The organism is Nocardia exalbida NBRC 100660, from assembly GCF_000308575.1.
Lineage (GTDB): Bacteria > Actinomycetota > Actinomycetes > Mycobacteriales > Mycobacteriaceae > Nocardia > Nocardia exalbida.
Genome location: NZ_BAFZ01000046.1, coordinates 1 through 44619 on the forward strand (window position 1 = coordinate 1; position 44619 = coordinate 44619).

The following is a 44619-nucleotide window of genomic DNA, read 5'->3' on the forward strand; positions in this document are numbered from 1 at the left end:
GCGTGACCGGCAGCGTGCACGGTCCGGCGCCGACCAGCGTCGCGCCGACGGTGAAGGCCGCCTGGTTGGGGTAGGCGTTGCCGTTGACCGACATCTCCACCTGACCCACGCACGGTCCCTGGGCCAGGGTGTACACAGTGGCGAACGCGGCGGGCGCGGCCGCGGCGGGCGCGGCCGTCGCGGCCAGTGCCGCCATCGCCGTAGCGGGGACCATCAAGAGCGCTGTCGTCGAATTCATCGACACCTCCACGATTTCGGGAAAATCCGGTCTGCCGTGCTGGCCCGTCCCCGAGAAGCGCCGGCATCGTCGTGGGGAGGGAAGCAGAGATTACCGCCGAGCCACGGCCGCCGTTCGGGTGTTCCCGAATTCGGCAAGACCCCGACACTCGCGGAAATCGGCCACTCACACGGCGAGTCCCCAGGACGCGCCGGTGATCTTCCCCACCGACACGCCGGACGCCCGAGTGGCGCCAGCGCGCCGGTCCGAAGCAGTCGGTGGGCACGCCTAGAATCGGTCCAGCCAACCCCCGTCGAGACCTTGGGAGGAAGGACCGTCTTGGCCGCCTCGTCCGGATCGTTCGTCCATCTGCACAACCACACCGAGTACTCCATGCTCGATGGTGCGGCCAAGATCTCGCCACTGTTCAGCGAGGCGAAACGGCTGGGGATGAACGCGGTCGGGATGACCGACCACGGCAACATGTACGGCGCCTCGGAGTTCTACAACTCGGCCAAGAAGCACGACATCAAGCCGATCATCGGGATCGAGGCCTACATCGCGCCCGCCTCCCGGTTCGACACCAAACGCGTGCAGTGGGGCGATCCGAGCCAGAAGGGCGACGACGTCTCCGGCTCGGGCGCCTACACGCACATGACCATGGTCGCCGAGAACGCGACCGGCCTGCGCAACCTGTTCAAACTGTCCTCGCTGGCCTCCATCGAGGGTCAGCTCGGCAAGTGGGCGCGCATGGACGCGGAGATCATCGCCCAGTACGCCGAAGGCATCATCGCGACGACCGGCTGCCCCTCCGGCGAGGTGCAGACCCGCCTGCGCCTCGGGCACGAACGCGAGGCGCTCGAGGCCGCGGCCAAGTGGCAGGAGATCTTCGGCAAGGAGAATTTCTTCCTCGAGATCATGGACCACGGCCTGTCCATCGAGCGCCGGGTCCGCGAGGGTTTGCTGAACGTCGGCAAGCAGCTGGGCATCCCGGCGCTGGCCACGAACGACTGCCACTACGTCACCAAGGACCAGTCCGCCAACCACGAGGCGCTGCTGTGCGTGCAGACCGGCAAGACGCTGTCGGATCCCACGCGGTTCAAGTTCGACGGTGACGGCTACTACCTGAAGTCCGCCGAGGAGATGCGCGCGCTGTGGGACGCCGAGGTGCCCGGCGCGTGTGACAACACGGTGCTGATCGGCGAGCGGGTCCAGTCCTACGACGACGTGTGGGCCTTCAAGGACCGCATGCCGATCTTCCCGGTGCCCGAGGGCGAGGACCAGGATTCCTGGCTGCGCAAAGAGGTCGACCGCGGCTTGGCGCGCCGGTTCCCGGACGGCGTGCCCGACGAGTACTACACCCGCGCCTACTTCGAACTGGACGTCATCAAGCAGAAGGGTTTCCCCGCCTACTTCCTCGTCGTCGGCGACCTCGTCAAGCACGCGCGTGAGGTCGGCATCCGGGTCGGCCCCGGCCGTGGTTCGGCGGCCGGTTCGCTGGTGGCCTACGCGCTCGGCATCACCAATATCGACCCGCTGCCGCACGGCCTGCTGTTCGAGCGGTTCCTCAACCCGGAGCGCCCGTCCGCGCCCGATATCGATATCGACTTCGACGATCGCCGTCGCGGTGAGATGGTCCGCTACGCGACCGAGAAGTGGGGCACCGACCGGGTCGCCCAGGTGATCACCTTCGGCACGATCAAAACCAAAGCCGCGATCAAGGACTCCGCGCGTGTCCAGTTCGGCCAGCCCGGCTTCGCCATCGCCGACCAGATCTCCAAGGCGCTGCCGCCGCCGATCATGGCCAAGGACATCCCGCTGTCGGGCATCATGGACCCCGATCACGAGCGGTACAAAGAGGCCGCCGAGGTCCGCGAACTCATCGGCAACAACCCTGACGTGGCCAAGATCTACGAGACCGCGCGCGGACTCGAGGGCCTGATCCGCAACGCCGGTGTGCACGCCTGCGCGGTGATCATGTCCTCCGAACCGTTGATGGACGCCATCCCGGTGTGGAAGCGGCCCCAGGACGGGGCGATCATCACCGGCTGGGACTACCCGTCCTGCGAGGCCATCGGCCTGCTGAAGATGGACTTCCTCGGTCTGCGCAACCTCACCGTCATCGGTGACGCGCTGGACAACATCAAGGCCAACCGCGGCATCGACCTGGACATGGACAACCTGCCGCTGGACGACCCCGCGACCTACGAATTGCTCTCGCGCGGCGACACGCTCGGCGTCTTCCAGCTCGACGGCGGTCCCATGCGCGACCTGCTGCGCCGCATGCAGCCCACCGGCTTCAACGACATCGTCGCCGTGCTCGCGCTCTACCGCCCCGGCCCGATGGGCATGAACGCGCACAACGACTACGCCGACCGCAAGAACGGGCGGCAGCCGATCAAGCCGATCCACCCCGAGCTGGAAGAACCACTCGAGGACATCCTCGCCGAGACCTATGGCCTGATCGTCTACCAAGAGCAGATCATGTTCATCGCGCAGAAGGTCGCCTCCTACTCGATGGGCAAGGCCGACGCGCTGCGCAAGGCCATGGGTAAGAAGAAACTCGAGGTGCTCGAGGCCGAGTACAAGGGCTTCCACGAGGGCATGACCACGAACGGCTTCTCCGAGGCCGCGGTGAAGGCGCTGTGGGACACCATCCTTCCGTTCGCCGGCTACGCGTTCAACAAGTCGCACGCCGCGGGCTACGGCCTGGTCTCGTTCTGGACCGCCTACCTCAAGGCCAACTACCCGGCCGAGTACATGGCGGGCCTGCTCACCTCCGTGGGCGACGACAAGGACAAGGCCGCGGTCTATCTCTCCGACTGCCGCCGCCTCGGCATCACCGTGCTTCCGCCGGACGTCAACGAGTCCGAGCAGAACTTCGCCTCCGTCGGCAAGGACATCCGGTTCGGTCTCGGCGCGGTGCGCAACGTCGGCGCGAACGTCGTCTCCTCGATCATCCAGGCGCGCAAGGAGAAATCGAAGTTCACCGATTTCTCCGACTACCTGAACAAGATCGACGCCATCGCCGCGAGCAAGAAGGTCACCGAATCGCTGATCAAGGCAGGCGGTTTCGACTCCCTCGGGCATCCGCGCAAGGGCCTGATGCTGATCCACTCCGATGCCATCGACGCCGTGATGGCGACCAAGAAGGCCGAGGCGATCGGTCAATTCGACCTGTTCGGCGGCCTGGACGCGGACGAGTCGGTGACCTCGGTGTTCAACGTGAAGGTCCCCGACGAGGAGTGGGAGTCCAAGCACCGGCTCGCACTGGAGCGGGAGATGCTCGGCCTGTACGTCTCCGGGCATCCGCTCAACGGCGTCGAGCACGTGCTCGCGGCGCAGGCCGACACGCAGATCCCCGCCATCCTGGAGGGCGACATCAAGGACGGCACCCAGGTGACCGTCGGCGGAATTCTGGCCTCGGTGAACCGGCGTATCAACAAGAACGGCCTGGCCTGGGCCTCCGCGCAGCTGGAAGACCTCACCGGTGGCATCGAGGTGCTGTTCTTCCCGCAGTCGTACTCGGTGTACGGGATGGACGTCGTGGAGGACGCCGTGGTGCTGGTCAAGGCACGCGTCTCGGTCCGCGACGACCGGATCTCGCTGATCGCCAACGATCTCGCCGTGCCCGACCTGTCCGCGGTCGGCGTCGCGAAGCCGCTCGCGGTCACCGTCACCACCCGGATGTGCACGCCGGACAAGATCGGTGAACTCAAGCGGGTCTTGTCCAGGCACCCCGGTACGTCGGACGTGCATATCCGGCACGTCGGCGCCCGAGACAAGACCACGCTGCTGAAACTCGACGAACGTCTGCGAGTCTCACCGTCCTCGGCACTGATGGGCGATCTGAAGGCGTTGCTCGGGCCGGGCTGTCTTACTGCGTGAGCATGCGGTCACGGGTATGAGCGTGATGCGGCCGATCTTCCGGTCCGTCCGACCATCGCCGCCGCGAAGCCCGGAGCCGGAGACTTCCCAACTCCGGGGCTTCCGGTTCATCGCCGCGAAGGCGCCATCGACATGCCCACGATGATTCCGGTGTGGCCCTTGTGGTACCAGCCGTAGGGGTGCCCGACGAGCAATCCGCATCGCTGCACGATTTCGGGGGCTCTGAAGTCGATGTGCGCCAACGAGTATGTGATCAGTACTTGGTACCCAAGGCCGACCACTTCCTTGAGCGTCCACGGGATCGGGTCGGCTCTGTCGGCGATGATTGTCCGGCTCACATCGAGCCCGTAGGCCGAAGCGAGTCGGCCGCAGTGAAGTTCCTGTACGTCCCTGGTCTCTACCCCGCCGAACAGATCGGCTCGCAGAAAAATGACCGCCGTGGGCATTTCGCGCTCCTGGCCTAGTCTTGGTACGCGCCCGGTGCAGGGTCCGGCGAGATGACCGTCTCCGAGATACCGGACCATCGCCGCTTGGCTCTCCGGGCCTCCAGGCGATGTCCCCCAGGGCTATGGGGGCTGGCCTGCGCCGGGCGCTTCCTCAGTAGACGTGAGCCGCACGGGCATTCGCAGGGCTATCGTGGTAGATCTGCGGTGGAATTGCCACCATTTCACGACAAGGCATTCCACCGTGGGGCATGCCATATTTCATGCATCCAGTCAGCAAGGGGGAACGAAATGACCGCAGGATCTACCTTGCCTAGGCGAGCTTTGGGCCGCCAACTGCGAGAGCTGCGGGAACGCAACGACATCTCGCAAAACGCCGCTGCGCGGATCATCGAGACGTCGCCTCAGACGTATGGCCGCTTGGAGGACGGCAAGGTCACCAAGACCACGGATCTGATCATCAACGCCCTAGCCAATGCATTCAACGCCAGTGACGAGGAACGCAGACTACTGCTGGACCTCGCCCAGGAAATCCGAGAGGCCCCAACGTCCAAGGGCGGCTTGTGGCGAGCCCATGCGGACGTGATTCCGAAAGCTTTCAATCACTATCTGGCGTTGGAAGAGGCCGCGCGTCGCATCGTCACGTGGCAAACGATCCTGATACCGGGGCTGTTGCAGACCCGCGAGTACCGTCGTGCTCTTGTGTGGGCTGAGCGTCCGAACGTGCCGTCGGAGGAGGTCGAGCGTGTGCTGGACTTCGTGATGAGGCGGCAAGAGCTGTTGAACGACGGCGATTTTCATTTCGAGGCAATCCTCTCTGAGGCCGTCTTGCGCTATCTGGTGGGTGGCCCGGGGATCACCTCGGATCAGTTCAGGCATCTAGTCGAGTTGTCCGAGATGCCGAATGTCTCGCTGCGTATCGTGCCGTTCAATGCCCAGACCCCGGTTGCGTATATCCCTCGGTCGCCGTTCGTCATGTTCGACTTTCCGCCGCTGCCTACGTCGAGGCAGGTGGAGCCGCCGGTCGTGTACATCGAGGGTTACGTGGGGGATCTCTATCTGGAGCGCGACGTCGAAGTGGCTCAGTACGCCGACGTCATCCGAAGGCTGGCGCAGGTAGCGTTACCCGAAGCAGCATCTAGAGATTTGGTGCTGGCGAGCATGAAGGAGCTGATGAAATGATCGACCTGTCCGGTGCCCGCTGGTTCAAGAGCACTCGAAGTGGGGGAGCCAAGGATTGTGTGGAAGTCGCGTTCCTCGACCGGGGCATGGTCGGCGTGCGGGACTCCAAGAACCCCAGCGGTCCGGCGTTGATCATCGCGCCCGGCGAGTGGGATGCCTTCGCCGCTGGCATCCGTGACGGCGAGTTCGACCTCCCGGGCTGAACTAGATCCCAACGCACAGCAGCGGCCCCGCACCGGTCTGCGCATAGTCGGGGCGGGGCCGCTGTCTGTGTGGAGGACCTACCCGACCATGTCGGCCAATGCCGGGGCGGGTGTGTCGCTCACGTCCCGCACTGCTTGTTTGCGGTGCAGGGCGTGGCTGCCCGCGACGGCGGCGAGTGCGGCGATGCCGAGGACCACGCCGATCCAGGCGACCGCGTCGTAGCCGAGGCCCGCGCCGATCGCGAGTCCACCGAGCCACGGGCCTGCGGTGATGCCGACGTTGAACGAGGAGATGTTGGTGGCTCCCGCGAGGGTGGGCGCGTCGCCCGCGAGGGTGAAGACGCGGCTGTTCAGGGTCGGGTTGATGCCGAACCCGAAGGCTCCCAACAGGAATGACGACAGCACGACGGGCGCGGGGTGTTCCATCGTGAGGGCGAGCAGCGCCGAGGTGAGTACGCCGCCGGTGATGCCGACGTACAGGCTGGTGAGCGGGCGAGTGTCGGCGGTGCGCCCACCAAGGGCAATGCCGAGGAAAGCGCCGAGTCCGTAGACGCCGAGCACCGCCGGAATCCAGCCGTCCGCCATGCCGGTGGTGCGCGACAGCAGAGCGCCGAGGTAGGCGAAGGTGACCATCAGGGCGGCGATGGACAGCGCGGTGGTGGCGTAGGACAGCCACAGCGCGGGACGCATCATCGTGCGCAGTTCGGTGCGCACTCGCAGCGGCGCGTCGGTGCGTCCGCCGGGGATCTTCGCCAGCACGCCGATCCCGGCCGCCGCCGACAGCAGCGCCACTGCCCAGAACGCCGCCCGCCAACCCAGTTGCTGCCCGATCACGGTGCCCGCTGGGAGCCCGATGATGATGGCCAGGGTGAGCCCGCCCGCGACGATGCTCATCGCCTTGCCGCGCGCGGTGGCGGGCACCAGCCCGATCGCCGTCGTCGCCGCGACCGCCCAGAATCCGGCGTAGACGAACGCGCCGACCACCCGCGTCGCGAACAGCACCCAGTAGTCCGAGGTCAGTGCCCCGACCGCGTGGCTGCCGACGAACACCGCGAGAAAGGCGAGCAGTGCGGTGCGCCGCGACCAGCGCAGCGTCGCCACGGCCAGCACCGGCGCGCCCACCAGCATGCCCAGGGCGAACCCGGAGATGAGCAGGCCCGCGCGCGGCACGGAGACGCCCAGGTCCGCGGCCATCTCGGTGAGCAGGCCCGCGAGCATCAGCTCCGAGGTGCCCTGGGCGAAGATCGACAGACCCAGGACGTAGATCGCCACGGGCATCGGTACCTCCTTGTATTGTACTGATCTATTCAAAATGAGGGCGCGGCGAAACCGTCGCCAGGGATGGGAGGTTCAGAGCGCGTCGAGGGCGGTGATCGCGATGGCGGCCAGTGTCTCGCGATCCGCGCCGCCGCGCGCGGCCACTCGCATGCCGCCGATGGTGGCGATCACGAAATGGGCCAGGGCGGATGGGGTCTTGTCCGGCGCGATCTCGCCCGCGCGTCTGGCCGTTTCGAACGCGTCGGTCAGCACGGCGAGCCGTCGCTCCTGGTCGGCGGCGAGTACGGCGGCCAGTTCGGGGTCGCGCGGGGCCAGCTCGATCGTCGAATTGACCACGAGACAGCCGAGTGGGTCCTCCTCGGGGGCCTCGACGATTTGCCAGAGCAATGCGCGGATCTTCGCGCGCACTTCCGTCCGGCTGTCGAGCAGGTCGAATGTCGCGGCGTTCTTGGTCGTCATGTAGCGGCGCAGGGCGCGCTCGAACAGGTCGCGTTTGCTGGTGAAGGTGTTGTAGATGCTGCTGCGGCCCAGTCCGGTCGCGGCGCACAGGTCTTCGGTGGAGGTCGCTTCGTACCCCGTGCGCCAGAACGCGTGCATCGCGGCGTCCAGCGCGCGGTCCTCGTCGAACAACCTGGGACGTGGCATGGGTTCACGCTAGCACGGTTTTGAACAGAGCGTTACAATATCGTCCGGGCAGCGCTCCGACCTGTGGTGTTCCGATGTCCAAGCGGCTGTTAAGCATTCGATTGGCGGGTTGGCGGACAGTTCTGGGCAAGTCGTCCACTCCAGGAAAGAGGATCGTCATGCAAGCCATACTCCGGATGTTCGTACTCGGTGTCACCGTGCTCGCGGCCGCGTTCGCCGTCGCGGCGGTCGGTGCGGGCGCCGCGAACGCGGGGTCGGTGTACGAGATCGAATTCGCGCCGGGGAGCGACCACGCGTCGATCGACGGCGCGGTGGTTCGCGGCGACGCCGACACCTACGCGTTCGAGGCGCGGGCGGGGCAGACACTGATCACGGAACTCACCTCGGTCGAGGGCAACGCCCGGTTCAGCACCACCGCTCCCGACGGGAGCGTCCTGTGCCTCGAGGAGACCTGGAGCCGGATCACCCTGCCGCGCAGCGGCTACTACACCATCTCGGTGGAGCCGAGTCGCGGCAACGCGACCTACACCTTGTCGGTCCGCATCGTCTGATCGTCAGGGCGACACCGCGACACCGAGCGTCTGGGCGACCAGGAAGCGGGGAGCGTGCTCCCCGTAGAACGACTCGGCGTCGCGGATCTCGAAACCGGCGTCTGTCACCAGGCCGCGAATATCGCGATTCAGGTGGCAGCCGCCGAACAGTCGTTTCTGGACCGGGTTCAGCCGGTTCTGCCACGCCCGCACCTTCTCGTCCGGCGCCAGCCCGTGTTCGACGAAATGCAGGGTTCCGCCGGGGACGAGCACCCGGCGCACCTCGGCGAGCGCGGCGGCGATGTCGGGAATGGTGCACATCGTCCAGGTCGACAGCGCGCAATCGAAGGTGTCGTCCGGGAAGGGCAGCGCCTGCCCGTCCAGACCGGCCCGCTCGATCGGCACGGTGGCGGCGGTGACGCGGTCGCTCGCCAGCCGCCAGCCCAGATCGGCGGGCTCGACCGCACGCACCGACGCGACCGTCGCCGGGTAGAACGGCACGTTCAGTCCCGAACCGAAACCGACTTCCACGACCTGCCCGTGCAGATCGGCGCAGGCCCGCTCGCGCAGCGGATCCAGGTCCCGCATCCCGCAGGCCAGGTTGACGATCCGGGGAACCACGTGCTCCGCATAGACACCCACACCTCCACTCTTGCAGGCATCGCCCGTCCGGGCCAGGGCCCTACGGCCACAAACCGGTGGGCGCCCCGCGCGTGGCCCGGTCAGCGTGGTTGCGCGGACCGAGTGAAGCGACTTCAGCTGGTTGGCAGACAAGCCGGGACCGCACATGCCGCTGTGGTCGAGGGCGGTGACCGTGTCGGTGGTCGTGCGCGCTGTTGTGCCGAGGGTCGGTGTTCGCGGTGCTGTGCGCTGTGGTGCCCGGTTCGGTGTTGGTGGTGGTTGCGCGCCGCTGCGCCCGGGGCCGGTGTCCGTGTTGACGGTCGTGCGCGCTGTTGTGTGGGAGGCCGAGTACACGTTGGTGGTCGCGTGCGCTGTTGGGCCTGGGTCGGTGTTCGTGTTGGTGGTCGCGTGCGCTGTTGGGCCTGGGTCGGTGTTCGTGTTGGTGGTCGCGTGCGCCGTTGTGCCCGGGGCGGTGCTCGTGTTGGTGGTCGCGTGCGCCGTTGTGCCCGGGGCGGTGCTCGTATCCGGTGGCTGTGCGCGCTGCTGCGCCCGAGGTCGGTGTCCGTATCCGGCGGGCCGGGTGTGCCCGTGCGATGCTGGCGCGGTGACTTTGTTCGAGGTGTGGGCGCCGCGGCCGGAGGCGGTGCGATTGGATCTGGAGGGTGTCGTCCACTCGATGACTCGGTCGCCGGACGGGTGGTGGCGCACCGATATTCCGGCCGCGAGCGGAGCCAGGTACGGCTTCCTGCTCGATGACGACCCGACCGTGCTGCCCGATCCCCGCTCGCCGCGCCAGCCCGACGGGGTGCACGCCCGCTCGGCGCTGCACACCCTCGATCCAGCGGGGTGGACGGACGCGGACTGGACCGGGCGGCCGCACGCCGGGGCGGTCTACTACGAACTGCACATCGGAACGTTCACCCCCGAAGGCACCTTCGACGCGGCGATCGACCGGCTGGACCACCTCGTCGGGTTGGGCGTCACCGTGGTCGAAGTGATGCCGGTGAACGCCTTCGACGGCACGCACAACTGGGGCTACGACGGCGTGCTCTGGTACGCGGTGCAGGAGAGCTACGGCGGGCCCGACGGCCTCCAGCGCTTCGTCAACGCCTGCCATCTCCGGGGGCTGGCGGTCTGCCTGGACGTCGTCTACAACCATCTCGGCCCGTCCGGCAACTACCTGCCGCGCTTCGCGCCCTACCTGACCGAGGGCCGCAACACCTGGGGGCAGAGTCTCAACCTCGACGGCCCGCAGTCCGACCACGTGCGCGGATACATCCTCGACAACGCGGTGCGCTGGTTGCGCGATTTCCACATCGACGCGCTGCGGGTGGACGCGGTGCACGCCCTGGTCGACCGCACGGCCACCCACCTGCTGGCCGAGCTGTCGGTCGCCGTCGAGCGGCTGGCCACCCACGTGCGCAGGCCGCTGACGCTGATCGCGGAGAGCGATCTCAACGACCCGAAGCTGATCACCCCGCGTGCGGCAGGCGGCTACGGTCTGACCGCGCAGTGGAACGACGACCTGCACCACGCCGTGCACACCGCCGTCTCCGGTGAGCGGCAGGGCTATTACGCCGACTTCGGCTCGCTGCGCTGCCTGGCCCGCGCCCTGAAGCACGGGTTCTTCCACGCCGCAACGTATTCCAGCTTCCGGGGCCGCACGCACGGCAGGCCGATCGATCGCGGCCTGATCCCGGGCAGCGCCCTGCTGGCCTACACCTGCGACCACGATCAGATCGGCAACCGGGCGCTCGGTGACCGCCCCAGCGCCTACCTGACCGACGGCCAGCTCGCGATCAAAGCCGCCCTCGTCCTGTGCGGCCCGTTCACGCCGATGCTGTTCATGGGGGAGGAGTGGGGGGCGCGCACGCCGTTCCAGTTCTTCACCTCGCACACCGACCCAGAAATCGCCGCCGCCACCGCATCCGGGCGCAAGAAGGAGTTCGCCGCACACGGCTGGCCCGCAGGCGAGGTGCCCGACCCGCAGGAGGTGAAGACGTTCCTGCGCTCCAAGCTGGACTGGACCGAAGCCGACGAGCCGGAGCACGCCCGGCTGCTGTCCTGCTATCGCGCCTTGCTCGCCCTGCGCCGCGACCGGCCGGAGCTCAGTGACCCCTGGCTGACCCACGTTTCGGTGGACTACGACGAGGCCGCGCGATGGATCGTCGTGCGCCGGGGCACGCTGGCCCTGATGTGCAACCTCGGCGAGGATCAGGTCGCGATCCCGATCGCGGGCCTCCCGCTGCTGTCCTGGGAATCCCCGACGATCGGCCCTTCCGCCACAACCGTTCCCGGCCACTCCTTCACCCTGCTGGAAACCGCGCTGCCCGGCCCGCGCCGATAGCGTGGAATCCCAGCTCCGGGCCGCCTTTCGGGCAGTTTCGGATAACGGGCGGGCCACTGTCCGAGACGGGTACTTTGCCGGAATCGTCCCATGCCATTACCGTGGAGAGATGAGCAACGTCGCTTCCGGGGACCTCGCGGTTCTTCCCCCGGGGATGGGTGGCAGCGCCGCCGCCGAATTCGCACCGTTCGTGCGTGCTTTCGCACGGGCGTTCGGCACTCGCCGGGGTGCGGGCGCGGCGTTCACGCTGCACCGGCACGGAGAGCCGCTGATCGACATCTGGATCGGTTCCGCTGGTGACGCTCGGTGGACCAGAGACACCGGCACGATCATCTTCTCGGCCACCAAGGGGATCGCCGCCACCGTCGTGCATCGTCTCGCCGACCGCGGGTTGCTCGACTATTCCGCCCCCGTCGCGGAGTACTGGCCGGAATTCGGCGCCAACGGCAAGCGCAAGATCACCGTCCGCCAGCTGCTCACCCACCGGGCGGGACTGTCGGCGCTGGCCCCGCTCGCCACCGGCGGACTGGCCGACGTGCTGGATCACGAGCTGATGGAGCAGCGCCTGGCCGCGGCGAAGCCCGACCGCCTGCTCGGCGTGCCCACCTACCACGCGCTCACCTTCGGCTGGCTGGTCGGCGGCCTGGCCCGCGCGATCACCGGCACGAGCCTGGCCCAGCTGTTCCAAACCGAGGTCGCCGAGCCGCTCGGGATCGATGGGCTGCATCTGGGCAAGCCACCGGCCGGTGCGGCGATCACCTACGCGCCGCTGGCGGGCACCCAGCTGAGCATGCTCGGAAGGCCGCTTGGTGCCGCGGTTCTCGGCCGTAGCCACCGGATTCCCGGCGCGCTCGGTGCCGCCACCCGCTGCCTGTTCCTGCCCGGTCTGGAAGCCATTCTCGAGGGCGCGAGCCCGCCGATCCTGGAGACCGAACTCGGCGCGGGCAACGGTGTGTGCACCGCGCCCGCGCTGGCCACGATGTACGGCGCGCTCGCGGGCGACGGCACCGTGGCGGGCGGCAGGTACCTCGGCCGCCGCACCATCAAGGCGCTGCGCCGGGTCGAGACCTATCAGCCCGACCGCGCGCTGTTCTACCTGCCGATGATGTGGCGGCTGGGCTACCACTCGCTGCCGGCACCGGGCGCCCACGCCGGGTTCGGGCACATCGGCCTCGGCGGTTCCTTCGGCTGGGCCGAACCCCGGCTGGGCCTGTCGGTCGGCTTCGTGCACAACCGGTTGTCCGCCGCGCAGCTCAGCTACGACCAGACGGCGGCATTCTGGCTGTTGCCGCTCATGATGAACTGCCTGCGCGCTTCCCGCCGCCGGATACCGGCGGTGGAAACGCCCAAGGCGGCCTGACCCGGCGGCGGTCCGGCTGAGGTGGGGTCGACCCGCAGCGGATGGGGCTCAGGTGGGGTCGACCCGCCGAGGATGTGGCTCGGGTCGACCCCCCGGACATCCCGCTCGGGTCGGCCTGGAACCGCCGGACAATTCGCTCAGGTCAGGTAGCGGTAGGCCGGAGAATCGGGCTCGAGGCGCTCGCACTGGATCGGGGAATGGTGCATCCGCTCCAGCAGCGGCCCCAGGCCGTCCGGGGCGCCGAGTTCGATGCCGACCAGCGCCGCGCCCGTCTCCCGGTTGTTGCGTTTGACGTACTCGAACAGGGTGATGTCGTCCTCGGGGCCGAGCACCTCGTTGAGGAAACGGCGCAGCGCGCCGGGTTCCTGCGGGAAATCCACCAGGAAGTAGTGCTTGAGGCCGCTGTGCACCAGCGAGCGCTCGATGATCTCGCCGTACCGGGACACGTCGTTGTTGCCACCGGACACCAGGCACACCACCGTCGACCCGGGCTCCACGCTGATCTCCGCCAGCGCCGTCGTGGTGAGCGCGCCGGCGGGCTCGGCGATGATGCCCTCGTTCTGGTACAGATCGAGCATGGTCGTGCAGATCGCGCCCTCGTCGACCTGCATCATCTGGAAAGCGCCCGCGCCCCTGGGCGATTCGGTGACGGTCAGCAGCGGCAGCGAGGCGTGCGAGACCACGCGCCCGCCGAATCCGGCCACCGCGGCATACGGCACGGAGCCGACCCTGCGCACCGCGGCGCCGTCCACGAAGGGGTCGATCTCGGGCAGCGTCACCGGACCTCCCGCCACCAGGGCCGCCGTCATCGAGGCCGCGCCCGCGGGCTCCACGCCCAGGATGGCGGTGCGCGGGGAACGCGCCCGCAGGTAGGTGCCGATACCGGCCAGGCAGCCGCCGCCGCCCACCGGCACGATCACCAGGTCCGGCGTTGCGTCCAATTGCTCCAGGATCTCCGCGGCGATGGTGCCCTGACCGGCGGCGGTGCGCGCGTCGTCGAACGGCGGCACCATGGTCGCGCCGGTGCGCTCCACGTCGGCGGCGGCGGCCGCGGCGGCGGCGTCGTAGGTCTCGCCGACCGCGATCAGCTCGACGAACTCGCCGCCGTGCACCCGGATGCGGTCGCGCTTCTGCTTCGGTGTCGTGGTCGGGACGTAGATGCGGCCCTTGATCCCCATCGTCTGACAGGCGAACGCAACGCCTTGGGCGTGGTTGCCCGCGCTGGCCGCGACCACGCCCGCGGCGCGTTCGGCCTCGGTCAGCTGGATCACCAGGTTGTAGGCGCCGCGCAGCTTGTAGGAGCGGACCGCGCTGAGATCTTCGCGTTTCAGATAGACGGTCGCCCCGGTGAGCTTGGACAGCCGCTCGCTGTGCTGGAGCGGGGTCGGATCGATGACGTCGGCAATTCGCTTGGCGGCAGCATCGATCTCGTCCGCGGTGAGCGCGGGGCGAGAAGCGGACAATGCGTCGAGGACATCAAGCGGATTGGACACCCCAATCATGGTGCCACCCGTCGCGCCGGTGAGCTGCGGCGGGTGGCCGTGACACGCTGGCTACCTGCGTAGGAAACTACCTGGGCGTGAGGACGAAGACGGGGATCTGACGGTCGGTCTTGGTCTGGTAGTCCGCATAGTCCGGCCACACCTCGACGGCGCGCTCCCACCACTGCGCCTTCTCGTCGCCGAAGACCTCGCGGGCGGTGTAGTCCTTCTTGACCGCGCCGTCGCGCAACTCCACGTGCGGTTCGGCCTTGATGTTGTGGTACCAGACGGGGTGCTTCGGCGAGCCGCCCAAGGAGGCGACCACGGCGTACTCGCCATTGTGCTCGACTCGCATCAGCGGCGTCTTGCGCAGCTTGCCGCTCTTCGCGCCCTTGGTGGTGAGCAGGATGATGGGCTTGCCCTGCAAGGTCGCGCCCTCGGTGCCGCCGGAGTTCTCGTACTTCTCGGCTTGCTCGCGGGCCCAGTCGGATGTGCTCGGTTCGTATTCACCTGTCAGTGGCATATCTGCCGCAACACCGCGGCGAATCGGTGTGTTCCCTGCGACAAAAGTTCGCTGGCCCGAACTTCTTTTTCCGACTACCCTGAGGAGATGGCGGTCGTTCACTCTTCGGCGCGCGCTACCACGATCGACATCGCCGGTAGCGCGTGGCCGGCCTACAAGCTCGACGCACTCGTCGTCGGGCTGGCGACCTGCCTCGTCCTGGTCCTGATCACGGGCTCGCCGCAGATCGCGGTGCTGGCGGCGGCAGCGCTCGCGGCGGCGCGGTGGCTGATCGGCATGGCGCTCGCGGGTCTGGGCGAGCGGCCCGGCGACGCGCCGTAGCGCCCCCCGCATTAACGCTTTCCCGTCTCACGCGATGAATTCGAGTAGTGGAATACGCGGGTTTCGGTGGGACGGCAGCGGGAGGATCAGCGCATGAAACGTCTCGTTGTATGTTGCGACGGCACCTGGAAGGCCGAATCGAGCAGCACGGTGTCGAACATCGTCAAGATCGCGCAGACGATCCGCTTCGACGCGCCGGGCCCGGCGGGGGAGACGATCCAGCAGTGGGTCACCTACGTCTCCGGCCCGGGCGCCCGCGGTTTCCTCAGCGATCGCCTTCTGGGCGGCGCCTTCGGACTCGGACTCGAGGCGAACCTGTCGTCCGCCTACTGGCATCTCGCCCTGAACTGGGAAAAGGGCGACGAGATCTACATCTTCGGCTTCAGCCGCGGCGCCTTCACGGCGCGCAGCCTGGCCGGTCTGATCAGCCGGATCGGGATCATGACCCCGGAAGCGATGATCGCGGGCAAGTACCCGGACGCCTTGCGCATCTATCGGCAGCGCCCGCCGGTGCCGACACCCGAGGACCCGGATCCGGCCGAGCCGGAGGAATGGCAGGAGTTCCGCCGGAAGAATTGCAGGAGAGCGAAGATCGACTTCCTCGGCGTGTTCGACACCGTCGGCGCGCTGGGCGTCCCCGGCGTCACCTCGCTGCGGCACCGCTTCCACGACGTCAAGCTCTCCCGCCACGTGCACTGCGCCCGCCAGGCGCTGGCCATCGATGAACGGCGGCGCAACTTCGAACCGTCCCTGTGGGAGGTGCCGGTCGAACCGACCGTGAAGTACCGGCGCGGTTTCGAGCGGGTCAAGCAGGTGTGGTTCCCCGGCGTGCACACCGATATCGGCGGCGGCTACGCCGAATGCGGCCTGTCCGACGCGACGTTGCAGTGGATGGTCCGGGAGGCGGAGTCGGTCGGGCTGGCCTTCGACCGGGATCGGCTGGACGCGCTGTCCAAGCGCTGCGACACCACCAAGGGCGACCACATGCGGCTGCACGATTCGCTGAGCATCGGTTACCGCGTCCTGAATCTGGTGCGCACCCTGCGCAATCCGCGCAGCCGCCGCTTCCACTGGGATTCCTGGCGGCGGATCGCCACGCCCACCGATCAGGGCGTCCGGCTGTCGGTCAGCACGCAGGACGCGCTGGACTACCAGCCCGCGAATCTGCGCCGCTGGCGCGAAGAGCTGGGCGGCGTGATCCCGGAGAAGACCTTCGAGCAGGTGCGCGGCGACTTCGCGAAGGAACTCGAGCGGGTTCCCGCGGTGCCCGACGCGCCGCCCCCGCTCGAGCTCTCAGCGCACCAGTAGCGCGACGGGCAGCCTGCCGAACATCTTCTCCAGCCTGGCCCGGCCCTGGAAGGTGTGGCCGGTCAACCGGTCGGTCCAGCTGCCGGCGGGGAGGTCGAGGAACGTATCGCCCCACCCGGTCTCGGCCAGGCTCACGCTGTGCCGGGTGGCGGCGACGATGACCTCGGGCGGCTCACCGGTGCGGCCGCGGGCGTAGGACACCACCTTGGCCGCGTGGTCGCCGGTGGCGAACAGCGGCCGGTAGGTGCCGCCGACGAAGCAATCGGGACGTTCGCGGCGCAACCACAGCGCGTAGGCGACGATCCACATCTTCGCCGCGCCGGTGGTGTCCAGCGCCGGTGTGCCGGTGAGCGACTGGAGCATGCCCGCGCGGGCGGCGAAGTCCACCGGCCTGCGGTTGTCCGGGTCGACCAGGGAGTCCTCCCACAGCTCACAGCCCTGGTAGACGTCCGGTATGCCCGGTCCGCACAGTTGCAGCAGTTTCTGCGACAGCGAGTCCGACCAGGCGTGCGGGGCCAGCTCGTGCACCAGGTCACCGAGTTCGGAGCCCACCGGCCCGTCGATCACCACGTCCAGCCACGCGTGCACGGCGGACTCGAACTCGGCGTCCGGCTCCTCCCAGGAGGTCTTGGTGTTCGCCTCCCTGATCGCTTTCTCGGCGAACGCGTGCAGGCGTTCGCGCAGGCCGGGCACCGAGGCGGCGGGTCTGCCGTCCGCGGGCCACACCCCGAACATGTTCTGTAGCAGGAACAGTGCCGTCGCGCCGTCCGGCGCCGGAGCGGTCTCCAGCCAGGCGTCGACATTGCGCGCCCAGGTCTCCGCGGCCTGGGACAGGACGCCGATACGGGCGCGCACGTCCTCGCCGCGTTTGGTGTCGTGCGTGGACAGTGTGGTCAAGGTCGCGGGCCACAGCTGCGCGCGCTGGCTGTTGGACAGGTGGAACTCGTTGAGCGAGTGACCGAAACGTGCCGGGTTGCCGCCGACCTCCTGCAACGAGACCAGCCGCGCGGCCTGATAGAACATGGTGTCCTCGACCGCCTTCGCGGTCACCGCGCCGCAGACCTGGCTGAAGCGCACCGCCGCGGCCCCGTCGGCGGCCAGCGCCGCGACCAGGACGGCCAGCGGCGCGGTGAGCTCGCTGTTGCGCTTCTCCACCTCGGCGATCACCGCGTCCGCCATTCCGGCCAGCGGCGCGTAGTCGGCCCGGTACACCGGCATGAACGCCAGCACCTCGATGGTGGCGTTGGTCAGCGCCATGGTGTCGAAGCTCTCGGCGTTCGCATCCTGTTTGATGGCGGCGACCAGCCGCCGGATCTCCGGCGTCAGAATGGTTTCCGCGACCGCCCGCTTGATCCGGTGCTCGGTCTCGCCGATCCAGGCCCGGTCGCTGCCGTGCCCGGCGACCCGGCGCGAGAGTTCGGTGAGCGCGTGTTCCCCGCGCGGATCGATCAGCACGCCGCCGAAATCGGCCAGCGCCTCGTAGCCGGTGGTGCCGTCGATCGGCAGCGTCGCGTCCAACGGCTCGCGGTTGGCCAGGATCTTCTCCACCAGCAGCAACCGGTGCGGGCCGATCAGCCTGCGCAGCCGGGTCAGATAGCCTGCCGGATCGGCCAGACCGTCCGGGTGGTCGATGCGCACGCCGTCGATCAGGTCGTGTTCGCACCACGCGGCGAGTTCCCGGTGGGTGACCTCGAAGACCTCGGCGTTCTCCTGCCGGATCGCGGCCAGGCTGCTGACCGCGAAGAACCGCCGGTAGGTGCACAGCCCGGCCTTCCAGCTCACCAGGCGGTAGTGCTGCTTGTCGTGGATGCGCAGGGCGTTGTCGCCGTCGGTGCCCGGCGCGATCGGGAAACGCAGATCGTGCAGCGCGAGCATGGGTTCGGCGCCGGAGCGGTCCACGGTCAAGGCGGCCGGATCGTTCTCGCTCTGCAACACCGGCAGCGCCAGTCGTCCGCCCGCGCCGTTGCCGGGGCTCCAGTCGATGTCGAAGTACGGCGCGAACCTGGACTCTTGCCCGTTCCGCAGGACGTCCCACCACCAGGCGTTCTGTCGCGGATCGGCCACGCCGACGTGATTGGGCACCAAGTCCACGATCAGTCCCATGCCGCGGCTGCGCACCTCGTCGGCGAGGGCCTTGAGCCCGGTCGGCCCGCCCAGGGCGGCGGAGACCGTGGTCGGGTCGGTGACGTCGTAGCCGTGCGTCGAGCCGTGCGTGGCGGTCAGGATCGGTGAGAGGTAGAGGTGCGAAATGCCCAGCTGCTGGAGGTATTCCGCGATGGTGCGCGCTTCGGCGAAGGTCAGTGCGTCCGGCCGTAGCTGGAGCCGGTAGGCGCTGCGGATCGTCGTCTGGCGGGCGGGCTTGCGTCGCAGCGATACCGGGTCGGTCACGTGCATCTCGGTGGAATCGGGTGGGTTCATCGGCATTCTGGTCAGGAGGCCTGGCGGAGGACGAGGAGACAGCGAGCTTCGACGGTGACGGTCGCGCCACCGGGGTACCCGGCGTCGGCCAGGCCGGTCGGCGTCGAGCAATCCAGTGCCACCGACCATTCCCCGCCGTCGCCGGTGCGAGGTAGCACGAAGTCGATAGCCTCGTCGTGGGCGTTGAAACACAGCAGGAACGAGTCATCGGTGATCCGTTCGCCGCGGGGGCCGGGCTCGGGAATCGCCTCGCCGTTGAGGTAGACCGCCAGCGACTTGCCGAATCCGCTGTCCCAGTCCGCTTCGGTCATCTCCTCGCCGGAGGGGGTGAGCCAGGCGATGTCGCGGGCGCCGCCCGCCGAACGGGTCGGGCCGCCCGCCAGGAAGCGGCGGCGCCGGAAGACCGGGTGCTCGGTGCGCAACGCGATCACCGCACGGGTGAATTCGAGCAGCTCGGCGTTCTTCTCCCGCAGCGACCAGTCCATCCAGGCCAGCGGCGAGTCCTGGCAGTAGACGTTGTTGTTCCCCTGCTGGGTACGTCCCATCTCGTCGCCGTGCGCGAGCATCGGCACACCCTGGCTGAGCATCAGCGTCGCGAGCAGGTTGCGGCTCTGCCTGGCGCGCAGGGCGAGGATGTCCGGATCGTCGGTCGGCCCTTCGGCGCCGCAGTTCCACGAGCGGTTCCAGCTCTCGCCGTCCCGGTTGTCCTCGCCGTTGGCCTCGTTGTGTTTCTCGTTGTAGGACACCAGGTCGTGCAATGTGAATCCGTCGTGCGCGGTGACGAAATTGATGCTCGCGCTCGGCCTGCGGCCGGTGGCCTCGTAGAGGTCCGAGGAGCCGGTGAGCCGAGAGGCGAACTCGCCCAGCGTCGCCGGTTCGCCGCGCCAGTAGTCGCGCACGGTGTCGCGGAACTTGCCGTTCCATTCCGTCCACAGGCCGGGAAAATTGCCGACCTGGTAGCCGCCCTCGCCGACATCCCACGGTTCGGCGATGAGCTTGACCTGGCTCACCACCGGATCCTGCTGCACCAGGTCGAAGAAGGTCGAGAGCCGGTCCACATCGTGCAACTCCCGCGCCAGCGTCGCGGCCAGGTCGAAGCGGAAGCCGTCGACGTGCATCTCCAGGACCCAGTAGCGCAGCGAGTCCATGATCAGCTGCAAGGTGTGCGGGTGGCGCACGTTGAGGCTGTTGCCGGTGCCGGTGTAATCCATGTAGTGCGAGGGATCGTCGTCGACCAGGCGGTAATAGGCGGCGTTATCGATGCCGCGGAAGCCGATCGTCGGGCCGCGATGGTTGCCCTCGGCGGTGTGGTTGTAGACCACGTCGAGAATCACCTCGATGCCCTCGGCGTGCAGTGCGCGCACCATCGCCTTGAACTCGGTGACCGCCGACCCGGCGCGGTCCATCGCCGCGTACCCGTTGTGCGGCGCGAGGTAGCCGAAGCTGTTGTAGCCCCAGTAATTGCGCAGTCCCTGGTCCAGCAGCACGCGGTCGTGCAGGAACTGGTGCACCGGCATCAGCTCGATCGCGGTGACGCCCAACCCCTTCAAGTGATCCACGATCGCGGGGTGCGCGATGCCCGAGTAGCTGCCGCGCAATTCCTCGGGCACGTCGGGATGGGTCATCGTCATGCCTTTGACGTGCGCCTCGTAGATCACGGTCTCGTGGTAGGGGCGGTTGGGCGCGCGGTCGGCTCCCCAGTCGAAGTACGGGTTGATCACCACGCCGGTCATGGTGTGGCCGAGCGAGTCCAGTCCGTAGGTGTAGAGCGAGGGGTCGCCGTCGAAATCGCCGTCGAACGCCTTGCCGTACGGATCGAGCAGCAACTTGCTCGGGTCGCAGCGCAAGCCGCGCTCGGGGTCGTAGGGGCCGTGCACCCGGAATCCGTAGCGCTGACCGGGATCGATCGCGGGAAGGTAGGCATGCCAGACATAGCCGTCGACCTCGTCGAGCGCGATCCGCGTCTCGGCGCCGTCCCCGTCGATCAGACAGAGTTCGACCGCGTCGGCAACCTCCGAGAACACCGAGAAATTGGTGCCCGCGCCGTCGTAGGTGGCCCCGAGGGGATAGGCGGTGCCGGGCCAGACACCCAGTGGGGTCGCGTCGCCGGGCGCTGCGTCGGGCTGAGCCATGGCAACGACAGTAGCGCCAGCGGGGCATTCCGCAGTGCGGGTGGTTCCGGACGACCGGATCAGGGGAGGTCGAAGGCGTTTTCCGGCCAGCGGCGGCGGTAGCCGGGAAGTACCGCGACGCGCGCGAGACCGCCGGGTGCGGCCCGTTGCGGAAGGCCGGACACGGCCGGGTAACCGTCCTGGTAGCCCCACAAGCGGGTCGGGCCGTGCGCTCGCGAGAGGGTACGGCCCGCGCGGCGCGGGCGCGTCAGTCCCCGGGCGTGAGCGCCCGCCGCCAGGTCTGGCCGACCAGGTCGTGACCCCAGCTGTGATGCGGGGTCTGGTCGACGAGCTCGAAGCCCGCCCGTTGGTAGACGCGCCGCGCCGCGGTGAGCACGTCGTTGGTCCACAGCACGATCTCGCGGTACCCCGCCGCGGTGGCGAAGCGCAGGCACTCGCCGACGAGCGCCGAACCGACGCCGAGGCCGCGGGCGGTGGGCTCCACCAGGAGCAATCGCAGCCGCGCGGTGCTGTCGTCCTCGCGAACGCAGAAGACGCTGCCCACCGGGTGACCGTCCGCTTCCGCGATCCAGGCGCGCTCGCGCCGCTCGTCGCGGGAAGCCAGGTAATCGGCCACGATGCGCACGATCAGTTCCTCGTAGGTCGCGTCCCAGCCGTATTCGTTCGCGTAGAGCTCCGCATGGCGCTGGATGACCCAGCCGTAGTCGCCGGAGCGCGGGGCTCGCAGCGAGAAGGCGGGCGCGGCGGCGGGCCGGTCCAGAATCCGCTGGATGGTTCGCATCGCCGTGATCAGCCGGGTCCGATTCGCTCGCGGCTGCCCGTCGAGCAGCGCGCCGACTTCGTCGCTGGAGCGTTGATCGAGCGTCGCGAAGACCTCCCTGCCCCGGTCGGTGAGCCGCACCTCCTGGCGGCGGCCGTCGGTGCCGGAGCGATTGCGCCGCACGAGACCGGACTGTTCGAACCGGGCCAGGATGCGGCTGAGGTAGCCGGCGTCGAGGTCGAGCGCGCGCCGCAGCGCGACCACTTCGGTCGCGTCGGATGCCGCCAGTTCGAACAGGATCCGCGCCTCGGTCAGCGAGTACCGGCTGTCGTGCAGTCCCTCGCCCAGTACGCCGATCACCCGGGTGTAGTGGCGGTTGAACTCGCGGACGGCGGCGATGTCGGCGGCGGTCACGTCGGCTCCAATCCTTGACTGAGTCAAAGAATATCGCGGGGCGGCTCGCCCGGTCGGGAAACGGCCGGACTCCGCCGACCTGCCTGAGGGAGCCGACCGGCTCGGGTGCTAACTTGAACGGCGTTCAAGCCGCCCCGGACGGCCGGGGCCGTGACGCGAGGATTCCTGTGGCACTGACCCCCGACGAGATCACCGCACTCGACGCCGAACACGTCTGGCATCCCTACGGTGGTTTCCCCGCGACGACCGAACCGCTGGTGGTGACCGCCGCCGCGGGCACCAGGCTGACCTTGGCCGACGGCCGCGAGGTGGTCGACGGCATGAGTTCCTGGTGGGCCGCCATCCACGGTTACCGGCATCCGGTGCTCGACGCCGCGCTGGTCGGCCAGTCGCGGCGGATGAGTCACGTGATGTTCGGCGGGCTCACCCACGAGCCCGCGGCCCGGCTGGCCGAACTGCTGGTCGAATCGACACCGGCCGGGCTGGACAAAGTGTTCCTGTGCGACTCCGGCTCGGTGTCGGTCGAGGTCGCCGTGAAGATGTGCCTGCAGTACTGGCGCTCGCTGGGCAAGCCGGAGAAACGGCGGCTGCTCACCTGGCGCGGCGGGTACCACGGCGACACGTTCACGCCGATGAGCGTGTGCGACCCCGAGGGCGGCATGCACTCGCTGTGGACCGACATCCTGGTGAACCAGGTGTTCGCGCCGGTGCCGCCGAGCGAGTACCGGCCGGAGTACGCGGCGGAACTGGAGCGCCTGATCGCGGCGCACGCGGGCGAACTCGCGGCGGTCGTCGTGGAGCCGCTCGTCCAGGGTGCGGGCGGGATGCGCTGGCACGACCCCGGCTATCTCACCGACCTGCGCAGGCTGTGCGACGAACACGGAGTGCTGCTGGTCTTCGACGAGATCGCGACCGGATTCGGCCGCACCGGAACGCTGTTCGCGGCCGACGTGGCAGGCGTGAGCCCGGATGTGATGTGCGTCGGCAAAGCGCTGACCGGCGGCTATCTCACCCTGGCCGCCGCGCTGTGCACCACGCGGATCGCCGAGACGATCAGCGCGGCGCACGGCGGGCTCATGCACGGTCCCACGTTCATGGGTAACCCGCTGGCCTGCGCGGTCGCCGTCGCGTCGATCGAGTTGCTGCGCTCGCGCGACTGGCGCGGCGAGGTGGCCCGGATCGAGGCGGAGCTGACGGCGGGCCTGGCTCCGGTGCGCGGCCTGCCCGGTGTGGTGGAGGCGCGGGTGCTCGGCGCGATCGGCGTGATCGAGCTGGACCGTCCGGTGGACATGCGCGCCGCGACCGACGCCGCGGTGGCCGCCGGGGTGTGGCTGCGTCCTTTCCGCAACCTGGTGTACGCCATGCCGCCGTTCATCAGCACCTCCGGCGACATCGCGACGATCACCGCCGGGATGCGCGCCGCGGTGGCCGCGCAGACCGCTCGGTGACCGGTCAGGCGATCCACGGTGGGACGATCGTGCCGTCGCCCTCCGGTGTTCCGGCCCGGGCGCCCGCCGGTGCGGTGACGATGGCGGTGAAGCCGTGCCCGGTGCGCACCTGCCGCAGGACGTTCGCCGGGAGGATCACCGTATCGCCCTCGGCGGCAGTGAGTTCGGTGCCGTCGAGCGCGATGTCGACGCGTCCGGCGAGGACGGTCCAGATCTGTTCGGCGTCGATGAAGTGCAGTGGTCCGGCCGTGTCCGCGGGGACATCGACCCGCCACAGCGCGAGCCCGGAGCCGCCCTGGGTGGGGGAGGCGAGTGTGGTCATGACGCCGCTCGGGGTTTCGGTGCGGCGGGTGTCGGAGTGTCGGATGACGGTCATCGGGCTACCACCTAAAATAGACAACATGGTTGTCCATATAGTCAACGAGGTTGTCCATCATGTCAAGTGACGCGGGTGGCTACGAGTTGCCGCTGCGCATGCTGCTCGGCTTCCGCGCCGTGGTCGACGAGGTGCACGCCGAACTGGCCGAGCACGGGCATGCCGAGTTACGGCCGATGCACGGCTTCGTCTTCCAGGCGGTCGGCCGCGCGGGCGGACCCTACGGTTGCACGGCCGCGGATCTCGGGCGCGCGCTCGGCGTCTCGAAACAAGCCGCGGGCAAGCACATCGAGACGCTCGAGCGGCTGGGCTACCTGCGCCGTGGGCACGATCCGACCGACGCGCGCCGCAAGGTCTACACGCTGACCGAACGCGCCGAGGACGTCTTGACCCGATCGGCGCGCGCCTTCGACCGGATCCACGACCGCTGGGCGAACCTGCTCGGCGCGCACCGGCTGGCCGAGTTGGAACGCGATCTGCGCTTGCTGACGCCCGGCGAGGTGTTCCGGCTCGATACGCCGAATTGGTTCACCGGTCCGTGAACCGGTCGTGCGGGGTGCCGGGGATCTCCGGACGATCGCTGTCCGACACCATCTCCCACACCCGGAAGATGCAGTGGTAATCGTCCGACCAGCCACGAACCATCAGCAAGTAGGTGTCGCCGTCGCGCAGGACGATGCGGCGACCGCGCAGTTTGGGATGTTCGGGGGTGTAGGTGGGCAGCACGCCGGCCAGCTTCGCCAATGCCTGCGCGCGCGTGCCGACCACTTCGGTGAGAATCCGGGGTGACCAGCGCTTCTGCTCCCCCGAGCCCGTTGTTTCCTCGACGACTATCGCCCACCGCGGCATCCGGCCGTTTTCCTCCCCGGTGAAACTTCGCCACCGCAGGCCGGTGACAACCACCAACGTTGGCTCAACGGTACCAGCGGGCGGTGGGCGGGCGGCCTGAACAGTGTTCAAGTATGCTGCGGAGCTGTGACTACCGATCCGCTGAGCTGGTTGGACGAACGCGCGTCCGCGCGCGTGGCCGCGGGATTGCGCCGCGAGCTGCGCCCGCGCGCCGCACAGGCGCCGTCGATCGATCTCGCCTCCAACGACTACCTGGGCCTGGTCCGCCGCCCCGAGGTGATCGAAGGCGCCATCGAGGCGGTGCGCCGCTGGGGCGCGGGGGCGACCGGGTCGCGCCTGGTCACCGGCACCACCGCGGAGCACGAACTGCTGGAGACGGAGCTGGCCGAATTCGTCGGCGCCGAAGCGGGACTCGTGTTCGCCTCCGGTTACGCGGCCAACCTGGGCGCGGTCACCGCGCTCGCCGGGCGCGGCTCGCTCGTGATCTCCGACGCCGGTAGTCACGCCTCGCTGGTGGACGCGTGCAGGCTGTCTCGTGCCCGGGTGGAGATCGCGCCGCATCGCGACGTCGCGGCGGTGGACCGGCTGCTGTCGGAACGCACCGAGGAACGCGCGCTGGTCCTCACCGATTCGGTGTTCAGCGCCGACGGCGATCTCGCCCCACTGACCGAACTGCACCGGGTGACCAGGGCCAACGCGGCGGTGCTCGTGGTGGACGAGGCGCACGGCCTCGGCGTGCGCGGTGCTGGCGGGCGCGGGCTGGTGCACGAGTGCGGGCTGGCCGGTGCGCCGGACCTGGTGATCACCGCCACGCTGTCGAAATCCCTTGCCGCGCAGGGCGGTGTGGTGCTGGCCAGTGCGCGGGTGCGTGCCCACCTCATCGATGCCGCGCGCACGTTCATCTTCGATACCGGTCTCGCGCCCGCCGCCGTCGGCGCCGCGCGGGCCGCGCTGCGCCTGCTGCGCACCGAACCGGCGCTGGCCGGTCGGGTGCTGGACCGCGCCGCCGACATCGCCCGGATCGCCGGGGTGCCTACGCCGCCGTCGGCGGTGGTGTCGGTAGTGCTCGGCCCGGCGCAGGTGGCTTTCGACGCCGCTCAGGCCTGCCGGGCGCGCGGGCTCGACGTGGGTTGCTTTCGTCCGCCGACGGTTCCGGAAGGCACGTCGCGACTGCGCCTGACCGCGCGCGCGAACCTCACCGCGGCCGAACTCGACGCCATCGCGGCGGTGCTCGGCGAGGTGCTGGCCGAGGCGCGAGAGGCGGTGCCCGCGTGACCGTCCTGCTGATCACCGGAACCTCCACCGACGTCGGCAAGACCGTCGTCACCGCGGCCGTCGCCGCCGTGGCGCGGGCAAGCGGTCGTTCGGTGGCGGTGTGCAAGCCGGGCCAGACCGGTGTCGCGGCAGGCGAACCGGGTGACCTCGCGGAGATCGAGCGGCTGTCGGGCGTCACCAGGACGGTCGAACTCGCCCGCTACCCCGACCCGCTGGCACCCGACACTGCCGCCCGCCGCGCCGGGCTGCCCGAGCTGACGCTCGCCGACACCGCCGCCGCCGTCGACTCCCTGGCGGACGCCGACCTGGTTCTGGTCGAGGGCGCGGGCGGGCTGCTGGTGCGCCTGGGCGATTTCACCTTGCTCGACCTCGCCCAGAAACTCGGCGCACCCGTTCTGCTGGTCACCGCCGCCGGGCTGGGCACGCTCAACCACACCGAACTGACCACCCGCGCACTGCAATCGGCGGGCGTGCGGTGCGCGGGCCTGGTGATCGGCTCCTGGCCCGCCGAACCGGACCTCGCCGCCGAGTGCAACCGCACCGATCTGCCCCGCGTCACCGGCGTCGATCTGGTGGGCTCGGTACCGGAAGGCGCGGGCGGCTGGCAGCGCGCGCGATTCACCGCCGCCGCCGCGGGGTGGTTCGATCCCGCCTGGTCGCCTTTCCGCTGACGAGCCGGGCCGGTCGGTGACATACCCACGACGAACCCACCCGCACCGGCAAGACCACCGCGCACGGTCGTTTCGCACGGCTGGTCCCGCACGAACAGTGAGGCAGATCATCTCGTGCGAACCCGTCGACCCTGCGGCGACCGGTGAGCAAAACCATCACCTGCTCGCCGCACGAGCCTGGGAGGCGGCACCGATGTCGAAGTCAGTCACACCGCTGTTGCCGGAAGCCGTCGCGCCCGAAGACAAAGGCCCGGTCGGTGCGTCTCGTCGGGCAAACTCGCGGCCATGCCCCAGGTGGCACGCTGAGCGGTAGCGGGTTCGTGGCGACCCTCGGCACCCGTGCCTACAGTGGGATGGATGTCGCCGATGGACGCCCGGCACCCGTCCACCGTCTCCGACTGGGACGACGCGCGACGCCGAGCTCGGCTGCGGGACACGAGCCTGGGGCACGGGTGGAAGACGTTGCGCCGTACCAAGGTGACGCTGCTTCGGGTGGCCGCACTGCTGCTGGCCGGACTCGTGGTGTTCGCGCAGTACTGGAAGTACGACGTCGCGCCGGAACAAGCGCGACTGGCGCGCACCGAGCCCGCCATCCTGCCCGTCGCCCCGCCGGTGGACTCGCAGAACTGGGACACCGTCGTGGTGGACCTGGTCGGGCTCGGCGGGCTCGATGCCAGTGCCACCGCGGCCGCGCTGCCCGCGCTGCGCCGGATGGGCATGGTGTGGGCGATCCGCTACGACAACCAGGGCATCGACACCAAGGTGATCGCCGACCTCATCGTGCGCGCCGCCGAACTGTCCGGCCTGCGCAACGTCGTACTCGTCGGCCACAGCATGGGTGGCGTGATCGCGCTCGAGGTCGCCGAGCACATCCACCGCGACAGCGACCGCAGGCTGGCCGGGGTCATCCTGGACTGCACACCGGTGGACTTGAACGCGGTCCGTCCGGAGAGCCGCGGTCGCGGTGAGGACATGCTGCGCTGGATGGGCTGGTTGCCCGGCGCCCGCGAAAGCCGCGCCCTGCGGCTGGCCGTCGAGACCTATGCCCGCCGGGACCGTTTCCTCGACCGCGGCGACGGGCCGCTCGGGCTCGAGTTCGGCAAGCTCGGCGAGGTACTGGCGGAAGTGATGCGGGACAAGATCGTCTCGCGCGACGCCGCGAGCAACGGCCTGATCGAATCCCAGTTCACCGCGATCGTGGCCGGTGGCGCGACCGACGACTTGCGCACTCTGGCCCAGCCCGTGGCGGACAAGCCGCGACCCGCCATCGTCTTCATCCGGCCGCGCGACGCGAGCGCCGACCGCGTGGTCGACGTCGAGTACTCCCACCGGGCGCTGATCGAGCAATCCGGCGGCGTGGACGGCACGCTGCTGGTGGTGCTCGCGCGAAACACCGGGCACGCCAACCCGATGCAGCGCCCCCGGGAATACAACACGGTGATCGAGCAGCAGATTCTGCCGTTCCTGCAGCGCTACCAGCAGCAGGTCCGGTCGACGATGGTGGCCGCGCCGCCGCGCTGAGGGGTTCGAACCAGGCTGAGACAAACCGTATCCGGGCCGGTTTCCCCTTGCTGTAATTCGCCTATGTTCCGACCAAGTACGTTCCGGTCCGGCCGCCGCGGCCGCACGACCGCCGCATTGCTCGCCGTGGCAACCGTTGCGATCCTCGGACTCACCGGCTGCGCGAAGGACGACGAGCCGGTCGGTCCCACCGCCGACGGACCACTGCCCACCGAGGTTCCCGCCGGGACCACCCTCGTGGTCGCCGACCAGTCCGAGCGCCTGCAGTCCGTGCTGCGCATCTCCGGCGAACTCGACAAGCTTCCGTTCAAGGTGGAGTTCGCCAACTTCGTCGGCGGCCCCGCCATCCTGGAGGCGTTCCGCGCAGGCGCCGCCGACGTCGCGCAGGTCGGCGACGTCCCGCCGATCCACGCACTGGTGGCGGGGCAGGACGTGCCGATCGTCGCGTCCTACCAGACCAGCACCACCGCCTTGAAACTCGCGGTGGCGCCGGGCAAGTCGGTGCCGAAGCTCACGGATCTGAAGGGCAGGAAGATCGCCTACGCCGAGGGCACGGCCCAGCAGGCCGCCGTGCTGCGCGCCATCGACAAGGCCGGGCTCACCACCTCCGACGTGCAGCTGATCCGGCTGCAGCTGGCCGAGTTCCCCGATGCCGTGCGCACCGGCCAGGTCGATGTCGCGCCGCTGATCGAGCCGAACGTCACCCGATTCCTGCGCACACCGGGCGCCTCGCTGGTCCCCGACTCCGAGACCGCGGGCATCTACGGCGGCCTCGCCTACCTGTATGCCCGTCGCGCCGTCGTGCGGGATCCGGCGAAGGCGGCCGCCACCCGCGCGTTGGTCGGTGCGTTCGTCCGGGCCTACCAGTGGGCCAACACCCACCCGGAGGAGTGGGCGCGCCGGTACTACGTGGAGAACCAGAAGGTGAGCGCCGACGACGCCCGGCGCATCGTGGACTCGCTGGGCACCTATGTCTTCCCGCATCTGGACCAGCAGCTCGTCGACCGCCAGCAGTCCACCATCGACGCCATCGCCAAGGCGGGCGAACTGCCCAAGAAGGTGCGGGCGGCCGACGGTTTCGACCTGCGCTTCGACGCCGCGATCACCCAGGCGGTCGGCGAGAGCGGCGCGTCGTTCGAACCGAGGGCGCGCTGATGGCCACCCTGGACGCCGCGGTGCTGCGCCGCATCGGCCTCGGCGGCCGCTCCGCGCAGCCGGTACTGGCGAAACGCAAACCGGCCCGGCCGCGCCTCGGGCCGGGCGCGCCCGATCCCGTTCGGTATCGCGATAGGACCCGCGCTGCTGGTCGCCGCGTGGGTGGCCGGTTCCGCCACGGGCACGTTGGATCCGGAAACCCTGCCCGCACCGTGGACGGTCGCCGAGGCCGCCGGTGACCTGATCGCCGACGGCCGTCTCCAGAGCAATCTGCTGGCCTCCGTGCAGCGCGCCGCGATCGGGCTCGGGCTCGGCGTGGCGATCGGCCTGGTGCTGGCGCTGCTGGCCGGGCTGAGCCGCGTCGGTGAAGCGTTGGTGGACGGGCCGATCCAGATCAAGCGCGCCATTCCCACCCTCGCGCTGATCCCGCTGTTCATCGTGTGGTTCGGCATCGGCGAGGAGATGAAGCTGGTGGTGATCACCACCAGCGTGGCGATCCCGATCTACCTGAACACCCACGCGCACCTGCGCAGCGTCGACGCCAGGTACGTGGAACTCGCCCAGACGGTGGGGCTGTCGCGCCGGGGATTCGTCCGGCGGATCGCGCTGCCCGGATCGCTGCCCGGCTTCTTCACCGGCCTGCGGCTGGCCGTCACCATCTCGTGGCTGGCGCTGGTCGTGGTGGAACAGGTCAACGCCACCAGCGGCATCGGCTATCTGATGACCCAGGCCCGCACCTACGGCCAGATCGACATCATCGTCGTCGGCCTGGTGATCTACGGCCTGCTCGGACTGTTCGGCGACATCCTGGTGCGGGCGGCGGAAAGGAAGGCGCTGTCATGGCGGCAGACACTCGCGGACTGAACGTCGTGCGCGCCCGGCGGCTGCGCCGTGGCTTCGGCGACCGTGTGGTGCTGCGCGACCTCGATATCGACATCGCCCGCGGCGAGTTCGTCGCACTGCTCGGCCGCAGCGGGTCGGGCAAGAGCACCCTGCTGCGGGCGCTGGCCGAATTGGACTACGACGTGCCGGGATCCGGTGAGCTGAGCGTGCCCACCGAGCGTTCCGTGGTGTTCCAGGACTCCCGGTTGCTGCCATGGGCGCGCGTGCTGGACAACGTGACCCTCGGCCTCGGTGGTCCGGACGCGGCCGGTCGCGGTCGCGCGGCGCTGGCCGAAGTCGGGCTCGCCGGCCGGGAGAAAGCCTGGCCCAAGGAGCTGTCCGGCGGCGAGCAACAGCGCGTGGCCCTGGCGCGTTCGCTGGTGCGCGAACCCGAACTCCTGCTGGCGGACGAGCCGTTCGGCGCGCTGGACGCGCTCACCCGGATCAAGATGCACGCGCTACTGCAAGACCTGTGCGCGAAGCATCGGCCCGCCGTCCTGCTGGTCACCCACGACGTGGACGAGGCGGTGCTGCTCGCCGACCGCGTCCTGGTGCTCGACGACGGGCGTATCGCGGTGGACCAGCGCATCGACCTGGAACGTCCACGCCGCCACGGTGATCCCGCGTTCCTGCGACACCGATCCCTGCTGCTGGCCAGCCTGGGCGTCGACATCGCGAACACACCTACCGACGAGAAGAAAGCCTCATGACGACCGCACCGCGCCAACTCAGCCTCAACGCCTTCATCTATCCCTCCGGCCACCACGAGGCCGCCTGGCGCCATCCGTGGAGCAGCCCCGAGCGGATCTACGACGTCGCCTACTACCAAGAGATCGGACGCACCGCCGAAGCGGCGAAGCTGGACGCGGTGTTCTTCGCCGACGGTCCCGCGCTGCGCACCAACGTTCGGCACAACGCGGCCTCCGGCCTGGAGCCGATCACCCTGCTCACCGCGATCGCCACGGCCACGACGCATCTCGGCCTCATCGCCACCGCCTCGACCACGTACTACGAGCCCTACAACCTGGCCAGGCTGTTCTCCACGCTGGATCACATCTCCGGCGGCCGCGCGGGCTGGAACATCGTCACCACCGGAACCGATCTCGCCGCGGCGAACTTCGGCCTGGACAAGCATCCCGACCACGCCGAACGGTACGCGCGGGCGCGGGAATTCGTGGACGCCGTGGTCGCGCTATGGGACAGCTGGGAGGACGACGCCATCGTCGACGACCGGGCCTCCGGCGTGTACGCCGACCCGGACAAGATCCACCCGATCGACTTCGAGGGCGAATACCTGCGGGTGCGTGGGCCGTTCAACGCGCCGCGTACGCCGCAGGGCTACCCGGTGCTGGTGCAGGCGGGCGCGTCGAACGACGGCCGGGCGTTCGCGGGCAAGTACGCCGAGGCGATCTTCACCGCGCATCAGCGGCTCGGCGACGCGCAGGCGTTCTACGCCGACATCAAGGAACGGGCCCGCGGCTTCGGGCGCGATCCCGAGCACGTCAAGGTCCTGCCCGGGATCAGCCCGTTCATCGCCGACACGGAGGCCGCGGCCAAGCGATTGGAACGGGAGTTCAACGAACTCACCGTGCCGGAATACGGATTGGCCCAGCTGGAGGGCATCGTCGGGATCAGCCTGCGGCACCTGCCGCTGGACGAGCCGATCCCGGTCGACTTGTTCGACGCGGCGGGCGATGTGACCGACAACGGCCAGAGCCGGTTGCAGGTCGTCGCGGGCATCGTGCAGCGCGAACGACCGACCGTGCGCGGTCTGCTGCACCGCCTGGCCGGTGCGCGCGGTCACCGGGTGTTCGCCGGAACCCCCGAACAGGTCGCCGACACCATCGAGGAATGGTTCCGCAACGGCGCCGCCGACGGCTTCAATGTGATGCCGCCGTACTACCCGGGCGGATTGGAAGTCTTCGCCGAAACGGTCGTGCCGATCCTCCAGGAGCGCGGGCTGTTCCGCACCGAGTACACCGGCACCACCTTGCGCGACCACTTCGGCTTGCCCCGCCCCGACAGCCGCTTCGCCCGCCAGCCCGCGCTGTCGCGGTGATCGGCGCGGACGAAAAGGATTGTCCCACTGATCTATCGGCGCGTTGCGTCGTGGCACCGCACGGGGTGCCCGGTGGACGTGCGGCAACGCTGCGAGCCGACGGCGTCGACTTCGCCGAAGGTATCGGATCTGCGACACGCACCCGGCTTGTTTCGAGGCTCGGTTGCGAGTGGCAAACGACCGATCGGCGCGGGGCCTCGCAGCGGCGGGGCGGTTCCCGCCGATCGGGGCTACGGCGATGAGCGAGCGGTCCGTCCTGGTCGGCGAGGTCGCGGGGCCGGTGCGGTTGCGGTCGTTGACCTGGACCGTGTTCGTGCCGATGGTGGTGTACGGCATCGGGTCCGGCGCGGCGGCGCCGATGTACGCGCTGCGCGCGCTGGACCTGGGTGCGTCGGCCGGACTGGCGGGGGTCATCGTCGCGCTGTCCGGATTGGGCATGGTGCTCACCGACCTGCCCGCGGGACGGGTGGTCGCCCGGATCGGGGAACGCGGCGCGTTGGCGGTGGGGTCGGTGCTCGGAGCCGTCGGGGTCTTCGCGGCGATCGTCGCGCCGAATGTCGGGGTGCTCGCGCTCGGGATGCTGCTGGGCGGCGCGGCGGGCGCGGTGTGGGGCCTGGCGCGTCAGACCTACCTCGTGGCCGTGGTGCCCGCGGGCGACCTCGGGCGTGCGATGTCGACGCTCGCCGGTTCCATGCGGCTGGGCTTCTTCTGCGGGCCGTTCCTCGGTGCGGCGGTGGTGCACTCGCTCGGCCCGAACGGCGGGCTGTGGTTGCAGCTGGTGACCACGGTGATCTCCGGCGCGGCCATGGCGGCGATCCGATCACCCGAGGCGGCGGGCGGGGCGGGGGCGCGGCATTCGCTGGGAGCGGTCGTGGTCGAGCACCGCAGAACCCTCGGCACACTGGGCCTTGCGGCATTGCTGGTCGGTGCGGCACGAGCCGCCCGGCTGGCGCTGCTGCCGCTGTGGGCGGCGCATATCGGGTTGAGCGCGTCGGCGACCAGCTTGGTGTTCGGCGTCGCGGGCGCGGTGGACGTGCTGATGTCCTATCCGGCGGGTGTGTGGCTGGATCGCTACGGCAGGCGCGCAACCGGCGTGCCGTCGATGATCCTGTTCGCCCTCGGTTTCGGCGCGCTGCCGTTCACCTCCTCGGTCCTGGGTCTCGGCTGCGCCGCCGTGCTGCTCGGGCTCGGCAACGGAATGAGCAACGGGCTGATCATGACCGTCGGCGCCGACGTCGCACCCGACGGGCAGCGCGCGGAATTCCTCGGCGCCTGGCGGCTCACCCACGACATCGGCATGTTCGCCGGTCCGGTGGCGGTCGGCGCGATCAGCGCCCTCACCGTCCTCGGCGGGGCGGCCATCGCGCTCGCGGTCACCGCCGCGGCGGGCGCGTACACGATGCACCGCTGGTTCCCCGGCGCGGTGGGGCCGCCGACACGCCCGCAACGGTCCGCGGGTTAGCCGGGCGGTCGGCGGAATTGTCACTACTGGCGGGTGTCGGTAAGGATGCCGCCCGGCTTGCGTCGGTATGGTTCTGCGGCGTGTCCCCATGGTTGCTTCGGCGGAACGGCCTTGCCGCCGCCGCGATGAGCATCTGCGTCGCGGCCGCTGTCGCGATGCCGTCGGCGAGGGCGGAAGGTCCGGAAACCGGACGGCTGAGCAGCATCGGACTGCTCGATCCCGCCTGGTCGTTCGCCGCGGCCGCGGCGTCGTTCGGGGTCGTCTACACCACGACCGATCAGCACGGCATGCCCGCGCAGGCGTCCGGTGCGCTGTATCTGCCCGCGGGACTGCCACCGCAGGGCGGGTGGCCGCTGGTGGTGTGGGCACATGGGACGGCGGGCATCGGCGATGCCTGCGCGCCGTCGCGCCGCCCGCAGTCTTCACGGAATTCCACCTACTTCGATCGGATTCTGGCCGACGGGTACGCGGTGCTGGCTCCCGACTATCAAGGGCTCGGCACCGCAGGGCAGTTCAGCTACTACAACTCGAACGTCGAGGGAGCGTCGATATCGGACGCGGTAGCGGCGATTCGCACCACCCCCTTTCCGCTGTCGCGTAGCTGGGTGGTGATCGGCCAGTCGGAAGGAGCGCACGCCGCGATGAGCGCGGCGGCCTCGAATGCCGAGAAAGGCGGTTCCGCCACGGGGTTGAGCGGGGTAGTAGCCACCGGTCTGCGCACCGACCCGAGCAAGAGCCTGCCGGAGATGTTCCGGCCGACCTCGACCGGCTCGAAGAACCAGATCGCCTACGCGGCGTACTTCCTGGCCTCGCTGGAGGAATGGAAACCCGGCAGCGTCTTGCCGTATCTCTCCGACTTCGGCAAGGAATTCGTGGCGCAAGCCGCCCAGGAATGCCTTTCCGACCTGGTCGCACGCGCGCAAGGCCGCCGACCGGCGGCGCTGTTCGCCGACCCCGACCGGCCGACGCCCACCTTCGCCGACGACATCACCGCCTTGGCCGGATACCCGCAAGACCGGTTCACCAGTGATCTCATGATCGGCTACGGCACCGACGACGTCGATGTCCTTCCCACCGACACCGCCGATTACGGTCGGCGCTTGCAGGAGGCCAACCCCGGGATACGGGTCACGGTCGAGGAATACCCCGGCAAAGACCACAGCGGCGCGTTCCTGGCTTCGCTTCCGGATGCGCTGGCTTTCCTGAACGCGCACCTGCGCTGACGCCGGACCCGTACCCGCGAGCCGCGCCCCGCCTCAGCGGACGCGGGTGCCGAGCAGGTGCCGCACGCCCGCCACGAACAGTTGCAGGCCGAAGTCGAAACGGGCTGTGGCGTCCGTGGTTTCCCCCAGCGGCGACGCTCCGTCGGGCAGGGCGCCCGCCGAGTCCATCTGCATCCTCGACTGCTCGTCCACGGTCTCGCCGAGGACGTAGTAGAGCAGCGTGAACGCCGTGAGTTCGGCCTCTTGGCGCGGCATGCCCGCGCGAATCGTGGCGCTCACCAGTCGTTCTCGTCCCTTGCTCGTGGTGAGCCGGGAAGCGTATGTCGCCGAGACCAATTCGGCGCCGTCGCGATAGGCCAGCAGGCAGTCGCGCATCCGGTGGGCCAATTCGGTGATCTGCCCGGCCCAATCCTCGGCCTGGATCGGGTCCTCCATGGGCGCGAGGATCTTGTCCGCGACCGCGCCGAGCAGCGCCTGCTTGTTGGGGAAGTGCCAGTACAACGCGCCCGGCTGGACCTGGAGGGATCCGGCCAGCCTGCGCATGGTCAGGTCGGCCAGGCCGTATCGGTCCAGAATCGCGATGGCGCCGTCGACCACGTCCGCCCGGTGCAGCTGCACTCGATGCCCTTCCCGTCGTGCTTTGACTCACTCCTACCGCTACCCTAGCCTGAACACCGTTCAAGTTGCACGGCCACCTCGGCCGAACGAAGGGATGCGTTGCAGTGACCCAGGCACCCGTAGACACCGCCGCGCCAGGACCGACGCAGGTCGGGACGTCGCCCATTCTGTCGATCGCCCGCGAGCAGGTGCTCGAACGCGGGGAAGGGCTGAACCAGGAGCAGACCCTCGAGGTGCTACGTCTGGGTGACGACCGGCTGGAGGAGTTGCTCGCCCTGGCCCACGAGGTGCGCATGAAGTGGTGCGGTCCCGAAGTGGAGGTCGAGGGCATCATCAGCCTCAAGACCGGCGGCTGCCCCGAGGACTGCCACTTCTGCTCGCAGTCGGGGCTTTTCCAGTCGCCGGTGCGCGCCGCGTGGCTGGACATCCCGAGCCTGGTCGAGGCGGCCAAGCAGACCGCGAAGACCGGCGCCACCGAGTTCTGCATCGTGGCCGCCGTGCGCGGCCCGGACGAGCGCCTGATGGCCCAGGTGGCCGCAGGCGTCGAGGCGATCCGCAACGAGGTCGACATCCAGGTCGCCTGCTCGCTGGGCATGCTCACCCAGGAGCAGGTCGACCAACTGGCCGCGATGGGCGTGCACCGCTACAACCACAACCTGGAGACCTCCCGCTCCTACTTCCCGAACGTGGTCACCACGCACAGCTGGGAGGAGCGCTGGGACACCCTGCGCATGGTCCGTGCGGCGGGCATGGAGGTCTGTAGCGGCGGCATCCTGGGCATGGGCGAGACGCTGGAGCAGCGCGCCGAGTTCGCCGCGAACCTGGCCGAGCTCGAGCCCGACGAGGTGCCGCTGAACTTCCTCAACCCGCGCCCGGGTACCCCGTTCGGCGACCTCGAGGTGCTGCCCGCGTCCGACGCGCTGCGTGCCGTCGCCGCGTTCCGGCTGGCGCTGCCGCGCACCATGCTGCGCTTCGCGGGCGGCCGCGAGATCACCCTGGGCGATCTCGGCGCCAAGCAGGGCATCCTGGGCGGCATCAACGCCGTCATCGTCGGCAACTACCTGACCACCCTCGGCCGCCCGGCCGAACAGGACCTGGATCTGCTCGGCGAGCTGAAGATGCCGATCAAGGCGCTCAACGAAACACTCTGACCCGGCTCGGTTGCGACGATGAGGCAGGCGAGCATGGGTACTGTCATGAATATGGACGAGCGCTACAACCCGTTCACCGGCAAGCGAATCGTGCCGGGTCTCGACGACGCGATCCCGGCCGCCGCCGCACTGGGCCTGGAACCGCCGCGCTTCTGCGAACAGTGCGGTCGCCGCATGATCGTGCAGGTGAGCCCGGACGGCTGGTGGGCCAAGTGCTCCCGGCACGGCGTCACCGAGTCGGCCGAATCGGAACGCCGCTAGTGGCCTCGCCGTTGCGGGGTGAGGCGCGCGCGGCGACGGTGATCGCCGTCGCCGTGGTGGTGGTGAGCGCACTGGCCGGTGCCGGGTGGGGCCTGCTGGCGCCGACCGAGCGGCTGCTGGTGGTCGAGCCGGGCCGCGGAGTCGCGCTGACCGGTGAGAGCGCGCATCAATTCGACGCCATGGCGTTGTTCGTGCTCGCGGGCGCGGTGCTCGGTCTGCTCTGCGCGCTCGCCGTGTGGCGGTGGCGCTCGGCGCGCGGGCCGCTACTGCAATTGGGCCTGCTGGTCGGTTCCGGCGTCGGCGCGGTGGTGATGGCGAAGGTGGGGGAGCAGGTCGCCGAATGGCTGCATCCGCGCCCGCACGACCCGCCGGTCGGGCAGATCGTCACGTTGCCCATCGAACTGGGCAGTGCGCTCGCGTTCATCGTGCAGCCGCTGATCGCGTCGTTCGTCATGCTGTTCCTCGCCGCGCTCAGTACGTCCGAGGATCTCGGCAGCGGACGCCGCGCCGCCCGCGACGAGGAGGAAGCCTTCGGCTCCCTCCCGCCCTACGGTGACGCTGCGAGTGGGGCGCAGCTGCCCTATCGTGGCTACGAGCCTGCCGCGGAAGGGTATTCGGTCCCCGAATATCGCCCGCGGTACTGACGCGTCGCCCGGCGGGCAGCCGCGGCGACGGAAGGCTTCCGAGCCCACCGCGGGTGTGGGAACGAAGCGTGCGCGGAAGGAACAGGACGTGACCTTTGTCGGTGGCGGGCCGGTCGTCGAAGAGCTCGACGCCAAGTTCTGGCGGGTGGCCGAACCCCTCGTCTATCGCGGCGCGACGGAGGAATTCGTGGTGCCCGCCGGTTTCCGCACCGATTTCGCCTCGGTGCCGCGCGCGCTGGTCTGGTTTTTCCCGCGCTACGGCAGCTACACCCGCGCCGCGATCCTGCACGACTACCTGCTCGGTTCGGACAGGGTGAGCGTCGCCGACGCCGATGGCATCTTCCGCCGGAGCCTGCACGAACTCGGCGTATCGCTGCCGCGCCGCTGGATGATGTGGGCGGCCGTCCGCGCGGCCCACGGGTTGCGTGGCGCAGGCCCGGCCGACGTCGCCCGGTTCATCGTCGTCGCCGTTCCCTCGGTGCTCTTCCTCGCGGCACCCGTCACCGTGGTGACGGTCTTCCTCCTGCTGTTCTGGTTGGTGGAACTGGCCTTCTGGGCCGCATCCCGGGTGGCCCGGCGGACCGAAGCCCCGCCCCCCGACCCGCAGATGAAAACCGCCTGACCGGTCACGGTCCTTCATGACCAACACTGGAACTCGCGCCACCACATGCAAAAGCCCCGCACCTCCAGAGGCGCGGGGCTCTTACCTAGCCACGTCGATCAGATCGCGCGGACGTCCTGAGCCTGCGGGCCCTTCTGTCCTTGGCCGATCTCGAACTCCACGCGCTGTCCCTCTTCAAGGGACTTGAATCCCGAGCCGGACACGGCGGAGTAATGAACGAAGACGTCGGCGCCGCCGCCGTCCTGCGCGATGAAGCCGAAGCCTTTTTCGCTGTTAAACCACTTCACACTGCCTTGAGCCATTGCTTTACTTCATTCTTTTCTGTAGGTGAGCCGAGCGAATCACTTCGATGGCCCGGTCTCAACGGTCAACACTGCCATGAACCGGGGCCGCGCGACACCGAGCGGGCTGGTTTGTGAGCTAACCGACACAAGCGGCCTTCGCCGGTCCCGTCGCGTGATACGCCGGATCCGGCCTTGGGGGCGGCCGACGCGCTCGTTCCAGCGATTCCGGCCGAATCGGCCGTCCCGAGCCGTGATGCTGGGGCCACGGCGCACAGACCGCACCGCCATCGCGAGCGAGGGCTCCGCTGGCCGGCGTATCCGGGCCGTGGTCGGGTGAGTCGCCGTGGTGGACCAGTTCCGCGGAGAAAATGAATGGAGATGCGGCCGATAGCGCGGATAGGGTGGGCGCCCGGATGTCGAGAGGAGGCGGCGATGAATCGAGCACAGGAAGCGGTGGCCCAGACGCCTCCTGCCGCGCAGGAGCGCGCGGATCTAGCGGCTTGGCGACGGCGAGATGCCTTGCGCCGCAGCAACGCCGCGCGCCCGGTGCGGAGTAAGCGGCAGTATCGCCGCCAGGACAAGCACCGGAAAGCGGCCACCGGCCATTGACCCGAGCCCCTTCCCGCATGGGCCGGCAGTACGACGGGTCGTTCACGAAAGCCGTGCGAGCGGGAAAGCGCCCGTCACGGCGGGCGCTGTTGATCAGGAGGGGCCGGGTGGGCGCAGTGCCGCGAATTCGTCGGTGACGCGCAAGCCCGAGTCGGTGAAGCGGTAGACCGCGGCGGGGCGTCCGCCCGCGCGGCCGGGGGCCGCGGTGGCTCCGGTGGGGGTGATCACCCCGCGGCGGGAGAGGACTCGTTGGAGGTTCGTCGTGTCGACGTCGTATCCGAGGGCCGCGCAGTAGATTTCACGCAAGGTCGACATCGTGAACCGGTCCGGCGCTAGGGCGAAGGCGATATTGGTGTAGGACAGTTTCGCCGCCAGGCGGGTGCGGGCGTGGTCGACCACCGTGCGGTGGTCGAAGGACATGTCCGGCAGCGCCGAGACCGGGTGCCAGGCCGTGTCCGAGGGCAGGTGGGGGTCGGCGGTCAGCGGAACGAGGCCGAGGTAGGCCGAGGCGATGCGGCGCGGGCTCGGCACCCGGTCGGGGGCGCTGAACACCGAGAGCTGTTCCAGATGGCTCAGCTCGCGCACGTCGACCTTCTCGGCGAGCTGGCGGCGGGCGGAGGTGTCGAGATCCTCGTCGTCGCGCAGGCGGCCGCCGGGCAGCGACCAGGTGCCCTTCTGCGGGTCGAGCGCCCGTTCCCACAGCAACACCGCGAGTTCGGTCCGCTGATCGGGCGGGCAACGCCGCAGCATGCTCTCCGCGCGGTCCACGGGGCGGTGACCTGCGGCGATGTCTCTGGGGAAGCGGCGAACCTGGAACACCGCGGTGAGCGATTCGTGGATGGTGCTACTATGGGCCACGTTTTCGATTGTAAGTCGAAAACCTGGTTTGGTGCGAATCGGCGCGCGGCCGACCGCACGAGGAAGGGAGCCATCCATGGCGACGACGGGTGCGAAACTGGCGCCCCCGCTGATGGGGCAGGTGTTCGACGGGCCCTCCGGGTTCGCGGGTGTCGAGGCAACGCCGGAGTGGGCGCAGGAAGTCAAGCGATTGGCTCGAGAGCGCAACGCGACGATCCTGGCGCACAACTACCAGCTGCCGGAGATCCAGGACGTGGCCGACCACGTCGGCGATTCGCTGGCGCTGTCCCGGATCGCGGCGGAGGCGCCCGAGGACACCATCGTGTTCTGCGGCGTGCACTTCATGGCCGAGACCGCCAAGATTCTCAGCCCGGCCAAGACCGTGCTCATCCCGGACCAGCGCGCCGGATGTTCGCTCGCCGATTCCATCACGGCCGACGAACTGCGCGCGTGGAAGGCCGAGCACCCGAACGCGATGGTCGTGTCCTACGTCAACACCACGGCCGAGGTGAAGGCGCTCACCGACATCTGCTGCACCTCGTCCAACGCGGTGGACGTGGTCGCCTCGATCGACCCGGACCGCGAGGTGCTGTTCCTGCCGGACCAGTTCCTCGGCGCGCACGTCAAGCGGGTCACCGGCCGCGCGAACATGCACATCTGGGCCGGTGAGTGCCACGTGCACGCGGGCATCAACGGCGACGAGCTGACCGAGCAGGCGCGCATCCATCCGGACGCGGAACTGTTCGTGCACCCCGAATGCGGATGCGCCACCTCGGCGCTGTACCTGGCGGGCGAGGGCGCGTTCCCGGCCGACCGGGTGCACATCCTGTCCACCGGAGGCATGATCGACGCGGCCAAGGCGGCGAAGTCGAGTCAGGTGCTGGTGGCCACCGAGGTCGGCATGCTGCACCAGCTGCGCAAGGCCGCCCCCGGCATCGACTTCCAGGCCGTGAACGACCGGGCGTCGTGCAAGTACATGAAGATGATCACCCCGGCGGCGCTGCTGCGCTGCCTGGTCGAAGGCCGTGACGAGGTGCACGTCGATCCCGAAACCGCCGCGCTGGGACGCAATTCGGTGCAGCGGATGATCGCGATCGGCAATCCCGGCGGCGGTGAATGAGTCCGACCGCTGCCCGTAGGGCGGTGGGTCGTTCTCCGGCGGAACACGGTGGCCACGGCGCTGACCACCGTGCCCGCGCGGGGGAACGTTCGCGGATCGGGAGACGGAGAGGCGCGGGCCGATGACAACCCGGGTTTCGATCGACTGGGAGGCCGAGGCCGATCTGGTCGTGATCGGCGGCGGCGTCGCGGGACTCACCGCAGCGCGCACCGCCTCGCTGCGTGGCCTGCGGGTGCTCACGCTCAGCAAGGGTGGCCCGACCGATACGTCCACCCAGTACGCCCAAGGCGGCATCGCCGTCGTGGCGCCGCACGGTGACTCGGTCGAATCGCACGTGCACGACACCGTGGAGGCGGGCGCCGGATTGTGCGAGGTGGACGCCGTGCGTTCCATCGTCGAGGGCGGCCAGGCCGCGGTGGCCGCGCTGACCGACCTGGGCGCGGTGTTCGACCTCGGCCGCGACGGCCAGATCTCGCGGACCCGCGAGGGGGGCCACAGCACCCGCCGGATCATCCATGCGGGCGGCGACGCCACCGGCGCGGAGGTGCAGCGGGCGCTGAACGAGGCCGGCCTGCCGGTGCTGTTCGGCGCGGCGGTGGGTGGGATCGTCACCGGGCCGAACGGTGTGCGAGGTGTGGTCGCGGTGTCGGAGAAGGGCTTCGGCGTCGTCCACGCGCCCGCCGTGCTGCTGGCCACCGGCGGCCTCGGTCAGTTGTACGCGCTGAGCACCAACCCGCCGGGCGCCACCGCGGACGGTATCGCGCTCGGGCTGTGGGCCGGTGCCGCCGTCGCCGACCTGGAGTTCGTGCAGTTCCACCCGACCGTGCTCTACACCCCGGGCGGCCTGGGGCGCAGGCCGCTGATCAGCGAAGCGGTGCGCGGCGAGGGCGCGACACTGGTCGACACCGAAGGCAATTCGGTGACCGCGGGGGTGCATCCGCGCGGCGACCTGGCTCCCCGCGATGTCGTCTCCCGTGCCATCGCCGCGCGCATGCGAGCGCTCGGCACCGAGCACGTCTACCTCGACGCGCGCTCGATCGACGGTTTCGCGCAACGATTTCCGACGATCACCGCCTCGTGCCTGGCGACGGGCATCGATCCGCGCACGGACCTCATCCCGGTCGCTCCCGCCGCGCACTACCAGTGCGGGGGAGTCGTCACCGACACCCACGGCCGTACCGGAGTTCCCGGCTTGTACGCGGCCGGTGAGGTCGCGCGCACCGGTTTGCACGGGGCGAACCGGTTGGCGTCCAACAGCCTGCTGGAGGGACTGGTGGTCGGTGAGCGCGCCGGGGCCGCCGCCGCCGAGCGGCTCGGTGAGCGGGCCGGGGTGAGCGAGATCTCCACTCGCACCGTCGAGTTCGCCGACCGTGCGGTGGTGCAGAGCCTGATGACCACGCACGCCTCGGTGGTCCGCGACCGCGCGGGCCTCGCCGAAGCGCTCAAGCGGCTCGACGATGTGACCGTCCGCCGCGACCCGCACATTCCGACACCGTCGCCCTGCGCGCCGACCTCAGCGGCGCCCGGACCGACCGCCGCCGCACACCCGATCGCCGGAATCGAGGACGCCGCGCTCACCCTCGCGGCACGCACCCTGCTACTGGCCGCGCGCGCCCGCACCGAGAGCCGCGGCTGTCACACCCGGTCGGATCACCCGGACGCCGTGGACGAACTCCGCCACAGCCTCCCGATCCGGCTGAACGGCGACGGCGTGCCCGAGTACGCACCACTTCCCTGACCACACGCGCCGAGCCGGACATGCCGCGAGCTGTCCACCGCCCCGCTCGGCGAGAGAGGAACACTTCGATGGCTCTGGATGCCGCACTGGACCGCGACGAGGTGCTGGGCCTCATCCGCGCCGCGCTGGACGAGGACCTGCGCTACGGCCCTGACGTCACGACCATGGCCACCGTGCCCGCGGACGCGGTGATCAAGGCGTCGGTGGTGTCGCGCGAACCGGGGACCGTGGCCGGGCTCGACGCCGGTGTGCTGGTACTCGACGAGGTGATCGGCGCGGGCGAGTACGAGATCACCGATCGCGTCGCCGACGGCACCCGGGTGTCGCCGGGACAGCCCGTGCTGACGGTGATCGCGCCGACGCGCAAGCTGCTCACCGCCGAGCGCACCATGCTCAACCTGGTGTGTCATCTGTCCGGTATCGCGACGGCGACGGCCGCCTGGGTGGACGCCGTCGCCGGCACCCGCTGCCGCATCCGCGACAGCCGCAAGACGCTGCCCGGACTGCGCGGGCTGCAGAAGTACGCCGTGCGGGTCGGCGGCGGTGTCAACCACCGCATGGGTCTCGGCGACGCCGCGCTGATCAAGGACAACCACGTGGTCGCCGCCGGTTCGGTGGTCGAGGCGCTGCGCGCGGTCCGCGCCGCCGCCCCCGACATCGCCTGCGAGGTCGAGGTCGACAGCCTCGAACAACTCGACGCGGTGCTCGCCGAGAACGTGGAACTCGTGCTGCTGGACAACTTCCCGCTCTGGCAGACCCAGGCGGCCGTCCAGCGCCGCGACACCGCCTCCCCGCGGACGAAACTGGAGTCCTCCGGCGGCCTGAGCCTGGACGTCGCCGCCGACTACGCCCGCACCGGCGTCGACTACCTCGCGGTCGGCGCGCTCACCCACTCGGTCCGAGTGCTCGACCTCGGGCTGGACATGTAGGCGCCGGGACCGGTACGGGCCGGTATCGATCGAGCAGCGGAGGGCGGGTTCGCGAACAACCCGGCTCGGTCGCTGTCGGCGACTCCGCGAATCTCCATGCCGTCGAAGCTATCCGGTGCCGTTCGCTCAGGCGGTGAGCTCGCGTTCCAGCGGTGTCCGGAACCGTGGGATGGCGCGGACCTCGCCGAACCAGTCGGCGACGCGTTGCGCTTGCGCGGCGATCAGCGTTTCGGCGTCCGCGCCGACGTCTTCGAGCAGGCGGTAGACGATCTCGCCGTCCTTGCGCTGCGCCCAGCCGCCGACGACGCGTCCGTCCCACCAGACCGTGGGTCCGATGTTGCCGTTGCTGTCGAACACCCGCGGTGCGTGCGGGCCGAGGTACCACTCCCGCGCCTGCCAGCCCATCGGGGTCGGGTCGAGGGCGGGCAGCAGCGCCGCCCACGGCTCCGGCGCGGCGATCGGCTCCACGTCGTCGGCCAGCAGCACGCCGGTCACGCCGTCCAGGTCGACCTCGACCAGATCCAGGGCGCCCAGTGCAGCACGCACCTCGCCGAGCGTCCATCCGGTCCACCATTTGACGTCGGAGACCGGCGCGGGACCGAAGGCGCGCAACCAGCGGCGGACCAGTTCCACCCTGGCCTCGGCGGCGGGAAGGGCGGGAACGCCGTCCGGCAGCCACGATTCGATCGGCGCCCAGGTGTACTGGCTGCTGGTCCAGCCGCCGTTCGGCCTGCCGCGCACGATGCGGCCCTCGCAGCCGAGCGTCACCAGTACCCAGGTGGTGATGTTCGTC

The 44619-nt window shown here is 69.5% G+C and carries 41 protein-coding genes and 2 pseudogenes; 27 read left to right on the forward strand and 16 right to left on the reverse strand.

The features are described 5' to 3' along the window. Positions 1-238 (reverse strand): annotated as a pseudogene (locus ON29_RS10245) (hypothetical protein); the annotation flags it as partial. 318 nt (positions 239-556) lie between these two features. Here ON29_RS10245 and dnaE point away from each other — a divergent pair. Next, positions 557-4105: a DNA polymerase III subunit alpha gene (gene dnaE / locus ON29_RS10250; protein ID WP_040865974.1), complete on the forward strand. Its 3549-nt coding sequence runs from the start codon at positions 557-559 to the stop codon at positions 4103-4105. 107 nt (positions 4106-4212) lie between these two features. Here the strand turns inward: dnaE and ON29_RS10255 are convergent, their stop codons facing one another. Beyond that, positions 4213-4551, reverse strand: a complete 339-nt coding sequence (locus tag ON29_RS10255) for a hypothetical protein (protein WP_040865975.1) — start codon at positions 4549-4551, stop codon at positions 4213-4215. A gap of 288 nt (positions 4552-4839) precedes the next feature. Between ON29_RS10255 and ON29_RS10260 the strand changes: the two genes are divergently transcribed. Further along, entirely contained in the window at positions 4840-5730 is an 891-nt protein-coding gene (locus ON29_RS10260) for a helix-turn-helix domain-containing protein (RefSeq protein ID WP_083863343.1), read from the forward strand. Beyond that, positions 5727-5933, forward strand: a complete 207-nt coding sequence (locus ON29_RS10265; RefSeq protein WP_040865976.1) for a DUF397 domain-containing protein — start codon at positions 5727-5729, stop codon at positions 5931-5933. Before ON29_RS10260 ends, ON29_RS10265 begins: the two co-directional genes overlap by 4 nt. Before the next feature lie 78 nt (positions 5934-6011). Here the strand turns inward: ON29_RS10265 and ON29_RS10270 are convergent, their stop codons facing one another. Together ON29_RS10270 and ON29_RS10275 are read right to left on the reverse strand one after the other, a co-directional pair. Beyond that, entirely contained in the window at positions 6012-7211 is a 1200-nt protein-coding gene (locus tag ON29_RS10270) for a Cmx/CmrA family chloramphenicol efflux MFS transporter (protein ID WP_040865977.1), read from the reverse strand. 72 nt (positions 7212-7283) lie between these two features. Beyond that, positions 7284-7856, reverse strand: coding sequence for a TetR/AcrR family transcriptional regulator (locus ON29_RS10275; protein ID WP_040865978.1), 573 nt, complete (start codon positions 7854-7856; stop codon positions 7284-7286). A gap of 158 nt (positions 7857-8014) precedes the next feature. Between ON29_RS10275 and ON29_RS10280 the strand changes: the two genes are divergently transcribed. After that, on the forward strand, positions 8015-8407 hold the full coding sequence (locus tag ON29_RS10280; protein WP_157172731.1) for a hypothetical protein: 393 nt from the start codon (positions 8015-8017) through the stop codon (positions 8405-8407). 3 nt (positions 8408-8410) lie between these two features. On the opposite strand, the gene ON29_RS10285 is transcribed toward ON29_RS10280, so the two are convergent. Next, complete coding sequence (locus ON29_RS10285; protein ID WP_040865979.1) at positions 8411-9028, reverse strand: class I SAM-dependent methyltransferase; 618 nt, start codon at positions 9026-9028, stop codon at positions 8411-8413. Positions 9029-9611: 583 nt separating this feature from the next. Between ON29_RS10285 and treZ the strand changes: the two genes are divergently transcribed. Together treZ and ON29_RS10295 are read left to right on the forward strand one after the other, a co-directional pair. Next, complete coding sequence (gene treZ / locus ON29_RS10290; RefSeq protein ID WP_085994860.1) at positions 9612-11354, forward strand: malto-oligosyltrehalose trehalohydrolase; 1743 nt, start codon at positions 9612-9614, stop codon at positions 11352-11354. 109 nt (positions 11355-11463) lie between these two features. Continuing rightward, a complete protein-coding gene (locus ON29_RS10295; protein WP_040865980.1) occupies positions 11464-12714 on the forward strand; it encodes a serine hydrolase domain-containing protein in 1251 nt (416 codons plus the stop codon). A gap of 137 nt (positions 12715-12851) precedes the next feature. Here the strand turns inward: ON29_RS10295 and ilvA are convergent, their stop codons facing one another. Together ilvA and ON29_RS10305 are read right to left on the reverse strand one after the other, a co-directional pair. Next, entirely contained in the window at positions 12852-14207 is a 1356-nt protein-coding gene (gene ilvA, locus ON29_RS10300; RefSeq protein ID WP_040865981.1) for a threonine ammonia-lyase IlvA, read from the reverse strand. 76 nt (positions 14208-14283) lie between these two features. Next, positions 14284-14718: a nitroreductase family deazaflavin-dependent oxidoreductase gene (locus tag ON29_RS10305; protein WP_040865982.1), complete on the reverse strand. Its 435-nt coding sequence runs from the start codon at positions 14716-14718 to the stop codon at positions 14284-14286. Positions 14719-14805: 87 nt separating this feature from the next. Here ON29_RS10305 and ON29_RS10310 point away from each other — a divergent pair, with 87 nt between their 5' ends. Continuing rightward, the gene (locus tag ON29_RS10310; protein WP_040865983.1) at positions 14806-15039 is read left to right on the forward strand and encodes a hypothetical protein; all 234 of its coding nucleotides are present in this window, start codon (positions 14806-14808) and stop codon (positions 15037-15039) included. 93 nt (positions 15040-15132) lie between these two features. Then, complete coding sequence (locus ON29_RS10315; RefSeq protein ID WP_083863344.1) at positions 15133-16347, forward strand: T6SS phospholipase effector Tle1-like catalytic domain-containing protein; 1215 nt, start codon at positions 15133-15135, stop codon at positions 16345-16347. Here the strand turns inward: ON29_RS10315 and treY are convergent. The 3 genes from treY to ON29_RS10330 all read right to left on the reverse strand — a co-directional run bounded on the left by treY (position 16333) and on the right by ON29_RS10330 (position 22071). Next, complete coding sequence (gene treY, locus ON29_RS10320) at positions 16333-18741, reverse strand: malto-oligosyltrehalose synthase (protein WP_051175064.1); 2409 nt, start codon at positions 18739-18741, stop codon at positions 16333-16335. The two genes, ON29_RS10315 and treY, sit on opposite strands and share 15 nt — an antisense overlap. A gap of 35 nt (positions 18742-18776) precedes the next feature. After that, entirely contained in the window at positions 18777-20897 is a 2121-nt protein-coding gene (gene glgX, locus ON29_RS10325; protein WP_040865984.1) for a glycogen debranching protein GlgX, read from the reverse strand. Between the two features lie 247 nt (positions 20898-21144). After that, the gene (locus tag ON29_RS10330; RefSeq protein WP_040865985.1) at positions 21145-22071 is read right to left on the reverse strand and encodes a bifunctional helix-turn-helix transcriptional regulator/GNAT family N-acetyltransferase; all 927 of its coding nucleotides are present in this window, start codon (positions 22069-22071) and stop codon (positions 21145-21147) included. Positions 22072-22238: 167 nt separating this feature from the next. Between ON29_RS10330 and ON29_RS10335 the strand changes: the two genes are divergently transcribed. Continuing rightward, positions 22239-23519: an adenosylmethionine--8-amino-7-oxononanoate transaminase gene (locus ON29_RS10335; RefSeq protein ID WP_040865986.1), complete on the forward strand. Its 1281-nt coding sequence runs from the start codon at positions 22239-22241 to the stop codon at positions 23517-23519. 4 nt (positions 23520-23523) lie between these two features. On the opposite strand, the gene ON29_RS10340 is transcribed toward ON29_RS10335, so the two are convergent. Beyond that, a complete protein-coding gene (locus ON29_RS10340; RefSeq protein WP_040865987.1) occupies positions 23524-23895 on the reverse strand; it encodes a cupin domain-containing protein in 372 nt (123 codons plus the stop codon). Positions 23896-23954: 59 nt separating this feature from the next. Between ON29_RS10340 and ON29_RS10345 the strand changes: the two genes are divergently transcribed. Beyond that, positions 23955-24437 carry a MarR family winged helix-turn-helix transcriptional regulator gene (locus tag ON29_RS10345; protein ID WP_085994861.1) on the forward strand — a complete coding sequence of 161 codons (483 nt, stop codon included), beginning with the start codon at positions 23955-23957 and terminating at the stop codon, positions 24435-24437. Here the strand turns inward: ON29_RS10345 and ON29_RS10350 are convergent. Further along, entirely contained in the window at positions 24424-24798 is a 375-nt protein-coding gene (locus ON29_RS10350) for a hypothetical protein (RefSeq protein ID WP_051175061.1), read from the reverse strand. The two genes, ON29_RS10345 and ON29_RS10350, sit on opposite strands and share 14 nt — an antisense overlap. A 72-nt stretch (positions 24799-24870) precedes the next feature. On the opposite strand from ON29_RS10350, the gene ON29_RS10355 reads away from it, so the two are divergent. The 9 genes and pseudogenes from ON29_RS10355 (at position 24871) to ON29_RS10395 (ending at position 34992) form a co-directional block, all read left to right on the forward strand. Beyond that, positions 24871-26019: an 8-amino-7-oxononanoate synthase gene (locus ON29_RS10355; RefSeq protein ID WP_040865988.1), complete on the forward strand. Its 1149-nt coding sequence runs from the start codon at positions 24871-24873 to the stop codon at positions 26017-26019. Continuing rightward, positions 26016-26690, forward strand: a complete 675-nt coding sequence (bioD, locus tag ON29_RS10360; RefSeq protein ID WP_040865989.1) for a dethiobiotin synthase — start codon at positions 26016-26018, stop codon at positions 26688-26690. Before ON29_RS10355 ends, bioD begins: the two co-directional genes overlap by 4 nt. A gap of 357 nt (positions 26691-27047) precedes the next feature. Then, positions 27048-28211 (forward strand): alpha/beta fold hydrolase, encoded by a 1164-nt coding sequence (locus ON29_RS10365; protein ID WP_040865990.1) that lies wholly within the window; start codon positions 27048-27050, stop codon positions 28209-28211. A gap of 63 nt (positions 28212-28274) precedes the next feature. Continuing rightward, positions 28275-29366: an ABC transporter substrate-binding protein gene (locus ON29_RS10370; RefSeq protein WP_083863345.1), complete on the forward strand. Its 1092-nt coding sequence runs from the start codon at positions 28275-28277 to the stop codon at positions 29364-29366. Continuing rightward, a pseudogene (locus tag ON29_RS10375) lies at positions 29366-30230 on the forward strand (ABC transporter permease). The gene ON29_RS10370 and the pseudogene ON29_RS10375 overlap by 1 nt, the downstream one beginning before the upstream one ends. Then, positions 30206-30958: an ABC transporter ATP-binding protein gene (locus tag ON29_RS10380; protein ID WP_174371802.1), complete on the forward strand. Its 753-nt coding sequence runs from the start codon at positions 30206-30208 to the stop codon at positions 30956-30958. Before ON29_RS10375 ends, ON29_RS10380 begins: the two are co-directional and overlap by 25 nt. Continuing rightward, a complete protein-coding gene (locus ON29_RS10385) occupies positions 30955-32307 on the forward strand; it encodes an LLM class flavin-dependent oxidoreductase (protein WP_040865991.1) in 1353 nt (450 codons plus the stop codon). The genes ON29_RS10380 and ON29_RS10385 overlap by 4 nt, the downstream gene beginning before the upstream one ends. 238 nt (positions 32308-32545) lie before the next feature. Beyond that, entirely contained in the window at positions 32546-33769 is a 1224-nt protein-coding gene (locus tag ON29_RS10390) for an MFS transporter (RefSeq protein ID WP_040865992.1), read from the forward strand. Positions 33770-33849: 80 nt separating this feature from the next. Beyond that, on the forward strand, positions 33850-34992 hold the full coding sequence (locus ON29_RS10395) for an alpha/beta hydrolase family protein (RefSeq protein ID WP_157172732.1): 1143 nt from the start codon (positions 33850-33852) through the stop codon (positions 34990-34992). Between the two features lie 33 nt (positions 34993-35025). Here the strand turns inward: ON29_RS10395 and ON29_RS10400 are convergent, their stop codons facing one another. Next, positions 35026-35610 (reverse strand): TetR/AcrR family transcriptional regulator C-terminal domain-containing protein, encoded by a 585-nt coding sequence (locus ON29_RS10400; protein WP_040865993.1) that lies wholly within the window; start codon positions 35608-35610, stop codon positions 35026-35028. Positions 35611-35714: 104 nt separating this feature from the next. Here ON29_RS10400 and bioB point away from each other — a divergent pair, with 104 nt between their 5' ends. The 4 genes from bioB to ON29_RS10420 all read left to right on the forward strand — a co-directional run bounded on the left by bioB (position 35715) and on the right by ON29_RS10420 (position 38288). Beyond that, positions 35715-36761, forward strand: coding sequence for a biotin synthase BioB (gene bioB, locus ON29_RS10405; protein WP_373283861.1), 1047 nt, complete (start codon positions 35715-35717; stop codon positions 36759-36761). Positions 36762-36794: 33 nt separating this feature from the next. Further along, the gene (bsaP, locus tag ON29_RS10410) at positions 36795-37022 is read left to right on the forward strand and encodes a biotin synthase auxiliary protein BsaP (protein ID WP_040865994.1); all 228 of its coding nucleotides are present in this window, start codon (positions 36795-36797) and stop codon (positions 37020-37022) included. Then, positions 37022-37666, forward strand: a complete 645-nt coding sequence (locus tag ON29_RS10415; protein ID WP_040865995.1) for a DUF2567 domain-containing protein — start codon at positions 37022-37024, stop codon at positions 37664-37666. Before bsaP ends, ON29_RS10415 begins: the two co-directional genes overlap by 1 nt. Positions 37667-37754: 88 nt before the next feature. Continuing rightward, the gene (locus ON29_RS10420) at positions 37755-38288 is read left to right on the forward strand and encodes a DUF1353 domain-containing protein (protein WP_040866013.1); all 534 of its coding nucleotides are present in this window, start codon (positions 37755-37757) and stop codon (positions 38286-38288) included. A 98-nt stretch (positions 38289-38386) separates the two neighbouring features. Here the strand turns inward: ON29_RS10420 and ON29_RS10425 are convergent, their stop codons facing one another. Then, positions 38387-38590, reverse strand: a complete 204-nt coding sequence (locus ON29_RS10425; protein ID WP_040741190.1) for a cold-shock protein — start codon at positions 38588-38590, stop codon at positions 38387-38389. 414 nt (positions 38591-39004) lie between these two features. Here ON29_RS10425 and ON29_RS36380 point away from each other — a divergent pair, with 414 nt between their 5' ends. Then, positions 39005-39181, forward strand: coding sequence for a hypothetical protein (locus tag ON29_RS36380; RefSeq protein WP_169332569.1), 177 nt, complete (start codon positions 39005-39007; stop codon positions 39179-39181). 93 nt (positions 39182-39274) lie between these two features. Here ON29_RS36380 and ON29_RS10430 read toward each other — a convergent pair whose 3' ends face one another. Next, on the reverse strand, positions 39275-40039 hold the full coding sequence (locus ON29_RS10430) for an NUDIX hydrolase (protein WP_040865996.1): 765 nt from the start codon (positions 40037-40039) through the stop codon (positions 39275-39277). 76 nt (positions 40040-40115) lie between these two features. Here ON29_RS10430 and nadA point away from each other — a divergent pair, with 76 nt between their 5' ends. From nadA to nadC, 3 genes are all read left to right on the forward strand, one after another. Next, complete coding sequence (nadA, locus tag ON29_RS10435; protein WP_040865997.1) at positions 40116-41159, forward strand: quinolinate synthase NadA; 1044 nt, start codon at positions 40116-40118, stop codon at positions 41157-41159. Between the two features lie 121 nt (positions 41160-41280). Beyond that, positions 41281-42897: an L-aspartate oxidase gene (locus tag ON29_RS10440; RefSeq protein WP_040865998.1), complete on the forward strand. Its 1617-nt coding sequence runs from the start codon at positions 41281-41283 to the stop codon at positions 42895-42897. 68 nt (positions 42898-42965) lie between these two features. Further along, the gene (gene nadC, locus ON29_RS10445; protein ID WP_040865999.1) at positions 42966-43826 is read left to right on the forward strand and encodes a carboxylating nicotinate-nucleotide diphosphorylase; all 861 of its coding nucleotides are present in this window, start codon (positions 42966-42968) and stop codon (positions 43824-43826) included. 126 nt (positions 43827-43952) lie between these two features. Here the strand turns inward: nadC and ON29_RS10450 are convergent. Then, the coding region (locus ON29_RS10450) for a winged helix DNA-binding domain-containing protein (protein ID WP_040866000.1) at positions 43953-44619 on the reverse strand (667 nt) is incomplete at its 5' end.

Bases quoted from the DNA above. Each gene is read 5' to 3' on its own strand.
- ON29_RS10255 (WP_040865975.1), bottom strand. From the start codon at position 4,551: ATGCCCACGGCGGTCATTTTTCTGCGAGCCGATCTGTTCGGCGGGGTA.
- ON29_RS10260 (WP_083863343.1), top strand. From the start codon at position 4,840: ATGACCGCAGGATCTACCTTGCCTAGGCGAGCTTTGGGCCGCCAACTG.
- ON29_RS10265 (WP_040865976.1), top strand. From the start codon at position 5,727: ATGATCGACCTGTCCGGTGCCCGCTGGTTCAAGAGCACTCGAAGTGGG.
- ON29_RS10270 (WP_040865977.1), bottom strand. From the start codon at position 7,211: ATGCCCGTGGCGATCTACGTCCTGGGTCTGTCGATCTTCGCCCAGGGC.
- ON29_RS10275 (WP_040865978.1), bottom strand. From the start codon at position 7,856: ATGCCACGTCCCAGGTTGTTCGACGAGGACCGCGCGCTGGACGCCGCG.
- ON29_RS10280 (WP_157172731.1), top strand. From the start codon at position 8,015: ATGCAAGCCATACTCCGGATGTTCGTACTCGGTGTCACCGTGCTCGCG.
- ON29_RS10295 (WP_040865980.1), top strand. From the start codon at position 11,464: ATGAGCAACGTCGCTTCCGGGGACCTCGCGGTTCTTCCCCCGGGGATG.
- ON29_RS10305 (WP_040865982.1), bottom strand. From the start codon at position 14,718: ATGCCACTGACAGGTGAATACGAACCGAGCACATCCGACTGGGCCCGC.
- ON29_RS10310 (WP_040865983.1), top strand. From the start codon at position 14,806: ATGGCGGTCGTTCACTCTTCGGCGCGCGCTACCACGATCGACATCGCC.
- ON29_RS10315 (WP_083863344.1), top strand. From the start codon at position 15,133: ATGAAACGTCTCGTTGTATGTTGCGACGGCACCTGGAAGGCCGAATCG.
- treY (WP_051175064.1), bottom strand. From the start codon at position 18,741: ATGCACGTGACCGACCCGGTATCGCTGCGACGCAAGCCCGCCCGCCAG.
- glgX (WP_040865984.1), bottom strand. From the start codon at position 20,897: ATGGCTCAGCCCGACGCAGCGCCCGGCGACGCGACCCCACTGGGTGTC.
- ON29_RS10340 (WP_040865987.1), bottom strand. From the start codon at position 23,895: ATGACCGTCATCCGACACTCCGACACCCGCCGCACCGAAACCCCGAGC.
- ON29_RS10345 (WP_085994861.1), top strand. From the start codon at position 23,955: ATGTCAAGTGACGCGGGTGGCTACGAGTTGCCGCTGCGCATGCTGCTC.
- ON29_RS10365 (WP_040865990.1), top strand. From the start codon at position 27,048: ATGTCGCCGATGGACGCCCGGCACCCGTCCACCGTCTCCGACTGGGAC.
- ON29_RS10370 (WP_083863345.1), top strand. From the start codon at position 28,275: ATGTTCCGACCAAGTACGTTCCGGTCCGGCCGCCGCGGCCGCACGACC.
- ON29_RS10380 (WP_174371802.1), top strand. From the start codon at position 30,206: ATGGCGGCAGACACTCGCGGACTGAACGTCGTGCGCGCCCGGCGGCTG.
- ON29_RS10385 (WP_040865991.1), top strand. From the start codon at position 30,955: ATGACGACCGCACCGCGCCAACTCAGCCTCAACGCCTTCATCTATCCC.
- ON29_RS10390 (WP_040865992.1), top strand. From the start codon at position 32,546: ATGAGCGAGCGGTCCGTCCTGGTCGGCGAGGTCGCGGGGCCGGTGCGG.
- bsaP (WP_040865994.1), top strand. From the start codon at position 36,795: ATGGGTACTGTCATGAATATGGACGAGCGCTACAACCCGTTCACCGGC.
- ON29_RS10425 (WP_040741190.1), bottom strand. From the start codon at position 38,590: ATGGCTCAAGGCAGTGTGAAGTGGTTTAACAGCGAAAAAGGCTTCGGC.
- ON29_RS36380 (WP_169332569.1), top strand. From the start codon at position 39,005: ATGAATCGAGCACAGGAAGCGGTGGCCCAGACGCCTCCTGCCGCGCAG.
- nadA (WP_040865997.1), top strand. From the start codon at position 40,116: ATGGCGACGACGGGTGCGAAACTGGCGCCCCCGCTGATGGGGCAGGTG.
- ON29_RS10440 (WP_040865998.1), top strand. From the start codon at position 41,281: ATGACAACCCGGGTTTCGATCGACTGGGAGGCCGAGGCCGATCTGGTC.
- nadC (WP_040865999.1), top strand. From the start codon at position 42,966: ATGGCTCTGGATGCCGCACTGGACCGCGACGAGGTGCTGGGCCTCATC.